Source organism: Paraburkholderia tagetis (assembly GCF_022213065.1).
GTDB lineage: Bacteria > Pseudomonadota > Gammaproteobacteria > Burkholderiales > Burkholderiaceae > Paraburkholderia > Paraburkholderia tagetis.
Window position 1 is genome coordinate 1 of sequence record NZ_JAKLJA010000037.1, and the last position, 57,671, is coordinate 57,671.

Genomic DNA, 57,671 nt, shown 5'->3' on the forward strand with positions numbered 1-57,671 from the left:
TCGACTGCGGGAAGCCGCCGCCAGACTTGCCGTCACTGAGGAATCCGACGCATAATCCGCTCGTCCTGCCTGGGGGAATTTAGCCGCCCACAAGTGGAGGAGTTTGAGCTGCCCATCGGGGTAGTCCGAAAACGAACCCGAGCCTGAGCTTCCCATGACGTCCCTCTTGCGTGGTTGATAAGTATTCTTCTCGCAGTAACTGTGCTTTTTCTCCGAAGAAGTGTACAAGAGCGTGCTACTCGCTCGCTGTGAATTCCACACATGCCGCGCAATCTATGCGCAGTGAATACCGGGGGGCCATGCCGCCGGGTAGGTCGAGTCGTGTTGCTATAGTAGCCGCTTCTGTCTTGCGCTCCAGCCCGATGAAAGCCGGTTTGACTATCCCGTTCGCCCTTGACCCGCTCGGGCACCTCGTTGCTGCACGCGACTTGCCGAAACTGGCGCCGGGCCCCTTTCGGTGTGCTGCCTGCCAAAGCCCAGTGATTCTGAAGCAAGGGGAAACGCGGACCTGGCATTTTTCGCACTCGCCTGGCTCAGACTGCGCAAGCGGTTTCGAAACGTCCCTGCACCTGCTGGCCAAACAAATTCTGCTCGAACATCGGCACCTGCGCTCACCGGCACTAATCTGCGTGGATGACAGTTCGCTTCGGGAAGACATCACAGTATGCGAGGAGCACACCATTCGCTGGGATGTGGAGGGCGAAGCCGAGAAATGGATGGACAGCATCCGGCCGGATTTCGTGGTCGACTGCGGCGAACAGTTGCTTATCGTCGAAGTCATAGTGACGCATGAGGTCGATGCCTACAAACTGGCGCAGCTTGAGCGTCTCGCCACGCCCGCCCTCGCAATCGATTTGTCGGACGTCGAGCGCGATGTCACAGTCGATGCACTGACCGAGCGCATTGTCGAGACCGCCGCCGGCAAGCGGTGGCTCTTCTATCCTGGGTGGGCCGAGGCCCTGGCCATCCTCGATGCACGCCTCAAAGAGGACGAGGCGCGGCTCGCGGAAGAGGAAGCTGAAGCTGCGGCTGCATTCGCGGCGGAGCGCGCCACAGTCTTGGCGCGGCAGGCAGCCGCACGACTAAAAGTTGAAAGGGCAAACGAGCTGTTTCGCCAAGCCCCGGATGCAGACAAGATGGAGTTTCTCGCTCGCAAGCTCACTCTGGCCGAACGGGATTGGCCAACTGTGTTAGGCGGCTCCGTGCGTTGCGCGTCCTCCGTGAAGGCACGCACGCGAATTTGGCAAGCCGACGTGTTCCGGAAGTTCATCCATGGGCAGCGGAGCTTGCGCTCTCGGCCCGCCTTGACCGTCGACGCTGTGGCCGCGTGGCTGACGCAACGCTACGCAGTTTTACCCACAGCTTCGACCTCGCTGCGCGTCGCAGTGCGGGACTTTCTGTGCTTGCTGGAAACGCACGGGTATCTTCGCCGGAAGGTTAGCGAAGAATTTGAGATTCTGAAAGACGCCTTGAGCGTGCCCGGTCAAACGCCCCGATATGTACTGCACCCTGCTGCCGCCGCGACGCGTGGACTATTCTGGACAAGAAACTATCTTGACGAATCGAAAGTCAGTTTTGCTGCGGAGCAGTCGGGTGTAAGCCTCTCGCTCGACGCGGCACGACGCTTGATAGGGAATAGCTCCTTTGCAAGCATCTCGCGCACGGAGGCCGAATTCGCGCACAGCGTGTCGGTCGCATTTCAGTTGCCGCTCGAAAAGGCAGCTGAGTTCCTGGTGGCGGCCGGAATTTTCGTGCGCGTCTGTTGACGGGCGCGCTGCGTAGCCGGTCGGCGCTGACTTCCGTTGCTCAAAAAGCGAATCCTGCAGTGTCCATCGCCCTTGCCTGTTGTCTCATTGATGGTGAATGCAGCGTCAAGCGCCGACCGTGAAGTGGTCAGTAGATGCCGAAAAAAGGCATCGGGGCCTCTCACCTGGAGAATCTGGCGAGAAGGTCAAATGCGCGATTGATTTCCTTCGACTTGCTCTCAGCTAGTTCGCGGAATTCCGGACCGAGGCTACTTACCTTGTCCGGGTGATATTGCGACATTCGCTGACGGTACGCCGCGCGCAGTTGTTCTGTCGTGAAAGGACGGTTCAGCTGAAGCACGCGACACGCTTCCTCAATGGGGTCGGCCCGCGGCGGCTCTTCGGGTCCGCTTCCGGGGTTTGAGCTCGATGACGATGCAGCTTTCGGTGCCTTCTTCTGAAACTGCTCAATGATGGCGCCTACCACCCAGAACCCGACGAGGGCGGCAATTGCGAGAATGGCGATTTTCATTGCAGTTGTCCCGCGAGGCGCGTGTCAATGATAGCCTTGAGTTCAGCTAGCAAACTGAGGTCAGCTAGGTCGTCGCTCACGGTTCTCAGCTCTTCGATGTGAACAGAAAGGTCCTGCAGGTCGGCGGGCGCCAACTCTGCGTCCGAAAGTAAAACATCGACGAGAGGCACCGACAGTTGATATCGTTCACTGAGCTTGCGACACAGGTGCGCTCCGTACGGCAAGCATAGCAGCGGTTCGAGGAGCGTCTTCCAGTGCTCGCGGACGCGTTGGCGGTCCTCCTTCTTGCCCCCTCGCAGGAGTGCGGCCAGACCAATTGCGTACAGGAAATACGCCAGTGCCGCCAAAGCGAGAAAAATGAGGTCAGCGCCTCGCGTTAGTACCCAAACCGGAATAACAAGAACGACGATGCTGGTTACCGCAAGCAGAAATGGACGGGCGAATCGTAGTGTCCGCGAGAGCTGCTGGGCGGCCCCCGCGAGCTCATTCATAGCGCCTGCCCGGCTTACCGCCAGCAGTTCGACCTCGGCCATCGGCCAGAATGAGTGAATCGGGTACACGACCAGCGCGAGACGCCGGCCAAAGGTCGCGCGCCACGATGGGAATCGCACCCGCGTTTGTCTAGGGCCGAGGTAGACCACTCCATGTCCCGGATTCTTGAGCATCAACAGCCCGCTTGCAAAGAAGAGCCAAATGGCACCTGCAAGCAGGCGGTTGTAGTCGCCGAGCAGCGTACTCACGCACTGCGCCGTTTGAAGAGTGACTTCACGCCGGCGAGCAATGCTACGGCGGCAGCCGCGAAAACCTTCCATCCGGCTGCAAGGATGCCGAGAGCCCACTTCCATGCGCCAGTTTTTACCGCAGCAGCTGCAGCGCCGCCAACAATCAGGCCGGTCAGTCCGTACTCGGCAATCTTGTCGCCATTGCGGAACTCCGCATACGTCTGGTCGGAATTGAAAGCAAACCCGTCGAGCTGTGCTTTAAGCTCGGCGATTGACTGTTCAAGACTAGCAGGGTCGGTGACGAGGACAACCGTCGCAACTCCGGTTCGCGAGAGGACTTTCGTCGTGTAGTTGACGACTTTTTCGCCATTGGCCTCACTGAGTGTCGCCCATGACAGCCGCTTGGTGTCAGGCTCGTAGTGTGGTTCGACCTGCCAGCCTATGAGATGCATTTCGGGCCAGCCACGTTTGCGGCGCTCTTCATTCGAAAGCTCATTGCCCTTCTTCAACTGCTCGAGGATAGCCTCGGGGTCAATCTTCTCGTCGTCATTGACGTGGCCCGCGTCTTGGTAGTTGACGACCGCGAACCACCGATTCAAGCCTTCTGGTGCATACAACCAGGTATTCTCGACTCCCGGATTCTGCATCTTCTCCATTAGACGGGTGGTATCCGCAGGGTCGAGCGACAAATATCCCGGATTGACCTTCCACGACCCAACAGAAGCAATTTCTTGGCTGTAAGGTCCATGGTGCGGGTCCTTGACCACGGGCTCGTCGGCTTGGGCAGCCGTGACGACAATGGCTGCCACTAGAACCGCCAGCAGACGCTTTCCGGTCTGTATAGCGGATGACGGTTGAAACTTTCCCTCAGTCGGCCCCTTCATGACTCTCTCCCACTGATATTGATTTTTTAAGTGATAACCGCATTCGACTCCGCGAGCGGGCATCTGCGGTATTCAGCGCCTGTTGTGCTCTCTAACGTTACGAAAGGCGCGCCAATCGCACCAACTCATCGAAAGGCGGTTTCGCGGTTAACTACAACATAGGACAACGGCATAATCACGCGGAAACTTTACGCCAATTTGGCAGCGTTCTCTCGCACTCGATTGATGCGACATGCGTATTGCATTTTTCCGCACGCACAGTGGGCGGTCACGTCATCCACTGGAGGACAGGGTGCCGTGCGGGCTCCGCTCGGCGCAACGAAACTGCGCCCGCCGCTCCTCCGTCTTAACGGTCCGCTTTCGTCGTTGGTGACGAACCAGAGAGATTATTCAATGCATCACTCGGAGACCCCACGGGCGAGGCTGCGCAGTGCGCAAGTCCCTCACGACTCCCGCTTTAGTTGCCGCCGCAGCCGCCTGAACAACCGACCGGTCAGCGGTCGACCTGAGTGATGGGAGGTCAGGACTGGAAATCAGCGCCAACGTGGGTCCAATCGTCGCGAGAGCGGCAACGATAAGAGCTTTCTGCGCACGACGTACCCAGCGAGCCTTTTTCGCGCCCACATCAGTGAGGGACGCGTTTGCCTTCTCCAGTTTCTCTATCAGAAAATCAAGCAGCTCGGCCTCTGTCGTCGCGTTCGCCTCGTTCGTGCTCTGGTTCATCCGATTGGAATGTTTCGGCCCACTTATCCTCGGGTGTCCGCCTCGTTGCCCCATAGACGCGGCAACTTTCTTTGCAAAATGGAAGGCGGGAACGTTTTGAACAAACTGGATTCCGCAGTTTCGCGCGGCGACTTCCACAGTTGATTTGGACGTGCGACTGCTAGCTGTCCAGATTGACGGCTTAATTGCTACATACGCCTCGTACTCCAGCACCGAGTAGTGGGAAACTAGAACTGGCGGATACCGTCACTGGCGCACGGGACGATTGGTGAATGGTACGCCTCGTCGATTCAAACAAAATTCCGGCGCACCCAAGGCCAGAGCTAACGCTTAAGCTCTCTAATTTCCTAGATTCTCAAAGTGCATGAGAATCCTTGAGAAAAACCAATGCAAACATGTACGGGCAGCCAGCAACAACGGGTAGATGCCTGCGGTAGCCAGCCTAGTCCTGTGTCAACGCGTTGTATCATGCCGGCATACGAATTCGTGCAGAAGACTGCATGGCTAGGAGTGCTCGGGGATTGGCATGACGGATAATTACTATGGCATGCTCGGCGTCAGGGAAGACGCTTCGACGGCCGAAATCAACCAAGCCTACCGGTATGCGGCGCCGAAGGTCCATCCCGCCTATGCTGACCGGAACCCACTGGACGCCTCCCGCCGCTTCGCGGACCTCGCACGCGCCTGGTACGTCCTGTCCGACGAAACCCGGCGCGGCGTCTATGACGTCCAGCGCCACCCGGGCAGAACGGCCCCTTCTTCCAGCACATCGCTCGGCCCCGTAGACCCGGAAGAAACGTTTGCCAGCAGCATGGTCGAATGGGCCATGGAACTGCGCGGTCAAGGCTACTCGGGCCAGCGGATTGAAGACCTGTTGCTCTTGCACGAGTGTCCCGCGCACATCGCCGCATCGGTAGCGGCCCTGTTTACAGCTGGGAGTACGGCCCCGGCGGCCGGCGCGCGGGCGGGAGGCGCCGCCCCGTCTGGCTCGCAAACCTCGTTTCCCGGCCTTGGGTCTTACTCTTCAGCACTTGCTGCCACCAAGTCGTGGCGCGACCGCGCCCCTGCCATTGTTGGGATTCTGGTGTTTATTGGAGTGGTGCTGGGGGGACTTCTCATCGCCATTGACCAGTCGGCAAAGCAGTCGCCTACACGCACTGCACAGGCGTCATCCTCCGTGCCAGCGTCCGCACCCGCCGCGTCGGCTCCGCTGCCCGCCAGCATGCCGCCGGCTGCCCCGGGTCCTTATGCCTTTATGGCCTCAGTACCCGAACTGACAGCGCCTGACACGGTCGAGGGAACGGCTACCCGCGCGGCCACGTCCTTCCACCTGTTGGCGAATACGCAACGGCCTTCCTCCGACAGTGGCTCGTTCAACACGAAGGTCGCACTGCGCGTTCCCCTTCCCTACGGCAAACAGGTTCTCTACCTGTTGCAATCTGTTCCAAATAACCAGAACCCTTACGAGTGTCACGCGTGCTCTGTTGTCGTATCGTCCACAGTCACGACGGTCGGCAAAAAGGGGGGGGAGTCCGTGACAACGCCGCTGCAGGACCTAGACCTCATGGGAACTTGGGGGAAGTACGACTTCTCGACCGTCGCGCTGGTTGAGCTTGGCAGGAGTCACCTGGGCCTCGTTTTCCAAGACGGGTTTATGGGGATGGGGGAAACTGACCAGTACATCAGCGTGTTCAGCATTGAACCAAAGGGCTTGCGCAAGGTCTTCGGATTCCGTTCATCTCACGATAACACCGCTACCGCTGGATGTGTGCAAAACAAGGCCACATGCGAGCGCTACGTGATGAGCCCACGTTTTGTTCGGGACGGCAGAAGCACTTGGTATCCGTTGGAAATATCCATTGCGGGACTGACGCCCGACGCCAGCGGCAATCAAGTACCAGTCAGTGGTACCAGGCTGCTTCACTTCGACGGCCAAACCTACGTACTCGACAAACGCGATGATGACGCTGCCTCGTCGACCGCTTCCCCAACGGCTCCTGCTGCAACTTCGACAGTGAACACCGCAGGAGGACCGCAATGAAGATGTTCTCGACTCTTTTACTCCTGCTACCGGTGCTCGGTCTGTGGTCGAACCCCGCGTGGGCACAGTACGACCAGAATTTGGCAACATGCCTGTCCGGAACTGCCCCGTACCTGTGTCATCACGAACTGCTCACACCCGAGCAGGCTCAGGCGGTCAGGCAGGCCGAACTGACAAACAACTACGCCACTTGCAGCACCGGAAGCGCTCCGTATCTGTGCAAACACGAGTGGCTCACGCCTGAACAGGCTCAGACGGTGCGGCAGGCGGAGCTTAGACAGAATTATGCCGTTTGCAGTACCGGAAGTTCACCGTTTCTATGCAAGCATGATTTGCTGACGCCCGCACAACGCGACACGGTCGACGAGGCCGAGCGACGCGCCAACTTCACGACCTGCATACAGGGCACCTCGCCCTTCCTATGCAAGCACAACCTGCTCACACCGCAGCAGGCCGCTGAAGTTCGGCAAGCTGAGCATCGTATAAATCGTCAGACCTGCGCCAACCCGGCGCTTCAGTTCAACTGTCATCGGGACTGGCTGGCAGAAGATGACCGTGACGCTGCCCGACAGGCTGCTCAGCCGTCTGCGCAGAACGCAGCGCCCGCCGCCCCTGCGGGAACCGGAGCGTCCTCGCCTTCCCCAGTGGCAAACCAGGCTCCTTCCATTGGCACGCCTGACATTCCGGCGAGCGCACCCGCGAAGCCGCGCTGTGAAACGTTCTGGCTGGGGGCAGTGGAGACGAACGGCGACTATGCATTCCTGTCCGACTACACGCGGCTCACACCTGCGGCCGATAGCGACAAGGCAATCCTCAGGGTTTGGCAGCGAGGCCAGCGGCTTGTGCGCTGTGGGCCGCGGCTGACCAACAAAGAGACCGGCCAGAGCATTGACGTTTCCGGCTAAGTCAAAGATTGTCTTCGTCCCTACACAGACCGAGAACGCTACTGCACGACCTTGAGGTCGAGCTCAGCCTGAGCCACCTGCTGGTCCGCGTTGAGCACCATCTCTCGCACCATCGTGCGCTGCCGCTCAATCTTCACGCTTATTTGCCTGAGCGCTTCCGGACCCGCCGTCAGCTGTGCCTCTAGCTGGCTTCTGAGTTGTACGTAGCGCTGCTGTAGCGCGACGATGTCCGCGGGGTCAACCCCCTTCGCCGGGTCGAAAACAAACTGCCCTTCGAGTCGCTTGCGCCACCCCACCAGTTCCCGAGTGAGCTGCTCGCCAAAGCCCGAGATGGCCTTGACCCGGTTCCAGGAAATGTCCGCTGCCGACTCGACGCCGAATGACGACAGCGTCGCCTTGCGCACCGGTCCAATGCCTGGGATGTCGTGGTCAGAGATGAAGAACCCCTCTAGGTATTTGCGGAGCTGGAGTTCACGAACATTGGCCTGCAGCTTGTTCCGGTCGGAAGTGAACCGGTTGCCAAGGTCCTCGTACTCCTCGCGCGCCTGCCTGAGTTCCGCGAGCTTCTCCTGAAAGAGCTTGTCGGTGGCGAATTTGTTCCACTGGGACCAGGCTGCGACTGAGATTCGCTTGGCGTTGGCAAGTGCTTCCTTGCGCCGGCCCACCTCAGGCTGTTCCTTGTTCCAGCCGAAGAAGAGGACGGCCGCCACAATCAGCACTCCAATTAGCAGGTGCTGGAGCTTGAAGATGCCCAGTATCACGACTCCGACAGCGGCGCAGCGTCGCGCAAGGCGCCACATTCTTGCAGCTCTGAGGTCAGTGGGCGGGGGCTTAGCCTTCATGTCGGCAGGCCTCACGAATGCTGGCGCCGGTGCGGTGCCAGGTGATGCGGCACCGGTGATGGCTGCCCAGACCTGCCCAATGTGAAAACTCGAGCCCCCTGCTCCGGTCGCTGGCGGAACAGACACGACACCGAGAAAGGCAATGTAGCCGGTCTGTCGTTCCAGCTCGCACCACGGGCAGCTTCCGAGCCCGCCGTAGTACCGGTGTGCCGGGTTCGTTGCGCATTCGCGCAGCTGTACCTTGAGCCCGTTGAGCGCCGTAATCCAGTCTGTCGCCGTGGGCCGGCCGCCTGGCTTCGCGCCGTCCTCCGAAAATGCCCGCTCGAACATCGCCGCCATCGCTGGCGGCAGGATTTCCGGTCCAACCGTATTGGGCGGTGGGCGCATGCCTCGCTTGCCGACAGGCACCGCGTACGCATACCGGAATTCCTGAATGGCCTTTTCTGGCGGCATATCGCGCTGGCCCGAGTAGACCCCGAAAAACGGGTGCCGACCCAACAACAGAAGGTGGAAAACGAGCAGCGCGAGGCCGAAGTTGTCGTGGTTCGGGGTCCGCAGGAGCCCCTTGAAGCTGGACAGGCCCTGCAGCTCCGGCGCCGTGAAGTGCGGCACCCCTACCTCACACAGATACGGCGCTTTCCCGTTGGGAATCTGGAACGAGTCACAGTCGATGAGGCGTGCCAGCGAATTGCGGGCGACAAACACCAGATTCGGATTCACGTCACCAATCACGCAGCCGCTCGCGTGGATGGTGGAAAAGGCGGCTGCGACGTTGCGCGCCGCGTTCACGAGGAATGCCCAGTCGGCGCTTGGGAATTGCTGCTTGCGGTGTGCCGGCCCGTAAAGGTGGTGAAGCGGTTCGGCGTTGGACGCCCGTGGCATGAGAAAGCCACGAACGGGCCCGTTAGCACTGGGATGGAGCGTCTGGATTGGCCAGGCAGCAATGTCCTTCAGACGGTCATCTGCGCGCGCAATCATTGCCCGCAGCTTTGCCTGTTTGTCGTGCGCAAGGGGGTCGTGATAGACCTTCGCCACCACGTTCTGTCCGATGGAGGACACCTCGTGGACCGAGCCCTCACCTCCTCTGCCCAGTACTCGACCCAGCGTGATGCGCCGCCCCTGCCCGTCGTAATACTCCATTTATGCGGTCCCGCGAGTGGCCATCACTAGCGTCTTGTCGTCGTCGGTCCGCTCGTTGATGGGTGCGCTGCTAAGGAACTTCGCAAGATGGTCACAAAGCTCCTCACAGTCTTCCAGTCGCTTGCCTCTCAGCACGGCGAACATCGGGTCGAAGAATGGGTGGTGTGGCATGCGGCTCTCAAAAGACAATGCGAGCCGCTGCAGCCCATCGCTGAAGAGCGCGACTTCTTCGACCTGCATCGGGGCCGCCACGACCTCCAAATTCGTCAACGCGTCCTCATCTGTCACGAAGTGCGTCATGTTCACGTACGGACCCTCCTCGGGCCAGAACACGACACCTCGCGCCGCTGGGTTCGTTACAACTATCGCGCCATCGCCAATCTGGAAAAAGAGCGCGTTGCGTTCGCCCACGACCGCACCAAGAAGTGTGCAGGCGTAGTCGCGTGAGGCCCCCTGTGCTTTGTCGGCTGCAGCCTGGATAGCACTGCGCACGGTTTCCAGCCAGCCGACAGCTTTATCCCGGCAGAGCGTCTCGCCGCTCTGCAATGTGGCCTCGATACTCGCCATTGCCGCCGAGCAGGCCAGCGCGGAGCCCTGCGCAGCGAAGCGCGCGCTACCCGCACCGTCAGACACGAGGCAGACGAGAAAGGAGGCCCCGTCGTGGCCGCTCACCAGGCTACGGAGGCACGAGTCCTGGCAGTATCCGTCGCCGGCTTCGTGAGAAGTGCCGATAACGCTCGCGCCAATGGCACGCCAGCTCACACTTCCGCCCAACCGGCTGGAGAAACAAGTGCAACCTTGTCACCAGGCGTCGACTGCGATACGGACTTCATTGAGTTCGAGAGCCACTGAAACAGCTCGCGGAATTTCAGTCCTTCAAGCTTGACTGGGTCACGCGAAGAAATCTGTTTCAGAACGTCCGTGTTCGCATTCCCCACGGCGACGGCAAAGAAGGCGAAGGACTTGGCGGTTTCGCCTTCGCGAACGAGCGTGGCGGCCGTCTGCCAGTCATCGGTCGGCGCACCGTCCGTAATCAGGAACACCCAGGGGCGATAGAACGCGATGCCATTTGTCCGGTATTCGTCCTTGCGCTGACGCAGCAACTCGAGCCCTTGCTTGATGGCCGAACCCATCGGGGTATCCCCCGTCGCTTCCAGAACGGGCGGAACGAAATTAGGGGCGGTCTGGAAAGTGTTTCGGATTTGCGCCGGCCCAAAGGTCACGACCGCCACCTCAACACGCTTCATCGCCAGCGTGTCGGCGGCCAAGTCATCCTTGAAAGTGGCAAGCCCTGCGTTGAGCTCGTTGATGGGCGCCCCACGCATGGAGGCGGAGGTGTCAAGGAGTAGCAGGCAGGGGCAGCGAGGCTCGGGATTGTCTGCAAAGCTATCGGTGCCGAACGGCACCTGGCTGGAAAACTCGTTATCAGACATCGCACTTCCCCGGGGTTAATGTAATGCCCACAATCATAGCCAGACGAACGAACACAGAAAAGTGGTTTGCCGCGCCGAAAAGCACGAGAACCAATCAGATGCGAATCAAACCTGCCTGTTCATTGAAGGCTACCTCACCCACGCCTGCCATCGCCTACCTACGCTCTCCACCTTAGTGGGAACGGCCAGCTATGGCTTCGCCGCGTAGACATCCAATACAGAGACGCTTCTAGCCAATATCTCTGTGAAGCCAGCGAAGTCGATTTCTTTTTGCTTCCGCTTCACGACGTATTCTGCGAAATGATGCTTCCCATACTGCGTTGCGGGGTCGAGCTGGTCCTTCCCGCTAAACACCTTACCGTGCAACTGCTCTTTCCTCACGGCCGGGTCAAAGAAGTCTTCAATGGTGGTTGATTTCCCACCTAGACGGGGGACAGCCACGACATAAAGATTGTCGATGATGTGATAGAACGATTCGCTGCCATCAATCGCGACCTTGCTAGACGATACGTCCTTTATCATAGAGAAGATTCGCTTCGTCCCATCGTCGTCTATCAGCAAAATCACTGGATTTCGCTTCCCCTCGTGCTTGCGAGGTACCTTTTTTGACACCGTCCCAACTCGCCGCACGTAACGATGCATGCCGCATAAATTCTGTCGCTTCAGGTCTTCATAGAGCCTGCCTCCTCAATTAAAGAGCTAAGACGAAACTGCCGATATTCAGTGGCTTGCCAATGGCTGGCACGAAACGAACGAGAATCTGCGAGACCCAGAGAATGCCAACAATCAACGCGTACATTCCGCAAACCACACCTTTGCTGTTCGAGACCGAAGAAGGCCTGCGTGCCGCCAGCGCCCTTATCGAGTTCGGTGGCTGGAACCATGCGAACAACGTGCTGACACCAATTCAAGTGTCCGCACTCAGCCGGATGCCTGGCGCAGATGTGCTTCGATGGGTGCTTGATAGTCTATCGGCCGCGGCGGAAACTGGTCGCCTCGACGCGGAGCGCTACATTACCCAGTTGTTCGCGGGTCCGACCGATTTGCGCGACTTCCGAGCCATCGTTCGCGATGCAGGCTTCGAGCGTTGGATGAGCGACCGCCACCACTCTGTCTTGCGAAAACTGGGCTGTGCAGAATGCGACTGCTCCACGTACCCGGGTGTCACCATCCTCTTCGACCCTGCAGGCATCGACTGGGCATAGCAGTTCCAGAGTCGTCTAGCGACGCCCGCCGGTTGAGCTTGTGGGTGACGCAACACTCGACGCCAGGCCCACAGTGGTGAGTGCGAGACCAAGTTCCAAATAACGCACCGATACGAATCTCGCACCGCCGTTGCACTTGTGTCCAAGGACGCCGCCTACACTCCGAAACACCAGCGTCTGTCGAGCCATTTTCCATTTGAGCATGGGCACGATTATGCGGCTGGACGGGCGCCTTCCCAAGCACGCTGCAGTAGCGCCCGAAGCGGCTTTTGCTCGATTGGCCGAGGATTCCAGTACGGATTGGCCAAAGCCACCTCGCACGCACGGTCAAGGTCGCTTTCATTCAACCCAATCTCCCGGAGGCCTCGTGGGACGCCCAGTTCTTCGTTTAGCTCATAGAGTCCGTCAGGCGCTGACTTCACGCTGAGAGCCCTGGCAATTCGCTCCATCGCATCGTCAGCAACCGTGCTGTTGTATGCGAGCGCATGGGGCAAAACGATTGCGTGCGTTTCAGCATGCGGCAAGTTAAACGTCCCGCCCAGGGTGTGGCAAAGTTTGTGATGAAGGGCCATGCCGACGTTGCCGAGCACCATTCCACACAACCAGGCTCCATAGAGACACTCGCCGCGTGCCGCCTTGTCCTTACCATTTTCCTTCACGCCACGGAGGCCATTGGCGAGTGAGCGAATGCCCTCTTCAGCCATCAGTGACATAACTGGGTTACCGTCCTTCGCGTATAACCCTTCCGCCGCATGGGCGATGGCATTCAAGCCGCTGACAATCGACAGCCTGACCGGCAACCCAATTGTCAGTTCCGGGTCGTAGAGAACGGTTTTGGGAATAACTTTGGCGTCACGCCCCGTCTTCTTCAGGCCACCTTCAGTTATGCCGTAGATGGGGGTCATCTCCGAGCCGGCATAGGTCGTCGGTATAGCGATGATTGGCAGCGACGACTCCAGCGCAATCGCTTTACCAAGCCCGATTGTGGACCCCCCGCCCACGGCTACCGCGCAGTCCGCACCGACACTCTTTGCATGCTCGCGCGCGCGGCGTGCGTTCTCAATGGGGACATGCATCTGCGCACCATCGAAGACGCCAGCGCTCGAGGGCCCAAGGAGAGACGAGACCACCTCGGCCTGGGCCTTCTGCTCCGGGGTACAAAGAATCAAAGCACGGCGGGCGCCCAACGTCGCGACCTCCTGCTGAATCAGATTCATGCTCCCTGCGCCAAACACAACTCTCGACGCCTGCGTGGTATACGTGAACTCGTACATGAGATGTCTTCCTGTTTCGTCAACGGTGCGGCCGGCTCAGACGTAGTCGACCTGGTGTCGGGCGATGCGAACGTCGCCGACTAGCTGCTTCACCCGCAGATGCTCAGGGTGCGTGGCATACGCGTCGAGCGATTCCTGGCTCTCGAACTCCGAATACAACACGACGTCGCATGCATAGTCCACGGCGCTCACGTCCAAACCAACCTCCAGCCGTGTCAGCCCGGGAATCTTTCCAGTCAGACTTTCAAACGCAGTCTTGACCAGCGTCGCAGCCTCCTTCTTTTGCGCGGGAGTCTCACCGCGAACATTCCACATCACAATATGCTTGACCATAGCTGCTTCCGTTAGTAATGCTGAGTAGCAAGCCAAAATCCTGAAATACAAACCTCGAACTCAGGCCTGCCGGTCAGCAGAGCCCTGCAACGATGGACCCTGCCGATTTCTAATTCTGGTCTTCGGGAGAACGCAGTGACTACGCCTTATTCTTGTTGTATACGTCTACGAACACGGCGGCGAGGAGCACGATGCCTTTGATGACCTGCTGATAGTCCACACCGATGCCCATGATGGACATTCCGTTATTCATCACGCCCATGATGAACGCGCCTACTACCGCGCCTACGACCTTGCCGACGCCACCCGATGCGGATGCACCGCCGATGAAACATGCCGCGATGACGTCGAGTTCAAAGCCGGTACCTGCTTTCGGCGTGCCGCTATTCAGGCGCGCGGCGAAAATAAGACCTGCCAGAGCAGCGAGGACCCCCATATTCACGAACGTGAGGAAGCTCACTGCCGGCACGCTGACCCCAGAGAGGCGTGCGGCCTTTGCATTGCCACCAACCGCGTAGATGCGACGGCCGATGGTTGTCCGGTTCATGAGGAAGGTGTACACACCAATCAGTACACCCATGATGACCAGAACCGTAGGCAAGCCACGATAGGATGCGAGCAAGTAGCAAAAGCCTACAATGAGCGCCGTAAGAACGACGTTCTTAGTCACGAACATCGTGAACGGACCACTTTCGACACCATGTTTTGCCGCACCAGCGCGATGCCGAAGTTCAATCACGAAGAAAAGTACGCCCACCAGAACACCGAGGAGAATCGATGTGATGTGAAGCGATTGCCCGTGGAAAACGTCAGGGATGAAGCCCGAGCTGACCTTGCCGAATGCGTCCGGGAACGGGCCGATGGATTGCCCTTGGAGCACGAGGTTCGTCATGCCACGGAAAACCAGCATCCCGGCGAGAGTCACGATGAACGACGGCATACGCCAGAACGCAATCCAGTAGCCTTGAACGGCACCAATCAGTGCACCGGCCGCGATGCAAATAATGGTCGCCCAAACATAGTTCATGTCATACTGGACCATCAATACTGCCGCCAACGCGCCGACCAGACCTGCGGTCGAGCCAACCGACAGGTCGATGTGACCAGAGACAATCACCATGAGCATGCCGAGCGCCATGATGACGATGTAGCTGTTTTGGAGCACCAGATTGGTCAAGTTAAGCGGTTCCATCAACACGCCACTTGTCGCGACCTGGAAGAACACCATGATGATGACGAGCGACAGAAGCAGTCCATACTCACTGCCGATGCGCTTGACCATTCCGAACATTTCGCCTTTCTTGACCTCGGCGCCTTCGGCGGCAACCGGAGAGAGTGCCTTACGCATTTTGAATGTCTCCATTTCGCATAATTGCTCGCATGATGCTTTCCTGCGACGCTTCTTCTGCAGATAACTCGCCGACGAACCGGCCTTCATTCATGACATAAATGCGGTCACACATGCCGAGCAGCTCGGGCATTTCCGAAGAAATCATGACCACGCATTTTCCTGATGCAACCGCCTGGTTGATGATGTTGTAAATCTCGTACTTCGCTCCCACGTCAATACCACGTGTGGGCTCGTCGAGAATCAACACATCCGGTTCAGAGAACAGCCATTTGCTGATGACGACCTTTTGCTGATTTCCACCCGAAAGGTTGCCGACAACGTGCGTCACGCCTTGTGCCCGGATTCGCAGCTTCTTCAGAAAGTCGGCCGCAACCGTTATCTCCGCGTGCTCGTCGACGACACCAAGCTTCGAAACACCGGGCAGGTTTGCCAAAGTGATGTTCCGCTTGATGTTGTCGTCGAGAAGCAGACCGTTGCCTTTCCGGTCTTCAGTAACGTAGGCGATGCCGGCCTTGATAGCCTTTTGAACCGACGAAGTGTCAACCTGTTTTCCGTGCATCAGCACCTGGCCTGTAATGCCTTGGCCATAAGTTCCCCCAAAGACACTCATGGCAAGCTCAGTGCGCCCCGAGCCCATCAGCCCTGCTATACCGACGATTTCACCCCTGCGCGCCTTCAGATTTACGCCTTTGATGACGGCGCGGTCGCGCTGTGTGGGATGCTGGACACGCCAATCCTTGACCTCGAAAATGATTTCACCGATGTCCGGCGTGCGCGGCGGATAACGGTCGGACATTTCTCGACCAACCATCGCCTTGATGATGCGGTCTTCGCTCACGCTCTCGGCTTTGCAGTCGAGCACGTCGACTGTCGAGCCGTCACGAATGACCGTTATTCCGTCCGCAACGCGTGAAATTTCGTTGAGCTTGTGAGAAATGATGATTGACGTTACGCCTCGCGCCTTCAACTCAAGAAGGAGGTTGAGCAGCGTGTCGCTATCTTTCTCATTCAGGCTTGCGGTGGGTTCGTCGAGAATCAGGAGACGAACCTCTTTGGACAATGCCTTGGCAATTTCGACAAGTTGCTGTTTGCCAATCCCAAGCGTGCCGACAGGCGTGTCCGGGGAATCCGTAAGTCCCACCTTCTTCAGCAGTTCCTTCGCTTTAGCACGCGAGACCTGCCAGTCAATGACTCCGCGCTTGGCCTGCTCGTTGCCAAGGAAGATGTTCTCCGTAATCGAGAGCATAGGCACGAGGGCAAGCTCTTGATGGATGATGATAATTCCGACCTCTTCGCTGTCGGAAATGTCAGCGAACGCACGCTCCTGACCGTCGTAAAGCACACCGCCTACGTAAGTACCGTGCGGGTAGACGCCGCTGAGGATTTTCATCAGCGTCGATTTACCTGCGCCATTTTCTCCACATATGGCGTGAATCTCGCCTTTACGGACCCTTAGATTCACGTTATTCAGGGCTTTGACCGGGCCAAAGCTCTTCTGAATTCCGCGCATCTCCAGAATGGTATCCATGCTCACATTCCTCCGATTGGTCACGCCGGAAGCGTGCCTACGCGTTGCGGGGTTCCACAGGGAATCCCCGCCTCGCTTACGTCCAGATGCCTTACTTGATTTGCGCCGGCGTGTAGTACCCGCTCGTCACGAGTTCCGCCTGGTAATTGCTCTTGTCGACGAGAACAGGCTTCACGAGGTAAGTCGGAACAATCTTCGCGCCGTTGTTGTAGCTCTTCGTGTCGTTGATGGGCACCTGCTTGCCGGTCAATGCATCGTCAACCATGTCGGCGGCGACGCCGGCGAGCTTGCGTGTGTCCTTGAACACCGTTGAGGTCTGGTCACCACGAACAATGTTCTTCACGTTCTGAATGTCTGCGTCCTGCCCCGTAATGATGGGCATTGGCTGCTGGCCCGAACCGTATCCCACGCCCTTGAGAGACGAGATGATGCCAATCGCCAGGGCATCGTTCGGCGCCCAAACCGCATCGAGGTGGTCCTTGCCATAGAATGCGCTCAGCAGGTTGTCCATCCGAGCCTGAGCGGTCGCGCCATCCCAATTACGAGTCGCGACCTTTTCGAACGCAACCTGTTTGCTCCGAATGACAAATTTTCCGCTGTCGATGTACGGCTTGAGAACTGACATTCCGCCCGCGTACACCATGTGGGCGTTGTTATCGTCAGAAGAACCCCCGAACACTTCGATATTGAACGGGGTCTTGCTGCCCGCTTTCTGCCAGGCATTGACGATGCTCTGCGCTTGCAGGACGCCGACGCCGCGGTTGTCGAAGGTCGCGTAGTAGTCGACGTCCTTGGTCTGGCTAATCAGGCGGTCGTAAGAGATGACCTTGATGCCCTTTTTCTGGGCCAGCGCCAGAGCGTCCGAGAACGTCTTGCCGTCGATAGGCGCAATGACCAGTGCCTTGACACCCTTCGCGAGCATGTTCTCGACCTGGTTCACCTGCGTCGGAACGTCGTAGTTTGCGTACTGCAGGTCGGACGAGTAGCCTTTTGCCTTCAGCGCATCGACCATGCTCTTCCCGTCGGTAATCCAGCGGGATTCGGTCTTGTCGGGTAGAGAGATTCCGACTACACCTTTATCCTGGGCGAACGCTGCTCCAGACGTTGCAGCGAAAGCTGCCGAAGCCGCCAGAACAATCGCGACACTCTTCAGAATCTTCATGACATCGTCTCCTATTTAGGAATGTGTATTTACGTTTTCAGCTTATGAAGTGCGAATCCTTCGGCTGACGCATTGCGTCAGCCCTGCGAATCCTTAACCGATAAATACTTCTGCCCCTGCCTCTTTTGAAGAGGCGAACATGGCCTCGATGACACGGCTGATGTTGTACGCCTGGATTGCCGGGACAACCGATGGTGTTCCGTTGCGCAGCGCGTTGAAGAACGCGTTCGATTCGCGGTCAAAGTAAACCGGGTTGCCGATTTCAGCGATGTCAGGCGAATACTCCGTCTTTTTCGTCGCCCAGATTTCCGGGAAGCTGGTCTCTTGCCACTCGGTCCACCCCTCCGGATGGCCACCTTTTCCAGCGTCATAAATCTTGTAGCTCGCGGGCAGCGAACGCGACGACATGATGCCCTCCGTCCCGTATGCGGTGATATCCCAGCTCTCGGTCCATGGCAAAACGTCCCAGGACATGAAGTCGACGGTGACAATCTTGTCTTCGTAGTTGAGCACCGCACCCGCTGCGTCTTCTCGCGACTCGTCGCCGTGGAAGTTCGGGAACTTCGTGATTCGTGCGTTCACCGAGCGCGGCAGTCCGAAATGCAGAAGGATGCGGTCGATGAGATGGCAGCCGATAACGAACACAGCACCACCGATATCGCCAGGCTGCGTCATGTGCGGGGTGCCCGCCTCATCGTGCGAACAACCAGCGTGCGCACGCACCTGAACGACTTTCCCGAGTCGACCACTTTTGAGCGCAGCCTGCATCGCGTCGACTGAGGGAGCGAAGCGCCAGCAATATCCGACCTGAAAGAGACCACCGGTACGCTCCACTGCATCGGCGATGCGCTTTGCGTCTGCTGAGCTGCGGCCAGCTGGCTTTTCGCACAGTACTGCCTTGCCGGCTTCGAGCGCTTCAATGGTCAGGTCGGCCATCTTTTCACTCTTCGAGTGGACGAGCACGACATGAACATTCTCGTCCGCCAGAATGTCCTCCTTGGAGCGTGCTTCGAGACCAAGCGCGTCGACGAACGGCGTGAGAAGTGGGCTCGTATCCCACGCACCGAGCATCTTCGCATCGGTGCGACGCTGGATAGCTTTGACTCGCCCGGATGTGTGCGGGTGAGTGATGCCAAGACACGCCACGCCAAGCGTTTCGTTCGGACCAATCTTTCGCAACATGACTTTATCTCCTCCAGCAGTACCGTTAGACCTTGACCGCTTTTCCGGACGTCGCCGACTCGAGCGCGCACTCGGCGAGGCGCAACGCCTTCAAACCATCCTCGACCGACGTCGGCAGAGCCGTGTTGTTGTTCAGCGCGTCGACGAACGCCTGCAGTTCGCCCTTGTAAGCCTCGACGTAGCGCTCAAGGAAGAAGTTGAGCAACGGCTCGCGCACGTCGGTTGCGTCCTTCGTCCAGCGGCGGATGGTCGAGGGACGAAGGTTTTCCTGCAGGAGCATGCCCTTCGAGCCGGACACTTCCATGCGCTGGTCGTAGCCATACACAGCCTCGCGGCAGCAGTTGATATGACACTGCTTGCCGGATGCCGTACGCAGCTGGACCATGACCGTGTCGAAGTCGCCCAGTTCGGAGAGCGACGTATCGACGAGGCGGCTCGCCATTGCCATCACTTCCACCGGCTCCTCGCCCAACAACCAGCGCGCCATGTCGAGGTCGTGAATGACCATGTCGCGGAAGATGCCGCCCGAATGCTCGACGTAGTCGCGCGGGGGCATGCCCGGGTCCCGGCTTGAGATGACGACTTGACGGACTTCGCCGACGTCACCCGCGTCAATTGCCTTGCGGAACGCCTGCGAAGTCGGGTCGAAGCGTCGGTTGAAGGCGAGCATCACGCGTCCGCCAAGACGCTCGACTTCTCGCGCAGCGGCCAGCGACTTTTCCATGTCCAGGTCGATGGGCTTCTCGCAGAGCACAGCCTTTCCGCGAGCCACCGCCTCCAGCATGAAGGAGATGTGCGTGTCCGTCGGCGTGCCGATAACCACGGCGTCGACATCGCTGCGTTGCAGAACAGCCATGCAGTCGGTCGACGCCTCACAGCCGAGGCGTTCGGCCAGAGCGTTAGCCGCCGCTTCAACCGGGTCGGCAACGACCACAAGCTTGGCGTTCGGAATGGTTGCAGCATTTCCAGCGTGGATGCGGCCGATACGGCCAGCGCCGAGAACAGCGATACGAATCATGTTTGTCTCCAGAGATGATAGGTCTGAGCGATATGTCTTATGCCGCCGCGCCGGCTGTGCTCGAAAACTGGGCGATAGTGGTGTCGTACGCGCGCTTGGCCATCTGCTCAAGCGGAAGCTTCCGGAACGGTTCCGAAATCAGTTCGACGCCGTAATACGGCAGGTCACAACCCGCCTGGTCGAGCGCCTCGACAAACGCGCGACAGTCAGCGGCCCCTTCGCCACACAGCTTGCGGTTAAACGTCGAGTCATCCAGCAACGTTCCCTTAACTTCCGCTGCGACGTCGTCCAGCTCTACGCCCTTGATGAAGCGCGCCGGAATCCGAGCGACCTCGCTGTATGGGCTGCCGAAACGTGCAACGTGCCAGTGGTCAACCATCAATCCGCCATTCGGCTGGTCGGCACCTTCCGCAATCCTAAGCGCGTCGCCGATGTTCCGGATAACGGAAAAGGGCATGAATTCGATTGCCACCGTCGCGCCGACCGTCGCGACGTCTTCGCAAAGCTTCGCGAACTCTTCCGTCATGCGCGGAAAGTTGGCCGGGCTTTCATCAAACGGGTTGGCGCCAATCTTCAGATTGCGCATGCCAAGCTCGGCACCCAGCTCGATGACACGGCGACGGAAATGGTCCGATTTCGCCCGCGCTTCACCGTCGAGGTACCAGTCCATCAGGATTTCAAGCTCGAAGTACTTCATCCCGGTATCTTCCAGAATCTTCTTCACGCCCGAAACGCCGTACTGCTCGACGCTGTACTCGAGGTCGTCAAGGATGAGGCCGATTCCGCTCCAGCCCGCCCGCGACGCAGCCTCCGCTCGGTCACGCAACGAATACGGACTGACTTCCGTGGGGGCGCCGGGGTAGACATCGCCAGCAAGCGTCCAATACGCGGCCAGCAGCTCTTTGCTTTTCGTGCTCATTTCCAGTGTCCAATGCTCAGGTTGCTCAGGGTGTTCAGCGGCACGTCGCAGTGCGTGCCACACGCTTACGCGATAGTTCGCTGGGGCTTCGCAGTGGGTGCAAGTGCGAAATCCCACGTCACCGACCAAAACGGGGCTTCGAACCCAACCGCCCGTGCAGCGTCGATGTCATCGACCTTCTTAAAATCGGCGATGAGTTCGCTCTTGACGCCGAAGACTGCATCACCAGGGAGATATGGGCAATCCGGCGTGAAGATGTGCGTAATGACGGGCTCGTAGCCCGGCGCAGTCACGATGAAATGCAAATGTGCCGCACGGTTCGGGTGCCGCCCCATCGCACCGAGGAGCTTTCCAACGGGACCATCAGAAGGAATGGGATAGTGGCGCGGCTTGACCGACTTGAACGAATACCCGCCCTCGGCATCTGAGGTGAAAACGCCGCGCAGATTCGAGTCAGGCTGGATACCCTTTTGCTGAACATCGTAGAAGCCGTCGTCATTCGTCTGCCAGACTTCGAGTTTCGCATTCGGAATCGGGTTGCCAGAGATGTCGGTCACGCGCCCAGCGACTACAAGGGGTTCGCCCTTTCCATCCAGGCAGATGTTCGCTCCATTCTCGTATTGCGGTGCGTTCTCAACATAGAATGGGCCGAGAATTGTGTTCGGAGTCGCGCCGCTTGGCCGACGATGGTTGATAGCATCAACCAGCATCGAGACACCGAGAATGTCTGACAACAGGATGTACTCCTGCCGCCATTCGTTGCACATCTGCCCAGTTTCGGTGAGAAAGCGAATCGCAGCAAACCACTCATCATGCGTCGGCTCGATTTCCTTCACTGCAGCGTGCAGATGCTTAACCAGCACGGACATCACTTGCTTGAGTCGGGGATTGATGTCCTGCCCCATACGACCGTTCACGACATCCGCAGAATGCTCCTCGTCGAAATACGCTGAGGGAGTTCGTGAAAGGTTGGGTGCTGCCTGGTACATGGAGTGTCTCCTTCAATGTTTCTCAACAGCTTTGAAGGAAGTCTATATTCGCTTTTGGCGGTAAGACAGAGCTGAAAAGGGAATCTCTTTCGCGCTTGATGGGAAACTGCGAAGTCCGGCAGCTTCCAATAGAGCGCAGTCGCTACTCAGTCCAGAGTCGCTCATATTGGTTCTTCTTGAAGCGCTCCACTAGGGCCTCGATGAAAAGGCGGACCTTGACGGGCATGTGTGACCGCGTCTGGAATGCGATATTCATTGTGAGGCGAGGCAAGTCCCAGTCATCCAGGATTGGCACGAGACGGCCGGTCTTGATGTCGTCGTAGACGATGTACTTGGGCTGAACGAGAATGCCCATGCCCTCCAAGGCCGCAACGCGCAATATCTGTCCGTCATTGGATTCAAGCAACGGCTTCACTTTGACACAAACGCATTCACCGTCGCGTTGAAACGAGAGCTCGCGGGGATTGTCGGCCAGCCCGTAGTTCAGCACCTTGTACTTGCCGAGTTCGGCAGGAAACCGTGGAAAACCGTTCGCCGCAATATAGCTTGGCGCAGCGGCTAGAACACGGCGTGTCGCCGCAAGGCGACGCACTGTGATGTTGCTGTCGGCCTCAAGAACCTTCGTTCGAATGGCAACGTCAATTCCGTTCTCGATGATGTCGTAGTAGCGGTTCGCCGCGACCACGTCCACTGTTATGTCTGGATAGCGCGCTGTAAATTCCGGAAGCATGGGCGCGATATGCAACATGCAAAAGGAAAGCGATGCCGTCACCCGCAGCAGGCCGCTCGGGCGCGCCGTCGCATCCTTGACGACCAACTCTGCTTCGCCAAGGTCCGCGAGGATGGATTTGCAACGTCGGTGAAATTCTGCTCCTGCTTCCGTCAGGAAGAGATTGCGGGTCGTCCTTCTCACGAGTTGCACGCCAAGGCGGCTCTCGAGCGAAATGAGATAACGACTCGCGGCAGATATAGACAACTCGACCGCCTCGGCCGCCCGGCTGATACTACCGGTCTCGGCGACCTCAACGAACAGCTGAACTTCCTTAAACTGGTCCATCTGACCTTTACCGCCCCAGTCATCCGCAAAGTGCGTGGTGTCACGCCCGGCCCTTGAGCGCCACAGAAGACTTGGCTGCGACAGGCCCACGGGCTACAGAGACTCCGGTGCACACCTACCCGAAGAACATCATCAGGTTACGAGGTGCCGCATGGCGAAACAACGCGAAGCGTGACGAGAAATCGTCATACCCGTCCGACCAACCAGGGCGAAATTAGCCTGCAGCAGAGAAAAATCGCCAGAATCCTGCCGTTTTTTCTATTATTCTCCCGAACACCGGGAAAAACTTGGCATTCTCATGTGCTAGCCCGACACATGCATCGACGGCAGTGTGTATTTGAATCGAAATCTAGTCGAATGATGTGTGTAATCTATGGGCGTTCGTATCCAGCACTCGCCTTGTCCGAAAGCTGCGAAGAGCCGCCGGACCCGTTCCGGGAAAAGTGCAGTCTGTTATGAGACGACATTATGGGGTCGGAGAAATTTTTTATAGCCCACTCGCGTCTTGCTTGGCTCATACTTCACAGTGAATCAGACGAGATTGACTGGCATGGCTAATTCGACTACTCAGTTCTTTAATACAAGTGCAGCGTCCCATCGGGAACGCGAGACTGACAGCAGCACCAGCCGGCAACGACGAAAAAAAGCGCCGCGGTTCGCCGAGATAGCGGCAGAAGCCGGCGTTAGTGAGTCGACTGTTGACCGCGTGCTCAACGAACGCGGGCGCGTCTCTTACCAAGCTAGAGACAAGGTGATTGTTGCAGCTATGCGCCTTGGCGTTCGACGTGTCTTGCCGGAAATGTGGCACGGCTTGCGGCATATCGACGTGATAATGCCGATTAACAGCACGCCCATGTTTCAAAGGCTGGACTATGCCCTCCGACGCTCGATTCAAATGCTGGACCGTCACATCGTCGTCCATCGGCTGACACTCAAGCGCGATGACGATGTCTCCTACGCGAAGGCCATCAGTTCTCCCCCCTACCGGCGCTCTGGACTGATTGTTGTAGGCGATAGCAACGAAAGAACGTTGGATGCCATCAACGAGGCACTGGGACGTGGTGAACGAGTCGTTTCGATGGTCACTGAACTGCCAAATTCACTGTACGTTGGGGTCGATAACTGTGTGGCGGGCCGCACGGCAGCGCACATGATTGGCAAACTTACGCGAGGGAAAGGACGCGTGCTTCTTTTGCGCGGACCATATGGCGCGCCAGACCACGAGCAGCGTGTTATCGGTTTTGTACGCGAACTCAAGCAAGCTCACCCATTCCTTGAGCTTGAGATAGCCCCGCAAGATACCAAAGATGACGCAGACGTGTGTTTCCGTCTCGTCGAGGCGTCACTGAATCGCGGCCCGCTCGACGCCATCTACAATACTGGTTGCGGAAACCTTGGTATTCGTGAGGCGCTCAGGCGGCGGAACTTGCTGGGAAAATTGGTCTGGGTGGCGCATGAGATGCACCAGACGAATGCGGAGCTGTTGAGGCACGACCATATTAACTTGGTCATCGACCAGAATCCAGACGCACAGGTTCTATACGCGCTGCAGAGCGTGTTGTCGGACGACGCATCCAGCGATTTGCCTAAGGGGAATGCGGGCCATACCGACATTAGCCTTTTTACTATGGCTAACGTTCCCGAAGCCCCCTATACGAACTAGAATGCCGCATGCCCCAATCGCGCAGGCTTCAGTCAAACGCCGCCGTCATTCCAAGCTTGGGCACGTTGAGATGCCATGCCGTCTTCAAAGCCGTGGGATATCGCAGCGCAATTCCAACATAGGTGACTTCGCATCTTTACTGTCATCCTGCCCGCTCTGGATATGCGCCAGGGCCGAACGCACGATGGCTCGGCCCCTTCCCGCCTGCTCTTAGAACTGAGTTGCGAGGCCGGCAATCACGCCGAACTGACTCTTCCCATAATTCGGATTGGTCATAGACGCCGCGCTGCTCACTGGGTCAAAGTTGGTGTTTGCACCATAGAGGCCGCTATTGAGGCCAAGGTTCGACGTCGAGCTGTTTCGCACGTAGCCGAGCTCCGTATAGAGCAAGGTGCGTTTCGACAGCGAGTAGTTCGCTCCCAACGTGAACAGCGTAGCGTTGCCGTTTCCATGGTTGGCGTTCGCGTGGTACACCGCTCCCGAAATTGCCAGCGCTGGCGTGCTGTTCCAGATTGCTCCAATCCATTCGTGATTAACCGCGGTGGGCAACGACGTTCCAGCCGGGAGTGCCGTCGGTCGGGCGCTGCCGAAATAGCCTTCGTTCGATGCGTCCGGCGCGCTGAGATGCTGATACCCGACATACGCGACGACTGGCCCAAACGCGTAGGTCGCGCCAGTGAGAATCGAGCGTGAGGTGAGGTACACGTTGCTGAACTGACCGTTGGGGTCACGGACTTCGTCGTACGTCGCTTGCCAGAACAGCCCGCCACGCTGATAAGACAACTTGACGCCGTCGGAGCGGCCTTGTGCGCTGCCCAGACCGGTTGAAGTCCCCAGTTGCCCCGGCGCACTCCCAGGGTTGCCCGAATTCCATTTGGGCGAGTTAGTCAGGTCATATTGACCCTGAAAGATGAAGCCGGCAATCTTCGGCGACAGGTACTCGACGCCGTTAGCCGCCTGAGAAAAAATCCGTCCGCGTACCAGCGTACCGATTGAATATTTCTTGGTCTGCTGAGGGTCAACGTCGCCCGAATATTGGCTAATCTCGGCCGAGCCCATGTTCCCGAACTTCAGCTGGCCCCAAGTGTCATTCTGCATGCCAACTGTCGCCTGACCTTCGAAGAAACTACCATTTGCGAAGGTGCCGTTTTGCGTGTTCAGCCGGGATTCGAGCTGAAAGATAGCCCTCGTACCGCCGCCAATATCCTCGGCACCCTTCAAGCCGAAGCGCGATTGCGCCCAACCGCCGCTCTGAGCACCGAAAGTATTTCCCTTTGGCAGCCCCGTTTCATACACAATACCATTGTCGACAATTCCATACAACGTCACGCTGCTTTGAGCACTTGCAGATACCGCTGCGGTAGCCGCCACGACCCCAAACAAGGCCTTTTTCATCTCGTCTCCTATAGATTGACTAGTTACATTTTTATTTGTTCGCGAATCGCCCAGACGCCCTGATGTCTACGTGTATCAATCGAACGTAAGTTAATATGGATTCCTTATTACATTACTTGGCCGCTGGGCATCAACGACGTCTCCGACGACCCGCCACATGGTGCAGCGGAGGTGCTTCAACCACCTGTGCGCACTTCGGCGGTGCTTCCACTTAAGACATCAAGCAGATAATTTGGCTAACCCAGTTGGGCAACTTGATGACGAACCAGCCCAATCTTTTCAGATACTCACGACCAAACTCTCAGTTCGTCATGGGTATGACAGACGCCGTCAGGGCGCTTGACGATAGTGTGGGCTCGGTTGGTCACTGCATGTAGAGGATTTAGGGCGAGTGTATATTCTCTGCCCGCCGCAAGACAGAGCCGAAAGAGAAATCTAATTCCCAGAAAGCGGGAAAATAGACGAAGCTGAGGTATCAAGCGCGCGGGCCAACCAGTCGTTCTGCGCGCGTCCCGAACTTAACCAATATTGAGAGGGCGAGATAAGGTCCTCAGTTCGTAGCAACAAGCCTCTGCGACCAAACGAAAAGAACCAGCCTACGACCGAAGGTCAGAAGCTCCGCTCAGATTTCGGCATCCATTTGTTCGCTCAATCTGCTTCTTCGGATTCTGGCGCAGATGCTCGGGACCATGGAAGGCGTCGCAATCGCACTCGACGGCAAGTCGAGCGTCGTTGGCCCCTTCCACGACCATGACCAGACGATAGACGCCGCTCTTCACCCTGCTCGGCTGTTACCGACCAGACCAGATGCATGCGGTCACGCGCACGACTCGCCGCGACGTTGAAACGCTGGTCATAGGCGTTCCCTGAAAGCGCGTGGCAGGGTCGGCCACCATCGACAGGAACATGATGTCGCGCTCACGGTTGGGTGGGCGTTTTTCAACAGGGAGCCTCCGGCCCCTTCTCGCGCCCGATTCCAAGATAAAGAGTCAGATATGACCTCTTAAGTGAAATATTGAACTATATCTGACCGTTTTCAACAGCGCACTGGCGTCCATCTGAGGGATGTCGCATAGTGGTCAAATATGACGCATTAACCGGTTAAGGGTTCAGATATGACCGATAAACCAAAAGCAGCGGCGACACCCAAACCTTCCGGCTGCTTCACCGAAAATCCGATGCCCTTACCGGTCGAGCGTGCGCTGGTTGCTGCCGGAGATGACCTTGCACTGGCCCGCCGACGCCGGGGGCTTTCTACGTCATCCATGGCGGAGCGGGCGGGCATCTCAAAAAAGACGCTCTACCGGCTGGAACACGGCGACCCCGGAGTGTCGTGGGGCGCTGTGGTTCGGGTCCTGAACATCCTGAACCTCCTCCCCGAGCTCAACAAGGCCCTGAACACCACCAATGATGCGCTCGGCCTGGCGCTCATGAACAAGGCGGTGGCCAAACGCATCCGGGTACGCAAAACCAACCCGGACAGTGGAGCCCTGTAATGGCAACAACAAAAAAAGCAAAAACCAGCACAACGCGGACGCTGCTCGTCTATCTGGGCGACTCGGGACTGGAAGTGGGCGAACTGCAATTTTCCAGACAGGGGCAAAAAGAGGTCTCGGCGTTCCGGTACTCCCCCGCCTGGCTCAGTAATCCAGATTGCTTCGCACTGTCTCCGGACCTGCCCCTGAGCACCGACTTTCAATACCGCACGGGAAGCAAGGAGACTTCTACTTTTGCGGGTGCCATTGCCGAAACTGAGCCTGATGGCTGGGGACGCCGTGTCATTAACCGCGCCCATGCCAAACGGCGCAAGGCTGAAAAAGACGTCGGCCGAGACGCCGGTTCCGCACAGCTGTCAGACCTGGACTATTTGCTGGGGGTGCTGGATTCCAGCCGCATTGGCGCACTGCGCTTCAAGGACAATGCCGACAGTCCCTTCCTCGATGTGCCCCATGACGACAACTTGCCTGAAGGAACTCACGAGGTCCCGCTGCAGACCTTGATTCAGGCGTCGCAAGCGGTCGAATCCGGCAAGGAAACGGCGATGGACCTCGCGTATCTGAATGGGCGCGGCACCTCGCTCGGCGGTACCCTTGTCGTTGAGTAACAGCGACCTCGCCCGCCCAGCGCGGGCTTTTTTTTCGTCCGCCAGCGAACGATTGCAGGTGGCTATCGGCAACGAACGGGCGCGGGGCGTCATCGCTTCTCCGTTGCATATTCGTTGCATCCGTTGCGCCGCTACATCACTCAAGCCGCAAAACAAAACCCTCCGAGCGCGGCTGCTGGACGGGTTTGTTAGCGGCGAGCGGCGTTACAGGCCTGCTTCAATGGTAAAGCGCGCCCACGCCTCTTGAGTGTGCTGGAAGGGCTTGGACTAACGCTACCATCAACTGTGTTCGCTGTCGGTGGGTTATCACAGCGCCATGGGCAACAAACCCATGACGCCCCGTGGACTGGCCGAACTGGGAGCTTCCCCGGTCGCAATGGTTCACCAGATGTTGCGCATGGTCGTTCGTGCCAAGACGGTCAATGCGGCCGTTTCTAGTACCGTGCCATCGCGGCGCGACGTGACATGAGAAATCGAAACCAAATCGAAAAAAAATTCTCATTTAAATATGAGAATTTTCATTTGAATAAGTATAAATAGTTAATTCCCACATTAAACTAGAACATCTTCAATTTTAAACCTTGATTTATACGCGTCACACAGATAATCTCACTTCACGCCCTCAAACTGCAAAAGAGATTATCTAAAAGTGACCAATATCATTCAACTGAATCCGTCTTCACACATCCCGCTGGGACTCCTTCTGCCTGCAGCTGAATACGGTCCCGCCAACCCACGATTTCGAGGGTTTGTTCTTGAACAGCCCGTCGAATTCGACCCACTGAGCTGCGCTAACGCGCACCGTTCAAGGTTTTCCGCATTGGTTATAGACGGCCCTCGTACGCCGATGCTGCTACTCGTAATTCAACTTGGTGACGCAGTCTTGTCATGGCTGGCCGACCCAGCGGAACCTGCCGTCTGGAGCGCGATTGGCAGCTGGAACACCAACGGGTCGGTGTCGGTAGCGTTGAGCTGCGAAAAGACGCACCTCTTTGTTATCCCCTTGACGCGAAGAATCGACAAAACCACGCTACTTCGCCCCGTGAAGCCTGTTCAATCGTCGGCTATTTTTACGAACCAGGCAATTGAGGTTTTCAGCACAGGAGCGGTTAACGAGGTTATTGCTGCTCATTTTGCTGCCGGCTCAAAGTCGAGCCATTGCGTGATTCACACCGAAGGTGTCGCTACGGCTTTGGCGCATCAAGGATATCAGGCCGAATACGACTCCAAGGCGAATAAATTCGTGGCCAGAAAGAGCCTACTTGTCTCCCTCTAATTACTGCAACTAGGCCTATCCCCTGACGGCGCCCCATTCACGAGCACAGTATCGCATCGCTCCTCCGAGTCGCGTCGTTGCTGCCGTCAGATTCCGCCCTGCCTGCAAGCAAGCCCACGCTCCAAAACTTATTCAATCCGAGGTTCATGAAACATGAGCAATCGAACACCGCTGACGTATGAAGTAAAACTGCTAAACACCGAAGACCCAAACGAGTTCACACTGGGTGACCTAGCGGACCATACGTCTAGGACAGAAGAGCAAGTCGATATGTTTGTCGTTCCGGCGTGGACGATGCTTGAATCTACTCCACACTGTGACGGTCAGGATTGCATTGTCGTTAGCCTGAGCGACATGAGCACGAGCGATGTAATGAACGGTTCACATGACGTTTGCGCGGGCGTTGTGTCGTGGTTTGGCAGGTACTATCCATGCCTGATGATGAATGATGGCTTGATTGGAATTGACGCAGAGACTGTTCTCGACGCACACATTGAGGTTGATGAGCCTTTGCTCATCGTCTTCGATTGCGAAGACGGATGTGTTCTCACCATGGCAAACTTTACGGCACAACTGGAAAATCAATTGAAAGCAATTGTCGAGGCAAAGGATTTTCTTCCGACCGCTAAGGTAGGAGACGACGGACGAAGCATAGACCAGACGAAATACGCTGCGCTAAACGCCGCGTATTATGGCTTCGCTTAACCCCACTATGGCACTCTATCTACATAAAAGTTCACACCGCCCTTCCAGGGAGCAATGCTGGGCACCCGAAACGAGACAATGCCCCGCGCGAACACTCGCACCCGGAGGCGTGTGAGAAATTCGTTCTCCACCCAGAGTTATGTTGGAACCCGGTTGTGGGACGTAGCGTCCCTTGTTAGCGGCTGATAGCCCGCTTCGTCCGAAGAGCCAAGCTGCTGAGCGAATCTCGGAAATTATCCCGAGGCGCCTACGATTGCGAAGCCGTCCTCAGTCTATTCCGGGTTCGCACCTCTGCCTGTTGACGGCGTTTCGCCTTAACTAGTTTCATTCGAATTTGGTTTGGACTGCGCCGGGATGGCGACAACGGCGTGACACCAGTCGCACACGCCCACCAATAGATTTCGGGCAATTCCACTGCCATCGCTGAATGGCACATCGCGATAGCTAAATATCACAGGAACTATCGCGCGGCAGTTCGCGCAGATAGCATGTCCCCTGTCGCCCTCGACATATCTGCGGCTTGTGGCTACGCGCATCGTCCGTTCTTGGATAGGGTACAGTTCGCTCTCTATTCTCCCTCTCCCCTGTTGTCGTCACTTTTCCGACGAACAGGAAGGTCCTCGGCCTCGGCGTCGTAAAGTCCGGCGCGCTGCGCTGCGTCCATCATTTGCGCCATCCCCTCCCGCTGCCTGGCGCGCATTTGCTCTCGGTACGCCATCGCAGCCTCTAGGGGTATCCGTGGATATCCATCCTGGTTTATGCGAACTGGAAGTCTACCCTCGTCGATGAGTCGCTTTAAATAGGAACGTGAGACGAAAAGTATCCGTGCCGCTGCCTCAAGCGACAGCTCCTCGGGTTCGTCCTCCCGGCTTACGCGACAATCAGGAATCAGCTCTGCAGTGATGTCGCACCACGAGCCGCCCTTACCGATAATCTCTGCAACGCGATGGAACGTGTACTCGCTATCACTGCTCCAGCCACTCGGGCCGACCAGATGGTAGATGCGGCCACTCGCAGTGCGGACCCTCCGCGCGACAGCGTCCAGCTCAACTATCGCAGTACTAACCCGTCCATCCCGAGTTTCCTGACTAAACCCCACGAGGACACGCGTACCGTTTTCGAACTCCCGTATTGACCAGTGTTTCAAGCGCACTGTACTCGCGCTTTCCTCGGGGGGAGGATGCAGATAAATAGGCATAGTGACTCCTGTCAGGCCGAGCGCGTTAGTGTTGCTGTGCACAAGGATTCGAATGAGACCGGCGACCAACAAACGCTGGTCGCCGTAGTGCAGGCTCTCTATCCGTAACTACAGAACTCCCACTCCAGGTGGGACCCGGCTCGCCGGGCGGCACCGCGCTTTTTCACCCGCGCGCGCGGCCTTTCTTACACCAAAAATCCTGCAAGTTCCGAGACAACTAGATTTCCCGCTGATTCCTATAGCGGCGGGAGAACTTGAATTCCGTTACACGTGGTGCGTCAGGAGGTCCTCATTCTCAGCGTCGTATTGGCCCGCACGCGCCGATGTCCATCAGTCGCCGCAGCGCCGCATTGTGTATTGCACGCATTTTCTCTCGATGCGCCTGTACGGCCGCCGTCGGTATCCGTCGTATCTGTCGACGGCCAATCGTGTCGATGCGACTTGGGAGCACGTTGTCCTTGAGGAGCTTCCTGACGACTATGCGCGGGACACCCAGTAGTCGCGCGGCGGCATCAAGCGAGAGCTCTTCGAGCGCGTCCGGCATACTCGCTGGTGTCATGTATTGGGGCCTCTCAGAAGGACTCTCGCAAACGCTGGCGAAACAGTTCGATGACTGCAGGGTCGCCTAGGCCGACCTCGGTTTGACAACTTACGAGTCGGTGACGGCAGGACTCGAACCCGTCGACTCGGTCGTCGATAGCAAGCCAGTTCGCTGGGGAATGGCGAGCAACATAGTCCAGCACCTGTTCGCCGCGCGAAAGCAGCGGCCAAAGCATCTCGTTAAACGTGCAGCCTTCGTACGTCGCGCCCACAACACGGTTTCGCAACGTGGGTGACGGTATTGCGTCAACAGTATATTGAATGCCCAACACGATAGCCCAGTCTGAGGACAATACAATTTCGACATCCGGATAGGGCTTCAGTAATTCGTCTAGCACTAGCGCGTACTCAAATAACTCTATGACCCCGGGAGCGCTACTCACAACACGGTTGCCAGACCTACGAGCGATGCCACGATGCAGAACACCGTCGATATCAAGGAATAGAACCTTCCGCGCCATCATTTAATATCTCTCTCTGCGCGTCGAGGCCACTCGAGCCATATCGATTCCGCAGCAATCAATCGAATCATTCCGTCGTCTGGGTAGTGTCGCAGGACGTGAGCTGCCAACTCTCGCAAACCACACGCATCCAGCTCCGGCGGCACGCGAGATAACTGCAGAAGTAAGCTTCGCGCATAGATGAGAGCTCTCGTTCTTTCATCCGGCATTGTCACGACTCCCCCCCCCCTTTTCCGCAATCGGCTCAGTTCGGCTTTTAAGGAAGCGAAACCTTCGCCTGATAGATACCAGTACAACCGTGTTCCAGCATTCGGCCCAAGCACACTTCTAACTGCAAGGGGCACTGTCATCAGGCCACGGTTGCTCAATCTCGAAACGCCCAAGAATCTGCGTTTCTTCCGCTGAGCAAACGTATCTATGCTCGTCGGAATCGAATTTTCGCTACCCCATTTCCGGACCAGTCGCGATGGAGCATATCGACCGACCTTCTGCGCCCGTCTATGACTTGCAAGCGCACGTTCAATTAGCATCTGCTCGCGCTCGTTCGGCTGGAACGGTGTCACGTATCTCAGATTCGTTGGGCCATCTGATAGCACGACAACACGCTCGACCAACTGCATTGTCACCTTGTGGTCCACGCCATCGGTTGCCCTCGGGCCACCCGGATATCGCACTTCATAGCCGATACCGTGGTGCTCTCCCGTCTCGTAGGTCCACAAATGCGAATCGACGAGGACTTCCTGAATTTCATCTGATTCATCGATATCGGCATACGAGTCGAGAAAGAGAACAACACTGTCTGGGTCGGCAGTCACCAGTTGTTCGATAAGCTCAGAGACTCTCAAGGTCTCGCCCTCCCGGGCGATTCGGATTCCTTATCCGTGAAGACTTTGCCGCTCTCACGGTAGTTTTCCTCATCCATCTGAGCAAGGAAATCACCGATGTCACGATAGTCGCCAGCCTCTATCGCGCGCTGACCCAGCGCAAGAATAGTCACCAAGACGCTCGACTCCTCGTCGGCCTCTCCGGGCGTAATGGAAGGACCGAGTGAATTCATACTTGCGAATGCGTCAACCGTCATGTGGCCCATAGCAATGCTCAACGTAGTACGTTCAATTGTTCAGCAATCCGTCTCCGCACTTCTTCAATTTTGGCCAGCAAGCGAACGAAGTCTCAGTTGGAACTGCATATCATCACGCGCCCGCATCGGCGAGATGAATCGTCTGGCGCGGCGCAACGCATAGGCGCCGACTGTCGCTCGCAATGCTTCGTCGTCTGACAAAGGGCACGTCGCAAGTTCGCCGAATTCGTGAAGCTGTTTCGCTAAGGCTCTCCGCGCCGCCTCGTCGAACCCAACTTCGGGATTGATATTCACGCGCCGTGATGCAGTAAGGTCGGAGAACTCGAACTCGGAAGACGCCAAGATGACGAACGATTCGGTGCGGTTCTCCATGAAATCAAGTACGGCCTCTTCCCGTGCCCCACCAAACGTGTTCACAGCGTTGACGATGCGAGTCCCCAATTCACCGCAGACCTCGCGGATACACTTCAGGTCGTAGTAGAGAGGCCAACCATTGCCGATGACGACAACAGCGCCGGGGTAGTCGGCAAGTGTCTTTGCAAGGTGCGAGATATCGACTGCAAGGTGGCGTGCAATCGGAACCCAGCCTTCTCGCGTAGTTGGCGACGGATAGTCGCGCAACGGTCCGAGCTCACCGTTCATACAGAAAAAAACATAGACCACGATGGCTCCGTCAACCGAATTGAAAAGGAGACTTCATAGCTGCCTCATGCTGCCCAAGGAGCATCCAGTGACATCGTTTTTGCACAATATATTGGTCATTGTAAACGCGCCGACGCACATTCACAATATATTGTGTGGATTGTTGACCCCACTGCTAGGACACTCTCCCCCATTCGTTCAGCACTGGGGGACAGATGAGCCGTATCGCCGCCTTTGGCCGAGTCGTCCGAGAGGAGAGGCTCGCGAAGGGCATTTCGCAGGAGGAGCTCGCCGAGAAGGCGAACCTGCACCGCAACTTCATATCGTTGGTCGAACGAGGACAGAGCAAGATTGCGCTCGACTCCCTATTTGCACTCGCCGACGCTCTCGACATCTCTGCATCGACACTGCTACGGCGCGCTGAAACTGCTGCGAAGAAGAGTCACAGGCAGCCAGCTGAGTGATGCTAATCAGCAGATTGCATAGGCGGCGAACATCGCGACGTGTGAACTGCCTGGCCCTTCACAATGTCAATTTTTCCGCTCCGTAACGACGCTTAGGTTCCGCTCAAGCAACCATGCTTCGAGAACGTCTTGACGCCAGCGCAAGAGCTCCCCATCGCAAAATCGAACACGCGGCGGAAGCAACCACGGCCGATGTCTTACGCGCAGACGAATAGTAGAGACTGACAGGTCCAAGACCTCGGCGAGTTCATGCTCGTCGAGGTAGGTGTGGGTCGCGGGGTGGCATTTTGATGTCATGCGCCGTGTAGCACACGACCTTAAACGGGGTCCTGCGGTTTTCACGAACGTTTGCGAACATTCGTAACGCGCAGTTCATATTACGGCCGACAGCATAGTTACGGCCATTGTCGACGATAGCACGCACGTCCTATCGAATGCACGTAAACGCGTGAGAAACGGGGCGAGCCGGTTCATAATGGCAGCGCTCGAAGCACTCGTAACATCTTTGAGGGCCTCAGTTGCGGACCTTTTTGAGCCATCGATTATCCGTTGGTCCCTCGAAGTGGTCGCAAGTTATCCTCCAAGCGCTGCCGCTTGATGGATTCTATCGTCTCGCTTGCGCAGGAAAGTCTTCAGCCCCCATATACCCCCAAGGACTGAAGACTTTCTTTTAACACTGAAAGCTTTATTGTGATGCTGAAGACCTTTTTGTAACGCCACAGCGGCAAGACTTACATGTTCTTGCGGAACGGCGCACCCGAATGCTCGCGCAGTTCGTTGAACACGATCTTCGGCCACGCCTTTTGTGCGACCTCGATCTCGGAGACGTGCGAGGCCAGATACGTCGGCGCGTTCGACGCATCGTAGGCCATGCGGGCCTCATACGAATCGGTGAAGCGGCGCAGTTCGTTGGCGTCGTCGCAAGTGACCCAGCGCGAGAGGCGATAGCGCGCCGGCATGATGCGCACGTCCACCTTGTATTCCGCCGAAAGGCGATGCGAGACCACTTCGAACTGCAGCTGGCCCACGGCGCCCAGGATTGTCGCGCCGCCGTGCAGCGGGCGGAACACCTGAATCGCACCTTCTTCGCCAAGCTGCTTGAGCGCTTCGCCCAGTTGCTTCGCGCGCATCGGGTCGACCACTTCGATGGTCTGGAAGATTTCCGGCGCGAAGAACGGCAGGCCCGTGAATTGCAGGTCTTCGCCTTCGGTGAGCGTGTCGCCGAGACTCAGCGTGCCGTGGTTAGGAATACCGATGATGTCGCCAGGGTAGGCCTCGGCCACCGTCTCGCGGCGCTGCGAGAGGAAGCTCACCACGTTGTTCGCGCGGAAGGTCTTGTTGTTGCGCGTGACCTTCAGTTGCATGCCGCGCTCGAAGCGGCCCGAACATACGCGGATGAACGCCACGCGGTCGCGGTGCGCGAGGTCCATGTTGGCCTGCACCTTGAACACGACGCCCGTGAACTTCGGCTCCTCGGGCGAGACCGGACGCTGCACGGCCATGCGCGGCGAGGGCGGCGGCGCGAGATCGACGAGTGCGTCGAGAATTTCCTTCACGCCGAAGTTGTTGATGGCCGAGCCGAACAGCACCGGCGACTGCTCGCCGGCGAGGAACGCCTCGCGGTCGAACGTGGGCGTCGCGCCCGTGATCAGCTCGACCTCTTCCTTGGTGCGCTTCCAGTGATAGCCGAAGCGCGCTTCGCCGGCTTCGTCGCCGATGTTCTGCAGCGTTTCCACCGCGCCGCCGAGCGACTGCTCGCCCGCGCGGAACACACGCACCTGGTCGCGCTGGATGTCGTAGACGCCCTGGAACTCCTTGCCCATGCCGATGGGCCAGGTGAACGGCACCGCGGCCACGCCGAGGTGCTGCTCGATTTCGTCGAGCAGGTCGAGCGGCTCGCGCACTTCGCGGTCGAGCTTGTTGATGAACGTGAGAATGGGCGTCTTGCGGCTGCGGCAGACTTCGAGCAGCTTGAGCGTCTGCGCTTCCACGCCGTTCGCGCCGTCGATCACCATCACGGCCGCGTCCACCGCCGTGAGCACGCGGTAGGTGTCTTCGGAGAAGTCCTCGTGGCCCGGCGTGTCGAGCAGGTTGATGACTGCGTCGCCGTACTCGAACTGCATGACCGAGCTCGCGACCGAAATGCCGCGCTGCTTTTCGATCTCCATCCAGTCGGACGTCGCGAAGCGGCCGCTCTTCTTGCCCTTCACGGTACCGGCGATCTGGATCGCGCCCGAGAATAGCAGCAGCTTTTCGGTGAGCGTGGTTTTGCCCGCGTCCGGGTGAGAAATGACCGCGAACGTGCGGCGGCGTCTGAGTTCGGCAACTGACATGGATGGAGGGGTATCGCTGATGAAATCGGGCAACCAGCCGCGCGGCGGGAGTTGCGTGTGTGGCCAACCGGTGCGCGCGGCAGAAGGCGCCGGGGACGAATGATACACGGCATTACCGCGCACGACTAAAAGTTAACGGCGCGCCCGCCGCGCACACGAAGGCGAAACGCCCGCCGGAGCGTGGCCGGCGGCGTGCCTGAGGTGAGATTTTACGGGAGCGGCCGGGAATAGCCCCGCGGCGCCCGCACGGCAGATGGGCCGTGCGGCGTACAAAGGTGAGATTTTACGGGAATCGGCTCGCGGTCACCTGGCGATTACTCGGAATCGGGCTGGCTGGCCGTCGATGATCGATTGACGCGCGGCTGCGAAGCGGTTGCGAAGCGGCTGCCAGGCGGCCGCCCGCTCGAACCCCGTTTATTCCTTGATGAGAAAGCGATCGCGGTTCTTCACGCCCGTCAGCCAGCCGGGCGCGCGCCCACGGCCGCTCCAGGTCTCGCCCGTTTTCGGGTTCATATAGCGCGCCGGCAGCGGCTTCTTGCGCGCACTCGCGGCACGCGGCGTGGAGAAACCGAGTTCCTCGGCCGTGATGTCGTACTCCGCGATCTTTTCCTTGATATCAGCAATCGCTTGCTCGACTTCCTTTTCGCGTGCTGCCGCAACTTCCTTGTGCAGCTTTTCGAGTTGGGCGGTCAGTTGCTTGTAGCTCGCCATAAACAATGATCTCCAGTTCAGTCACACATTGGTATTGTGACCGCTCCGGCGTCAAAGAGTGCCCAATTTCATGTTTTTTTCGACGGACAGGCCCTAGCGCACCGCCTCGTGCGACGAACGTTCTTTTGTGCGCATTTCCAGCTCGCTCAGGGCTTCTGACAGACGCTTGACGCGCTGTACCTGCGAAGGGACCAGATTCGCGCGCGATACCGATTCGACGCGGTTGCGCCAATAGGAAAGCGGAATGCGATCGTTGCCTGACAGCCGCGCAATGACCTGTTCGAGATGCTCAATGTCCTTTTCAAGTTGATGATGATTCATTGCTACTCCGGAATACTCCATCCTCGGAAAGACACCGCTGCGATGGCGTCCGCGCACACATACTCAATAACGAAAAGCGATTAATCCGCTGCATTCCATCAATGCTGCCTGGCTATCCGCCAGCCGCCCCGTTCATTTTTCTGCCTTATTTACTTTTTCACACCCACATTTCAGACGCCGGTTTCTCACGGCACAACGATTTCAACGCGTCTTATCTTCAGAGAATAAGGTTGGCCTGGCCGTTCATCGGTTGCCTACCGCACGGAAAGCAACCAGCGCCTCATCCACATTGACAGCTATTAGCCATTGAACGAGCCGAAGATTAACGGCGGCAAACGCCCCTGTATATTCCTCATTTGTGCAGGAAATATGTATTCCGCATTTTTTGCGGTGGGCGGGCCGTCCCGGATTTTGATAACGGGAACGCTGTGGATTCGAACGATCGTCAGCACGACAGTTTGTTGCGCGCGATTTACGCAATGATCGAGCACTCATCGGGATGGAAGGATTTTTGCGCGCAATTGAGGAAATCGACCGAGGTGGCCTCGGTTCACCTCTGCGTATTCGAGCGTCAGCGCGAAGTCTTCGTCTCGATCTGCACACCGATCGACAGCGTGCGCGTGCGCGGCAAGCGGGTTGGGTTCGCTGCGCCTCTTATCAGGCGCGCTTTCTGGAGAACGTGGCGATCTGCGAGGCGCGGCTCAAAAGCCGCGCGAGCGGCGCATGATCGGCGGCGGCGCGCTTCCGCGCGCTGCGCATCGTTGGCGCCGCCGAAACGGCAGACGGCGAGCGCCGCCGCGCAGCGCCGCTGCCCGCGCGCAGCCGGAGCGGCGGCGCGGACGGCAACACCTGACGCGCGTGCCCGTTACTTCGTGCGGCAAGCGAATACGAGGGTGTAGGTGTCGCCGCTGGTGGATTTATCGACGGTGTCGTAGCCGGTGCCTGCACAGCGCGCGCGGGCCTGCTGGATGCATGAATCGTGGTCGCCCGCAGCGGGGCATTGCACCGGAACGGTGGGGCGGCCATCCGAGAGGAACAGCGGCGGACCGCTGCTGCAGGCGGACAGCGCCGCGAGCAGCGCACAAACACCCGCCGTGGATGACAGCCTGTGAAAGCGGAACAACAACGAACCGGAACGAATCATGGGGTACCCCGAAGGCCTTCTAGTTTTTCGACGTTGCGATTGTGCCATGCCGAACAACGCCTGAGCGGCGTGCGAACGGCAGTGTTGCGGCCGAGCCGGCCGAAGTTTCACCGCACCGGGGGCAATGTCTTGTAGGGCGGCCGCGCGTGCGGATCGGTACGCAGATGCACGAACACTTTGTCGACGTCGGGAATCGCCGCGAGGCGGTGCTCCAGCGTCGCCCGGTCGAAGGCCGCCGGGGCGCAGCCTTCGGCATAGACGAAGCGCCGCTGCACCGTGATCCATACGCTCGTGCCGGCGAGCGACGCGTCGCCCTTGAATTTTTCGTGGACCGCCGTGGCGATATCGGCGTCGTAGAGATAGGAGTTCGGCTTCGTGCATTTGTGCGCGAGCCAGCAAGTGGTGCCGCGCTCGACCCGGTAGTGGGCGTCGTCGTCGGCTTCGGCCTTCGTCATGCGCGGGCCGAGCGGCTGCGGGCACGCATCCGGCGCACTCGAGAGCGCGAAGAACGGATCGTTGTACCAGTTCCGGATTTCGCCGGGATCGACGGTAACAGCGCTCGCGCTATTTGCCGGGGCAGCCGTGGACGCGCCGATCGCCGCAGGCTGCGCGACGGTCCCGGCCGCCGCGACAACCGGCGCGAAGAACACCGCCAGGACTGTCGCAAATGCCGCCGCTGCAAACGCCGCAGTAATCGTCGATAGCCATGCGCTCCGTTGCCTGTGAGCGCGCGGCCGCCCTTCCCGCATTGCTTCGATTTCCCTCATCGCCATCTCCTTCCTGCCCGGGCATGCCGATCGTCGTACCGTACACCAGCTCACGCCAATACAGGACTGCGCAGCCTGCGCCGCAATTTTGAGCGTTTCGATACAATCGCTGCGGCGCAACATAACCCGCCAATGCAATAAAAATCGCCGGACGGAAGTGCATCGACGAAGTGCAGCGCGCATTGCCGCTGCGATCGACCGCCTTGCATGGGACACCGGAGACTCCATGTCGTTTGTTATCGTTCTAGGCGCCCTCGCCTTTCAATTTCCTTCTGGCAGTGCGGGCACTTGAATTCGGACATTTTTCTCTCCAGTGACTGTTACGCCGCCGATGATTCGCGTTGCCGCGAAAGCAGCAACGGTTGCGGGTCGCACTTGCACAGGCACCAGTCGCCGCTCAACGCTGACTGTCTTCCATTGGGGCCGGTATCGTTTCGACGCCTGACACAAACAATCTTGCCGGTCGCATTGCACTTCGGACACCACACAGGGTCATACTCGTAAGCAACCGGGCGCCCCCGGAACGTATCATTTGAACGCGTCGCGATCACGCGACCGCCAGCAGTCGTCGTGTCACCGTCACAAATCTCATAACGTTGATTCAATCAATACTCCTGAAAATTATCAGAGGTCTGCAAACTCCACGAAATGCCACTGCCCGAATTCCGGGTCAAACAGTGCCGCTTTCGTGCAATCCATCTTGTCCGCACTACCGATTTCCATGGTTTCAACCGCGCGCTTCACCGCCCAGTTGAGTCGAGCCTGTTCCCATTGCAGCATGTCGGGGTAGGTTTCGCGCCATGCGAACATTCCGGCGCGCTCATGCATCCGCTCGACTTGGTCAAGTGTCTCTGCATCCAGTTCGAAAAACGGCGGCGGCCCAAATTCTGCCGAGTGAACCATGAGCTTCGCGCACGTGGCAGTGCTTTCGCCTGACTGCATGACGATTTTTCCATCATGTGCGGGCCACCCGATCCGCAGTTCGGCCACCAACGCCGTTCGGTCCGCGTTGATGAATACCTTGGGATCAATCAGGCTCGCGTGGTGAATTTCGTACTGTCTGCCACGACACGCCCAGTACATCAATTCAAGCATTGCGTGCAGAGGCGAGAGAAAGCAGGAGACCGCAGGGCCTGCCTTTGTCCTGCTGGCTGCGACCTGCAACTGACCGCCATCCGGTCCGGCCAGGACGAAGGCCGGGATTTCGGAGAAGAATGGGTGATGGCAGAATGATTCGTGTGCGGAAGTCAAGATCACCTCATGGCTTATTCGTCAAAATGAATTTCTGAGAGCCGCCTTCTCATTGAAGCAGCATCCTTATATGGATATCGCACCGGTGAACCGTTCCGCTTGTAGCCATCGAATCCGAAAGGGAGTCTCTTCATCGTTGCATCGTCTCTCATGAATATTTGCCGCCCGTTCTTGTGCGCCCCCTTATAAACATATACCGCGTATAAATATCCCGAGTAATCAGCGGCTTGAGAATTTACTGGCCACCTCACTAACGATATGATGTCTTTATTTTTCCAATAAAAAACCGTCATAACCTCAGGACTCCCTCCTTCAAACTCATAGACATCAATTACTGATTGCTCACCACCCCGACACTTCCACGTTGCCTCAACCTCGTAAGATGACACACTGGACGGATGATCCGGACTAATTCGATCTTTTTCCGCGAGAACGACTTTACAGCCCGCACGAATTGAATCAGCAGATAAGATTTCTGGCGACCTTTCATCCGAGAAAACAGGTGCTGGCGCCATCGCACATGTCGCAAAAACTACAAGTGACAGGATAGAAAATATTTTTCTCACCACCCTACCCCCACTATCGTCGCGAGAGTCAGTCAAGTTACTCTACGTCTGCTTGCAATGCCTTTGGAATCCCGTATGTAGCCCCATTGAATTTCAAAATGTAGTCTGTCGCCGTCGTCGGCGCGCTAGTTTTCTTGCATTCCGATCCGTTCTTTATATATTTAATATGATTAGTTTTGATGCGCTCGCGCAAATCATAATAACCCTTCGTCGTATTTTTCAGAACAGAAAGGATGGCAGTATTTTCGACGCCGGAAAATTCGCAATCAGGGTTTCCTTCGCCATGAGAGGAATTCATTAGAAGCGAGTCAACCACCCTCCCAAGACTCCCGCGATCAATAATATACACATTCATTGATTCCTGACGAATAGGGGCTGCGTCGGAATAATTTCGCCTTGTCGTTCTTATGCCAAACGCCAACCCGCCTGGCCGGATGGCATAATCAGCAGTATCAATATTAATATCACTGGGTTCAATGGCATCAACCACCATCATCTTTTCATCATTGATGCTACTCAGTATTTTTCCGGTTTGCTCATCAACAACCGCGACCACCATGCCAAAATAGCGCTCACCATTTTCTGCACTTTCATACAAATATGGCTTCGCAAGTATTGCCGATCCCACTTTCTGTGACCAAGATTTGCACTGAGAAGGCAAAAATCCAAAATCAATGACGGATGCATTCGCGTGTTCTTTTAATGCTGCTGTAATCTCCTGCTCAAACGCCGCGAGAGTATTGCTCTCAGCAGGAGAGCAAGCAAATACAGATTTCGCCACGAACAGGCAGCCCATGAAAAAAAGTGCAAGTCTCATTCCCCGACCCCTCTAAATACTCTTTGATTCATTATCTCGTGATAGTGGTTGCGCCGCTCCCCGTAACTGCTCGTGCTTCGATTAACAACAGCAGTAATCTTGTCAACCTGCGCGTCCGCATTGGCAGTGGTGGTCTGGTCAGCGATTGTATTTAGTCGGCCCCGAAGCCAGAAAAAAACTGCTGATCGAACGCCATACAGCATTTGACCGACCAAATCGGGGTTCCGCACAAAATCTACATTTTCACCCGGCCAAATTGACGGATATGTAGAATTAAATTGCGCGTAATTATATTTCCCGGTCAATTGCTTCAAACCACGTCCGCGAAATTTCCAGCCATCGCCACTTTCAACCGAACCATTTCCGAGATCTGTCACCCCATTAACGTCATTGTAAGCTCGGTTAGCTATTTTTTCTTGGTCCGCAAAATGCTGGGAATTACGGCAATATAAATCAGCTTCGGCGGGGTGATGGCGAAAATAAGAAAACGTATTCTTCAAAGGCTCACATGCATAATCCAAACTCTCCACGAGATGAAATTTCGGCCCAACTTCAGTTCTTACTTGCGCAAAAAAATGAGTAAGTCTCTGCTCAGAGTCAAGCTTATATGCGGACATATTTTCATTGATTTGATTTGCCAAATCAATCAACGTCTGATCAGAAACAAATGCACTAGACCAAATCTTCCTAAGCATGGTGACAGTTATCTTTCCTCCTAGGACGTAGAAATTCCCGACCAACGCTACTGGATGAATATGATTCACTACCGGATTCGCAGGAAAGCCCGCAACCTTACCCTTAACTTCATCCCACCACTGAAGCTTCCTGATACGCGTCAGTTCACACAACCAGTTCTCGCGCGCGTTGCGCATGAGGGGCGTAATAGCATCCCATCGGGCCATGCCTCCGCCCCATTCGCTTTCGTAGCGCAGGATCTCATGCGCAAGCTCGCTGGCAAGCCAGGACGTACCCATCGCACGCTGCAATTTTTTCGCCGTGACGACTTCCTCGCCGTTTTTGCCTTTCTGTGGTGGCTTCTCGTTATATTCAAGCGGCTGACGTGCGACCGTCTGCTCCAGACGTTGGAGCAAGGCATTACCATTGACCGCTGCCACGGACGGCTCGAATTTACTCTGCTCTTTCCAGTCGGCATTGCCGCATACAACCAGATTGCGCTTGAATGCATCAGCCAGATTGATTCCGGTAGCGTCCACGAACTCGAAGCCGGGCCATGCCCACGGGCTTTCCCAATTCGTGCCTGGGTGGTCCTTGCCACAAACCCAGCCCCTGGCCGCCTTGTTATCTGCCGTGCCGAAATCAATGCGCCACCACTGCACGCCTCTGTCATCAGCGGCTACGCGGTTCTTGTCCAGGCTGTCGAGTTGCGCGTGCGACATCGCCTGCGCCGTACCGTTCGCCGGGTCGGCCACCGAACCCAGTTGCAGCGGGAAGCGGCTCCAGGCCTTTAAGCTGTTTGGCGAATCCAACTTGCTTTGATCGTCGCGCCTGATCCACACAGGACTGCCGTCGGGGTTGTGAATCGCACCGCCAAACGATGAAGTCCACGGTTGCGCCAGAATCCAGGGACCAACTTTCGGACTGTTCGGTGCCAAGGTGAGTTCGACAAGCTGATGTCCAAGCGTCAGATCGGGATCAACCTCTTTCGGCACCAGCTTTGCACCGGCCTGTATTAGCAGAATTGTCTTGCCATCGGCTGGCAGTTGCGCAGCACGCGCACGGCTCCTTTCGATGAACGGTTTCAGTTCTTCACCCGCAAACACCTCAAGATGCAGGAGTTGTCGCGCGGGCACGGGTGGCATTGGCGTCGAACGCTCGTAATCGTGATACTCGCCAAGCTGTCCCAGCAGCGTTCCCGCAGTCACCTGGATCGGCTGCGGCGGAACTACAACCTGACCGACGTTCTGCGGCTCCTTCAATGCGCGCTGGTCGTGATAGTTAATCCAGCCCCAGTCACCTTCAGTCGTGAGTGGCGCTGTACCGTACTCGTCGCCGTCCGGGCGTAGCCATGGCACGTTACCGCCATCCTCCCGACCGAAATAGCCACCACTGTTCGCGGCGATCATCGTGCCCGATGTAATGGACTTGATATGCCCCCACCGGCCGCGCTTCTCGCCAATGATGACTTCGCTGCCTTCAGGCAGGAGCGCCACACGCTGCCCGCCTGGCGCCTTGCAAACGAACGCGCCCACAGCGCCCCCTTCGCCGGTCTGGCGGTCCTTGTTGCCGATACGGTACGCATCGACTCCCGGCCACCAGCCAGGGCGCACGAGATTGCCATCAGCCAGATACGTCTGCCAGTCGGCCATGTGCATGTAGATGCTGTAGAACGTCAGCGTCTCGTCAGCCGGTTGCGCGGCGGTGCTGCCGGGTACGGGCGGCATGGTCATCTGGTGACGCACGAGGACGAAGCCCGTGGAGTACATGCCCCAACGATGATCCTGCGTGAAGTTGATATGCTCGTAGGCATCATCGAGCTTGAACGCCACGATTTCGCCGTTGGCGATTACGCGCACACCTTGGGACTGGTCGAGCTCGCGCGCCGAGCCCGCGCCGAAATGCACGCCCCCATGCGGAAAGCCGTTGACACCGAGCGGAAAGAACCCGTCCTCCATCCTGCCAAGTGCCCGATAGAGAATTTGTGGATCTGTGATTTCCTTGCCACCCTGCACGGGAAACGGATAGCGCCAGACCTGCGGCGGCGCAGGCTGAGATGTAGTCGCAGGCTGACTGTTTGCTTGTGTCGTCATTGATTATCTCGATGGAATGGGCAATCAGCCCGAGAAGCGCGAGCCGTGCCGCGCGAGGTCGGCAATGTCGGTGACATACGGCACTGCAGCCTTCGTCATCTTGCCGTCCGGGTCCACCTTCTCCCACGAGGCCGCGCGTTCGATGTAGTCTCCCGGCGTGGCGTTAGTGAGGTTATGCGGCTTGATGCTGATGTACGAGCCGCCACACTTGAGGAGCAGTTCGTCCTCCGCCTCGATCACGACCTTGCCGCCGATGCTGCGGATATAAGCGTCCTTCTGCGCAGCCACGTCCAGGCCGTCAGTGATCGCATGGATCTCCACCTTGCCGCGCGCCGCCAGCAGGCTGATTCCGGCCTGCGTAAACAGCGAAATGGCCTCCTTCGCCGCCATCACGATTCGGCGGAAGGCATTGACGTTAAAGCTCGCAGACGTAGCGAAGCTCGTATCCTTGGTCGTCGAGACCATCATGCGCCCCGGCGTTGCCATGCCGATGCCATGCGGAGCCGACAACGCAATCACAGCCTCTTTCAGGCCCGAGAGTTCATCCTTGAGCCACTGGTTTTCCGCCTTCAGGTCCGCGACCTCGGCCTTGGCCGTTGCAGCCGCCTGCGCCAGTTCCTGCGCCTGCGCCTGGGTGAGGCTGAACTGGCTGCTGGCGGGCTGCATGTCGGTCTGGTGTCCCTGCGCCTGCGGCTGGCTGTCTGCCGTCAGCAGCACGCCACCTGCGCCACGGATGGCCGCATGGTTGTCGGTGCGCAGCTCAACCCCGTCACTTCTCTGCTCGTTTTTCCGGTTGACCCCGTATCCGAGGTTGAGCTGCGACTTGCCATTCTCGGTCGCGAGCTTGATATGCTCGCGACCCTTGCCATCGTCCATCTGGAGCGTGTTGTTGGCGCGCGTGTGGATCGCGTGACGCTGCGCCCAGGGATACCCAACATGAATCGGGTCCTCGTGCAAGGCCGTGTGCAGGACCTGGGAAATGTAGGGGCGGTCTACGTTGCCCCACAGAAAGGCCACGGTAACGACCGTGTTCGGCTCCAGTCCGAAGTGCATACCCGTGCGACCCTGGCCGCCGTAAGGCTTGGCGAGCCGCATCGGACAGCTTTGCAACCCCGGCGTGCGGGCGTCCCGGTCTGCGTGGATATGGACGATGTAACGGCCCTGCTCGTCCAGGTAGGGCCCGACGTAATTCTTTGTCGATGCAATCGTGCCTGTCACGACACCTTCCACGCGGGGCCACGTTTCCTCCATCAGGGGCATACGATATTGCCGGTCGCTGGGGATCGCGGTGAATTCGACCTTGTAACCTGCCTTGCGAGAAGCCGTGCAGGTCATGCCCGTGACCAGCAGCCCGTACTTCACCTCGGGCAGTTCACGATTCGATAGTTTGATCACACAGCCAGGCACCATGTCCAGCATGTCGCAGGTGCCGGTATAGGCCACCTGTTCCGCAAGCGCCGCCTCCTGCCGCAGTTCCGCTTCGCGCTTCGCGTCCTCTTCATCATCGAGGTCGAGTCCCCAGGTGTAGGCGTCACCATAGACAGTCTTGTCGTCTTTGATAGGTTTCGTACCGCTGACCGTCAGGTTGTGCGATTGCTCGGGGCTGTAACTGCGCACGGAGAACGTCTTTGGCACCATCGTCGTTCGCATCGTGAGCGACTGCACGGACTCACGGCCCACCGTATGCAGGCCGTTCGGCTCCTGGTACGGTACGGTGAAACGCTCGTTGTCACGCCTGTATTTCGTGAAGTCGTCACCGAAACGCACGTTCTCGCAACGCTTGCCCGTGTCACACACAAACCAGATGCCGACACGTCGGCACAAACGCATAATGAACGCCTCGTCATCCTCATTCCACTGGGTAATGATCGGGCGCTTGCGGTAAGTGCGATACAAACCAAACTGGAAATCCGCAAAAATCTGGTTGAACTCGTTTTCCTTGAGAATCTGCTGAATCACCTCGACTTCGTTTGTATCGAAGAAGAAGCGGATTTTCGGCAGATTGCGCAGCAACGCGAGGCGAGATTCCAGCGTCACCTCATACATGGTCTGATCGTGATTGCTGGCGATCTGCGCGAAGCTGGTAATCACGCCATGAATGCGCCGCGCCTCTTCCGGTTCACTCCAGCGTCTCGCGCGTGGCGGCTGAATAACGAACGCGGCGATCTTGCCGATATAGTCGCTACGCGGCAGGTCACGCTGCGGGTGCGTAAACTGGATGACGTACTTCGTCGGGACACCCATGCCACGAGTCCCCTTGAACTCGTAAACGTCTGCAAGCGCAGCGCTCGATGTCCCAAGTACTTTGAGGGTGTAGTACTGGTGAACGTCAATACCGGGACGCGCTACCGGGTCACGTGAATTCAAATCATCTCCCAATCAATTTTATCCTGCCGATATCAGCACGCTTCAGAATGAATAGACTTCTATCAGGATGACAAACGGCAAGACGCACTGACGCTTTCAAGCTCACGGAGACGCGCTTTCGGCGTAGCAATTACACCCTGGCTCTCGTAAGCCAGACCTTCAAGCGTCATCACGTAACGGATCAGGTCGTCGCGCGTGTAGTCGTTCGGGAATGTGCCAATACCATGCAGTTCCTTCAACCTCGTTTCTGTCCTCATGCTGTCAAAATCCTGTAGTTATCCTGAATTGCCAGCTCAACAAGTCACTTGCTGACGACGGCCTAACGGAAAGGACTGGTCGACGCGCCCGCGCCGCAGAAACAGAAAGGGAGGGTGAGCGGGCACTGAACAGGGTTGACAGACCGGTGTCACAACCAACCGGCAGGCCGAAGCCTCCCCGCCCAGGCCCGCCCGTAGAAACCTGTGGACGAACAAAGGCAGCCGCCCACCCTTGCGGGCGAGCGGGTTGTGACTTGCAGGCTGTCAAACCTGACCACCGCCCCGAAGGCTAGTGGCTTTTGGATTCTGAACCGGCCCGCAATTTTCACCATGACAGGCGTCAAGGCTTGCGGAGAAACCGGCGCAGCAATTTTACACTGTCCTGGAACCGGTCAGCCAACCCAGGAGCCGTCTGGAAATCGCACCCCGTGATTTTTCGGCCATGTCGCGTCGGTGAGCCACGCACACGATGATAGGACCGCGCTTCGGGCGGCATGAGCATTGCGCTCGCCGCCATGTCCGACGTCTTCATCAAGGGCGCGCAGGCCGCGAATATTCCGCTCGATGTACTGCATCGCGTAGTGGCGATGGCGAGCGGCGGCATGGACACGCTTCCGCACAATGGCGCGGTGATCACGCTGCTCGCGGTGACGGGGCTCACGCACCGCGAATCGTATCGCGACATTTTCGCAGTCACGGTCATCAAGACGATGGCCGTGTTCTTCGTGATTGCGGTCTTTTACGCAACCGGCATTGTTTGAGAAAGACCGGTTGAAAAAACTGGCGGAGGGTTGTTGCTCCTCCGCCAGCTTTTACGCTTCGTGACCGCTTCTAACCACCTCTTTATCTCCCCGCGAATCTCCCGCCGCTAGCGAGCCGTTCGCCTGTGCCAGCGCACGCGCCTGCCCCATGTAAGGCTCGATATCCATTTCCGTGTATTCGATAAAACGGCTCTTCTTCACGATCCGGTAGCCGAGCCACATCACAACAAACAAGGGAATGCCGATATACGTGGCCAGCATGCTCACCCAGTCGATTTTATTGGCCGTGAACGCCTGGTAGTCCTGCCCGAGCATGACAATGAGACAGACCGCGAAGGCGAATATCGGCCCGATGGGAAACCACTTCGACCGGTATGGCAGTTGATCGAGCGAATAGCCTTGCGCGACGAACCCCTTGCGGAAACGATAATGACTGGCGGCAATGCCCAGCCATGCGATGAACCCCGTCATTCCTGATGTGTTGAGCAGCCACATATAGACGGTCTTGTCGCCGTACATCGACGAAAGAAAGCACAGCGCGCCCACTGCCGTGGTTGCATAAAGCGCATTCCTCGGCACGCCGCTCGCCGAAAGCTTGCCGAAGAGCCTCGGCGCGCGGCCTTCGATAGCCAGGTTATAGAGCATTCGCGTGGAGGCATACATGCCCGAATTGCCTGCCGACAGCACGGCGGTCAGGATAACGGCATTCATGACGCCCGCTGAAAAAGCCAGGCCTGCGCGGCGAAATACGAGCGTGAACGGGCTGACGCCAATATCGGTCACATCGGATTTCAGGAGATTCGGGTCGGTATGCGGAATCAGCAAACCGATGACGAAAATGGCGAGCACGTAAAACAGGAGAATTCGCCAGAACACCTGCCGTACCGCGCGGGGAATGTTCTTTGCCGGGTTTTCCGATTCGCCGGCGGCCACGCCGATCAGTTCAGTTCCCTGAAACGAAAAGCCCGCGATCATGGTGACACCCAGCAAAGCGGGCAGGCCGCCCGTGAACGGTCCGCCATCGAGTGTGAAGTTGCCCCAGACGTGATCCGCACCGCCCTTCAGAATGCCGATAATCATCAGCAATCCAATGCCGATGAATGCGACCACGGTGACCACCTTGATCAGCGAGAACCAATATTCGGCCTCGCCGAAACCGCGAACGGAAAGTGCGTTGAGCAGGAACATCACGCTGAGAAAAGCGGCGCTCCACCAGACTCCGGGTACGTGGGGAAACCAGTAACCCATCACCAGTTGCGACGCAACCAGTTCGACGGCAATGGTCACTGCCCAGTTGTACCAATAGTTCCAGCCCAGTGCGAAACCAAAACCCTCGTCGACGAATTTCGCGCCGTAGGTCGCGAACGAGCCGGAGACCGGCATGAACGCGGCCATTTCCCCGAGGCTCGTCATCAGGAAGTAGACCATCAAGCCAATCACCAGGTATGCGGCCATGGCGCCGCCGGGTCCGGCTTGTGAAATGGAGGCCCCCGAGGCGACGAACAAACCGGTGCCGATCGAGCCGCCGATGGCAATCATGGTCAGGTGGCGGGCTTTTAGACTGCGGTGCAGCGCAGGTGCCGGGTCCCGAGAGCCGGAAGCGCCCTCTGAACCGCGATGCGGATTCGAATCCATAAAAATTCTGACTTCTTTTTAACGAGTGTGACAGGGTGATCGAGTTTCCAGGCCATCCGGAAGGCCGGTGGCCAACGACATTGCGCAAGAGGACGCACCGGCTGCCTTGCTGACAGCCAGTGCCGACGTCGCGGCAAATGGGGGAACCCTATGACACAACAAACTGGCGCAACGCCCGGACAGGCGTGCCGCTCGACCGGGCGACCAGAGCGCCCGTCCTCAATGACTTGACCGGGATTTTATAGCAGCGGCACCCAGGACCGGCGCTCGGGCCATGAACTTGATATTCATACCCACCCCAAAATCCATCACGCCCCCACATGAGGGCGCAGCGCCGCAAGCCAGCACACCACCGCCACCGCGCCCGCATCGGGTGAGCCGATCGCCCGCTCGCCCAGATAGCTCGCGCGGCCCACGCGCGGATGCATATGCGCCGTGGCCTGCGCGCCGTGCTCGGCGGCGGCCACCGCGGCCGCCCAGGCGCGCTGCGACGTCTGGCCGTGCTTCAGCGCTTCTTCAAACGCATCCAGCGCAGGAATCAGCGCGTCCAGCATGGTGCGGTCGCCGGCCTTCGCGCCACCCAATTCGCTGATCGCCTCGATTGCACCGCGAAACGCCTGCGCCCACTCTTGCGGTGCGGGCTCCGGCGTATCCGCGAGATGACGCGACGCGCGCAAGAGCGCCGCGGCATAGAACGGCCCCGAGCTGCCCGCAATGGCCCGGCGCATGCTCGCGCCGAGCGACGCCAGCGCCTGCGGCGCCGTGCCGAGCACATGAACCGGCGTAGCGGCCACCGCGTCGGCGGCGCGCCGCATGCTGGCGCCGAGATCGCCATCGCCCGCGAGCGCATCGAGCTCGGTCAGGCGCGCTTCGTTCTCGGTCAGCGCTAGCGCGACCGCGTCGAGCGCCGCCTTGAGCCTCGCCGCCCATGCCGCGCGCGCCGCATCCAGTGACGGTGCTACGGACTCCTCATGATTGACGCCCGAGGTGTCGAGACGGATGGTCGGGTTCACGCAGCCCTTGCCGGGCCAGGCATGCGTATCGGTCTGCGCATCGAGCAAGGCGAGCTTGCCGTCGTCCACCCGCATCAACGAGATCGAGCAGCCCGGCATGTTCAGCGCCGAAAGGAACGTGCCCGCCCATGCCCGCTCCACGCGCACTTCGCGGCAGCGCAGGCTCGCAATAGCCGCACGCAGCACGATATCGAGCTCCATCTGCGGCGTGGCGCCGAGGCCGTTGACCATCAGCACGACGCGTTCGCCGCGCGTGATGGCGAGGTCGTCGAGGATATTGACGAGCAGCGCTTCGGTGAGGTCGTTGGCCGGTAGCAGCGCGCTGCGCTCTACGCCTTTTTCGCCATGAATGCCGAGCCCGATTTCGATTTCGTCGTCGGCGAGGCTGAAGCTGGACGTCCCCACGCCCGGCAGCGTGCAGCCGTCGAGCGCGACGCCCATCGTGCCGAGATTGGCCGCCGCATCGCGCGCGATCGCCGCCACCACTTCGAGCGTCGCCCCACGCGCGGCAGCCGCGCCCGCGATCTTGTGGATCAGCACTGTGCCGGCTATGCCGCGCCGCTGATGGCGCTCAGCATGGCCGCGCAGCGCGACGTCGTCGGCGACGGTCACGACTTCCACGGGAATGCCTTCGGCACGCGCCAGTTCGGCAGCGAGACCGAAGTTGAGCCGGTCGCCGGTGTAGTTCTTGACGATGAGCAGCGCGCCCCGTGAGCCCGCCGTCGCACGAATGGCCGCGAGCACCGCGTCGGTGGGCGGCGACGTGAAGACCTCGCCGCACACGGCCGCGCTCAGCATGCCCGCGCCCACATAGCCGCCGTGCGCGGGCTCGTGGCCGCTGCCGCCGCCCGAGATCAGCGCGACCGGGCGTGCATGGGACTCGGGAATGTCCCGGCGAATGAGCACGTTTTCCTCGCCGAGGATGACGACGTTCGGTGCCTGCAGCGCGATGCCTTCGAGCATTTCGCGCACGACGTCGGACGGATGATTGACGAGTTTCTTCATGACGGCCCTGATGAATGCGGTTGAACATCCCGGCCAGGCAGCCGCGCCTTGACGCCACGCCAGGTGGCATGGCGCGCCGTAGGGTCCAGTCAGTGTACGCCGCTCGTCAGGGCGGCGCCCGTTTTCAACAATTTGCGAAAAGCGCTTGCAAGCCTGCGGGAGTGTCTCTATAATTCGCGCTCTCAACAGGCTCGTAGCTCAGTTGGTTAGAGCACCACCTTGACATGGTGGGGGTCGTTGGTTCGAATCCAATCGAGCCTACCAACGAATATGCTGTACCGTGTGTGCCCGCAGTTCCGCGCCACGCAATGAAAATGACGCACTCCCTCACGGGACTGCGTCATTTTCTTTTTGGCATTCGTTTTCAACTGCGGTTTTCAACCGCGGTTTTCAGGCGCGCATCACTCTATCAATCGAGCGCCTTGTCGTTCGGATGCGCGAACAGGTCCTTCATCTGCTGCGAAAGCGGATAGTCGAGGTTCATGCCATTGGGCGGAATCGGCTGCGTGAACCACTTCGTGTAGAGCCTGGCCATTTCGCCCGAGGTCTCCATCTTCGCCACCGTGTCGTCCACGAGCGCCTTGAATTGCGGATCGTCGCGACGGAACATGCACGCGTAGTTCTCCGAAATGGGCGGCGTGCCCGTCACGACATAATCGTTCGGCTTCTTCGTCTTCGCGCGCTCGCCATAGAGCAGCGGCTCGTCCATGACGAACGCCACCGCGCGCCCCGTCGTCACGTTGAGGAACGATTCGGCGTGGTCCTTCGCGCTGATGATCGTCATGTTCATGCGCTTTTCTTCATTCATCTTGCGCAGCAGGCGCTCGTCCGACGTGCCCGCCGTGGTCACGACGGTCTTGCCCGCGAGATCGGGAAAGTCCTTCACACCCGAATCCTTGCGCGTGATGAAGCGAATGCCATAAAGAAAGATGCTGTTGGAAAACGCCGCCTGATTCTGGCGTTCGAACGTGTTCGTGGTCGAGCCGCATTCGATGTCGATGGTGCCGTTCTGCACGAGTGGAATACGGTTCTGCGAGGTGATCGGAACCGTCTTCACCTTCAGGTTCGGCATATTGGTCTTCTGCTTGAGCGCATCGACGATCTTCAGCGCGATTTCCTGCGAATAGCCGACCACGTTCTGGTTCTGGTCGTAGTACGAGAACGGAATCGACGACTCGCGCGTGCCGAGCACGATCACGCCGCTGTCGTGAACCTTCTTGAGTGTGCCTGTGAGTTCATCCGCATAGGCGACGCCCGCGAGCGTCGTGAATGCCAGCGCCATCGCCGCGAACAGTCTGGTTTGGTTCATCGTGCTCTTCTCCCAACTCGTCAAAGTAAAGATGTTGCCTCGCAATGAATGCGTGGTTCGTGATGCCTGGATGCCTGCTGAGCGCCGTGCGTCAGCGGCCGGGCGCGAATGCATCGCCATCGAGCGACAGTTCGCGCTCCGCGAGCAAGTCGGCCATCAGTTGCGCGCTCCCGCACGCCAGCGTGAAGCCCAGCGCGCCGTGCCCCGTGTTCATCCACAGATTCCGAAAACGCGTGGCGCCAATCAGCGGCTTGCTGTCCGGCGTGGCCGGACGCATGCCGGTCCACGTCTGGATTGCGCCGTAGTCGCCGGCCTCGGGAAACGTTTCGCGTGCCTGGCGCGCGAGCAACGCAATGCGCTCGTTATCCGCGTGCGCGCTCATGCCCGTGAGATCGACCATGCCCGCAATGCGCAGGCGCTTGCCAAGCGGTGCGTACACGACCTTGTGATGCGCATCCGTGACCGAGACGCGCGGCGCGCCCAGCGCGCTCGCATTGGGCAGCGTGAGACTGTAACCCTTGAGTGGATACACAGGCACGCTCACGCCAAGCGAGGCCAGCATCGGCTGGCTCTGAAAACCCAGGCACACCACGAACGCATCGGCTTCGATGTCGCCCGCCGAGGTCACCGCCGCCTGCACGCACAGGCCTTTCGTACGGAGTCCGGAGAATTCCGTGGCGAGACGCAAATCCACGCCATCGCGTTGCGCCGCGCGCGCAAGACCGCGCGTGAAGCTGTCGCAATCGCCCGCCTCTTCGCCCGGGGTATGAATACCGCCCGCAATCTCGCCGCCGATGTGCGCGAGCGCCGGCTCTAGCGCGACGCACGCCGCGCCGTCGAGCGCGTGCTGCTCGCAGCCGAGTTGCGCCTGATAGCCTGCCTGATTGCGCGCGCCCTCGAAGGCATCGCGACGGCGATATACCACGAGCTTGCCGTTGCGCACGTAGTCGAACGCGAGCGCCTCGCGCGCGACAATCTCGTGCATGAGCCGCTGGCTCAGAAAGCCTAGACCGAGCAGCTCCGCCGTGGTCGCACGGCTGCGGGCGCGCGTGCAGGCACGCAGGAACGCGACGCACCAGCGCCATTGGCGCGGGTCCAGACGCGGCACGAAACGCAGCGCGGCCTCGCGCGAGAAAAGCCATTGCGGCAGCTTCGGCAGCACCGAAGGATCCGCGAGCGGCGCCACATAGCTGTAGCTCAGTTGGCCGCCATTGGCGTGGCTGGTCTCCTGCGCCACGTCCGCATGACGCTCGACCAGCGTCACCTGATGTCCGTCGCGGGCGAGAAAATATGCGGTCGTCACACCGATCACACCGCCGCCCAGCACACAAATTCGCATATCCCGATGTTCTCGTTCGTCTTGTTCTCGTTTTGGCCTGGCCGCCCCTGCGACCCATGACGGCAGTCTCTCCAGGCAAAAACAGGAACTCAATTGCGAATTGCGCGAGGGGTATAACCTCAGGTTAAGGAGAGCGCTCCGGGGAAGTCCATCTGAATTTCGGCGCGCGACAGGAGACAGGCAAGGCCTTGCGCCTTGCCTTTTTCACAGGATCCGGCGCGAGCGCGCCGGCCCTGGCCTGGCGCCTTAGATTTGCAGGCGCGTGACCTTGGTGCCCGCGAGCGAGACGTCGGCCATCAGGCCCGCGTTGGTCATGACGAACACTTCGACCGGATGCGTGGCCGTGTTGGTGTCGACGGCGCCGTTCGCGCCCACCGTGACAAGCGCGACCGAAGCATCGGCGCCCGCGGCCCAGCCGTCCGTGCTACGGAATTTGTTGAGCGCGTCCTCGGTCATGAAGCAGAAGATGATGGCCTTCGACTGGGCGCCCGCCTGCAGGCCGAGCGAGCCCGAGACCGTGCTGTAGTAGCCGGTCGTGCCGCCGCCCACGCGCAGTGCGCCCTCGCCGTACTGGGCACCGACGATGAAGCCTGCCTGCAACACGGACGGGAACACGAGCACGCCGCGCGACTTCGCGACGAGTTCATGCGAACCTTTCACGGTGGAATACAGTTTTGCCATGGCGCCATCGACGCTCGCGTCGATCGAGCGGCGCTTCGTCAGGTTGGTCGCTGCGTTCGAGGAATTTCCCGGCGTAGTGGTGCAGCCCGCGAGCGCGAAACCGCCGGAGGCAAGCGCGACGGCCGCCGAAAGCATGAAGTTGCGTCGTTGCATGTCGTTATCTCCACACAATTGAGGGTGCGTGGAGGAGTGCAGCAAATCGCGTACCCGGTCGATGCGAGCCAACTCTGCCCGCACCGACCGGCGACACACTCACGTGCCCAAGCCACTCAAGGCGTGGTGGACTGCCAGGACGAATCGGGATTGAAGCTCTTGAGCGCGGCGGCCGTGCGTGCACCGTTGGGCCCGAGGTCCTTCTGATAGAGCTTGCCGTCCTGGCTGATGATGAAACTCATCACGCCCGTCTTGCCATATTGCGCAGGCCACGCCACGAGTGCGAAGCCGTTGGCCAGTTGGCCGTTCTCCATGTAGCCGCGCGCACCGCCATTCGCATGTGCGCCCTGCGCCGTGAGAATGCGGAAGTGGTAGCCGTGATATCCCTCCTGCGGCGTGACTTTCGCGTTATGCGGCATGGCTTCGGCAAGCGGGCCGAGCGGGCTCTCGGCCTCGCCGGGCTCGACGGGCCAGTAGAGGCCGTCATGCGTGCCGGGCGTGCTCACGAGCCGCTGCGCATAGTGCTGCGTGAGCTTGCGGTAGTCGTTCTGCGCGTCGACATAGGCGAGCGAGCTGAGCATGGCCGCGCGCTCGTTGCGGCCGATACGCCGCGTGAGCAGTTCGCTTGCGCCCTCGCGCGGATCGAAACGCCAGCCGCTGGCGCTCTGCACGAGCGGGATGGGCAGCGTCCAGCCGCTGTCGCCCACGGCCAGGTGTGCGCTTGCCTTGCCCGCCACGGGCTTGGCGTCGGGCACGATCTGATGGCCCTTCGACCACGCGCCGAGGAAGTCGTAGATGTCTTCCTCGCCGATGTCCCTGGTGGGGATGAAGTGCTGGAAATCGTTGCCGAGCACGTGCTTCATCGCATCGTGGTCGTTGGTGGCAAGCGCGTCGGTAAACGCGTCGGCCGCGGCGTCGGGCGTGGCATAAACGGCCTGCGCCGAAGCCACGCCTGCGCCGGGTACGGCCAGCAGTGCGGGCGCGGCGAACAGCGCGAACGCCACTGCCGCGGTGAGCCGGGCGAGCCCGGCAGGCCTCGTGTCGCGCGATGCGTGTTGCGACAGACGGCGTGCGTGTTTGCGGATCATCGCAAGACTCCTATAGAGATTCAACGACGACCAAAGTGGCCGCCACCGCCCAGTCGGCCACCGCCACCGCCGCCAAAGGAGGGATGCGCATCGCCGCCCGCCCCGCCGAAGCCACCGCCGCCAAAGCCGCCGCCGCCCCGGTTCTGGAACGCCGCGCGGCTTTGCTGGCCGCGCTGCATGTCGGCGCGCGCCGCGTTGCCGTCGCCGGCTCCGCGCAGCGCGTTGTCGCGATTGGCGCTCTGCGCGCGATTGCCGAGATCGTTCGGTCGATTGAGGTTCTGGCCGCGGTTGTTCAATTCGTTGCCATGGTTGAGGTTTTGCGCGCGATCGTTCGGCCCGTTGCCGCGATTGCCGTTCTGCAGGCCATTCGCGTTGGGCCGGTTGCCGCCCTGCTGAATATCGTGAAGACGCTCGCTCGCGTTGCCGCCCAGGTTCTGGCCGGTGCGGTTCTGCAAGGTCTGCATGGCCTGCGAGCGCGACTGGTCGTAGCCGCGGAACGAGTTGTGCTGGCCGTTGAGGTTCGCGTTGTTGAGGTGCTGCCCGTTGAAGTTCTGGTTACGGCGCTCGACGTTGGCGTTGCGATTCCAGTTTGTCGTGCTGTGGTTCGTGTTGATGCGATTATTGACGTTGATGTTGTTGTAGCGGTTCACGTTGATGTTGACGTCGTGCGAGCCCCAGCCGAAGCCGCCCCACAGCGAGTTCGCCACCGCGATGCCCGCGCCGAACGCAAGCCCGCTCACGAAGCCCGTGGCGATCGCATAGCCCGGAGGCGGCGGCATGTACACGGGCGGATAGGCGGGATACGGCCATG

At 58.6% G+C, this 57,671-nt stretch carries 52 protein-coding genes, 1 tRNA gene and 1 pseudogene (1 of these 54 running past the window's edge); 13 read left to right on the plus strand and 41 right to left on the minus strand.

From position 1 onward, the window contains the following. Positions 1 to 374 precede the first annotated feature (374 nt). A complete protein-coding gene (locus L5014_RS29825) occupies positions 375 to 1,766 on the plus strand; it encodes a competence protein CoiA family protein (protein WP_238467391.1) in 1,392 nt (463 codons plus the stop codon). Positions 1,767 to 1,926: 160 nt separating this feature from the next. On the opposite strand, the gene L5014_RS29830 is transcribed toward L5014_RS29825, so the two are convergent. Genes L5014_RS29830 through L5014_RS29840 form a run of 3 tightly spaced genes read right to left on the minus strand, consistent with a single transcriptional unit; the run spans position 1,927 to position 3,883 of the window. Then, positions 1,927 to 2,277 (minus strand): J domain-containing protein, encoded by a 351-nt coding sequence (locus tag L5014_RS29830; RefSeq protein ID WP_238467392.1) that lies wholly within the window; start codon positions 2,275 to 2,277, stop codon positions 1,927 to 1,929. Beyond that, positions 2,274 to 3,017 carry a hypothetical protein gene (locus L5014_RS29835; protein WP_238467393.1) on the minus strand — a complete coding sequence of 248 codons (744 nt, stop codon included), beginning with the start codon at positions 3,015 to 3,017 and terminating at the stop codon, positions 2,274 to 2,276. Before L5014_RS29835 ends, L5014_RS29830 begins: the two co-directional genes overlap by 4 nt. Further along, positions 3,014 to 3,883, minus strand: coding sequence for a DUF2167 domain-containing protein (locus L5014_RS29840; protein WP_238467394.1), 870 nt, complete (start codon positions 3,881 to 3,883; stop codon positions 3,014 to 3,016). The genes L5014_RS29835 and L5014_RS29840 overlap by 4 nt, the downstream gene beginning before the upstream one ends. Before the next feature lie 1,249 nt (positions 3,884 to 5,132). Here L5014_RS29840 and L5014_RS29845 point away from each other — a divergent pair. Then, positions 5,133 to 6,647 carry a J domain-containing protein gene (locus L5014_RS29845; RefSeq protein ID WP_238467395.1) on the plus strand — a complete coding sequence of 505 codons (1,515 nt, stop codon included), beginning with the start codon at positions 5,133 to 5,135 and terminating at the stop codon, positions 6,645 to 6,647. Then, a complete protein-coding gene (locus L5014_RS29850; protein ID WP_238467396.1) occupies positions 6,644 to 7,552 on the plus strand; it encodes a hypothetical protein in 909 nt (302 codons plus the stop codon). The genes L5014_RS29845 and L5014_RS29850 overlap by 4 nt, the downstream gene beginning before the upstream one ends. 38 nt (positions 7,553 to 7,590) lie before the next feature. On the opposite strand, the gene L5014_RS29855 is transcribed toward L5014_RS29850, so the two are convergent. From L5014_RS29855 to L5014_RS29870, 4 genes are all read right to left on the minus strand, one after another. Continuing rightward, positions 7,591 to 9,534 carry a helix-hairpin-helix domain-containing protein gene (locus tag L5014_RS29855; RefSeq protein WP_238467397.1) on the minus strand — a complete coding sequence of 648 codons (1,944 nt, stop codon included), beginning with the start codon at positions 9,532 to 9,534 and terminating at the stop codon, positions 7,591 to 7,593. Further along, positions 9,535 to 10,296, minus strand: a complete 762-nt coding sequence (locus tag L5014_RS29860; protein ID WP_338019352.1) for a PP2C family serine/threonine-protein phosphatase — start codon at positions 10,294 to 10,296, stop codon at positions 9,535 to 9,537. It abuts the gene before it with no gap. Then, positions 10,293 to 10,967 carry a vWA domain-containing protein gene (locus tag L5014_RS29865; protein ID WP_238467399.1) on the minus strand — a complete coding sequence of 225 codons (675 nt, stop codon included), beginning with the start codon at positions 10,965 to 10,967 and terminating at the stop codon, positions 10,293 to 10,295. The genes L5014_RS29860 and L5014_RS29865 overlap by 4 nt, the downstream gene beginning before the upstream one ends. Positions 10,968 to 11,156: 189 nt before the next feature. After that, positions 11,157 to 11,534 (minus strand): hypothetical protein, encoded by a 378-nt coding sequence (locus tag L5014_RS29870; protein WP_238467400.1) that lies wholly within the window; start codon positions 11,532 to 11,534, stop codon positions 11,157 to 11,159. A 209-nt stretch (positions 11,535 to 11,743) separates the two neighbouring features. Between L5014_RS29870 and L5014_RS29875 the strand changes: the two genes are divergently transcribed. Next, entirely contained in the window at positions 11,744 to 12,172 is a 429-nt protein-coding gene (locus L5014_RS29875) for a hypothetical protein (protein WP_238467401.1), read from the plus strand. A gap of 212 nt (positions 12,173 to 12,384) precedes the next feature. On the opposite strand, the gene L5014_RS29880 is transcribed toward L5014_RS29875, so the two are convergent. The 10 genes from L5014_RS29880 to L5014_RS29925 form a co-directional block, all read right to left on the minus strand. Continuing rightward, positions 12,385 to 13,446 (minus strand): maleylacetate reductase, encoded by a 1,062-nt coding sequence (locus L5014_RS29880; RefSeq protein WP_238467402.1) that lies wholly within the window; start codon positions 13,444 to 13,446, stop codon positions 12,385 to 12,387. A 36-nt stretch (positions 13,447 to 13,482) separates the two neighbouring features. Then, positions 13,483 to 13,779, minus strand: coding sequence for a Dabb family protein (locus L5014_RS29885; RefSeq protein ID WP_238467403.1), 297 nt, complete (start codon positions 13,777 to 13,779; stop codon positions 13,483 to 13,485). 139 nt (positions 13,780 to 13,918) lie between these two features. Beyond that, positions 13,919 to 15,142, minus strand: a complete 1,224-nt coding sequence (mmsB, locus tag L5014_RS29890; RefSeq protein WP_420800163.1) for a multiple monosaccharide ABC transporter permease — start codon at positions 15,140 to 15,142, stop codon at positions 13,919 to 13,921. Next, positions 15,120 to 16,658: a multiple monosaccharide ABC transporter ATP-binding protein gene (gene mmsA, locus L5014_RS29895; protein WP_238467404.1), complete on the minus strand. Its 1,539-nt coding sequence runs from the start codon at positions 16,656 to 16,658 to the stop codon at positions 15,120 to 15,122. Before mmsA ends, mmsB begins: the two co-directional genes overlap by 23 nt. A 91-nt stretch (positions 16,659 to 16,749) precedes the next feature. After that, entirely contained in the window at positions 16,750 to 17,820 is a 1,071-nt protein-coding gene (chvE, locus tag L5014_RS29900; protein ID WP_274389571.1) for a multiple monosaccharide ABC transporter substrate-binding protein, read from the minus strand. 93 nt (positions 17,821 to 17,913) lie between these two features. Continuing rightward, positions 17,914 to 19,002 (minus strand): Gfo/Idh/MocA family protein, encoded by a 1,089-nt coding sequence (locus L5014_RS29905; protein ID WP_238467405.1) that lies wholly within the window; start codon positions 19,000 to 19,002, stop codon positions 17,914 to 17,916. A 25-nt stretch (positions 19,003 to 19,027) separates the two neighbouring features. Further along, on the minus strand, positions 19,028 to 20,020 hold the full coding sequence (gene iolG / locus L5014_RS29910; protein ID WP_238467406.1) for an inositol 2-dehydrogenase: 993 nt from the start codon (positions 20,018 to 20,020) through the stop codon (positions 19,028 to 19,030). 37 nt (positions 20,021 to 20,057) lie between these two features. Beyond that, the gene (locus L5014_RS29915; RefSeq protein ID WP_238467407.1) at positions 20,058 to 20,939 is read right to left on the minus strand and encodes a sugar phosphate isomerase/epimerase family protein; all 882 of its coding nucleotides are present in this window, start codon (positions 20,937 to 20,939) and stop codon (positions 20,058 to 20,060) included. 65 nt (positions 20,940 to 21,004) lie between these two features. Next, complete coding sequence (locus L5014_RS29920) at positions 21,005 to 21,928, minus strand: intradiol ring-cleavage dioxygenase (protein WP_238467408.1); 924 nt, start codon at positions 21,926 to 21,928, stop codon at positions 21,005 to 21,007. 142 nt (positions 21,929 to 22,070) lie between these two features. Continuing rightward, a complete protein-coding gene (locus L5014_RS29925) occupies positions 22,071 to 22,985 on the minus strand; it encodes a LysR family transcriptional regulator (protein WP_238467409.1) in 915 nt (304 codons plus the stop codon). Positions 22,986 to 23,535: 550 nt separating this feature from the next. Here L5014_RS29925 and L5014_RS29930 point away from each other — a divergent pair. Continuing rightward, a complete protein-coding gene (locus L5014_RS29930) occupies positions 23,536 to 24,648 on the plus strand; it encodes a LacI family DNA-binding transcriptional regulator (RefSeq protein ID WP_238467410.1) in 1,113 nt (370 codons plus the stop codon). Between the two features lie 210 nt (positions 24,649 to 24,858). On the opposite strand, the gene L5014_RS29935 is transcribed toward L5014_RS29930, so the two are convergent. Next, positions 24,859 to 26,043 (minus strand): porin, encoded by a 1,185-nt coding sequence (locus L5014_RS29935; protein WP_238467411.1) that lies wholly within the window; start codon positions 26,041 to 26,043, stop codon positions 24,859 to 24,861. 1,115 nt (positions 26,044 to 27,158) lie between these two features. Here L5014_RS29935 and L5014_RS29940 point away from each other — a divergent pair. From L5014_RS29940 to L5014_RS29955, 4 genes are all read left to right on the plus strand, one after another. Further along, positions 27,159 to 27,539 carry a helix-turn-helix domain-containing protein gene (locus tag L5014_RS29940; RefSeq protein WP_238467412.1) on the plus strand — a complete coding sequence of 127 codons (381 nt, stop codon included), beginning with the start codon at positions 27,159 to 27,161 and terminating at the stop codon, positions 27,537 to 27,539. Then, a complete protein-coding gene (locus tag L5014_RS29945; RefSeq protein ID WP_238467413.1) occupies positions 27,539 to 28,147 on the plus strand; it encodes a HipA N-terminal domain-containing protein in 609 nt (202 codons plus the stop codon). Before L5014_RS29940 ends, L5014_RS29945 begins: the two co-directional genes overlap by 1 nt. Before the next feature lie 649 nt (positions 28,148 to 28,796). After that, the gene (locus tag L5014_RS29950; protein ID WP_238467414.1) at positions 28,797 to 29,423 is read left to right on the plus strand and encodes a hypothetical protein; all 627 of its coding nucleotides are present in this window, start codon (positions 28,797 to 28,799) and stop codon (positions 29,421 to 29,423) included. Positions 29,424 to 29,576: 153 nt separating this feature from the next. Further along, complete coding sequence (locus L5014_RS29955; RefSeq protein ID WP_238467415.1) at positions 29,577 to 30,128, plus strand: hypothetical protein; 552 nt, start codon at positions 29,577 to 29,579, stop codon at positions 30,126 to 30,128. A 1,493-nt stretch (positions 30,129 to 31,621) separates the two neighbouring features. Here the strand turns inward: L5014_RS29955 and L5014_RS39210 are convergent. Genes L5014_RS39210 through L5014_RS29975 form a run of 5 tightly spaced genes read right to left on the minus strand, consistent with a single transcriptional unit; the run spans position 31,622 to position 34,131 of the window. Then, a complete protein-coding gene (locus tag L5014_RS39210) occupies positions 31,622 to 31,885 on the minus strand; it encodes a helix-turn-helix domain-containing protein (RefSeq protein ID WP_476638960.1) in 264 nt (87 codons plus the stop codon). A gap of 13 nt (positions 31,886 to 31,898) precedes the next feature. Further along, positions 31,899 to 32,390, minus strand: a complete 492-nt coding sequence (locus tag L5014_RS29960) for an HAD domain-containing protein (RefSeq protein ID WP_338019353.1) — start codon at positions 32,388 to 32,390, stop codon at positions 31,899 to 31,901. After that, positions 32,387 to 33,232, minus strand: a complete 846-nt coding sequence (locus tag L5014_RS29965) for a BPSL0761 family protein (RefSeq protein ID WP_238467416.1) — start codon at positions 33,230 to 33,232, stop codon at positions 32,387 to 32,389. The genes L5014_RS29960 and L5014_RS29965 overlap by 4 nt, the downstream gene beginning before the upstream one ends. Continuing rightward, entirely contained in the window at positions 33,229 to 33,477 is a 249-nt protein-coding gene (locus tag L5014_RS29970) for a hypothetical protein (protein ID WP_238467417.1), read from the minus strand. The genes L5014_RS29965 and L5014_RS29970 overlap by 4 nt, the downstream gene beginning before the upstream one ends. A 54-nt stretch (positions 33,478 to 33,531) precedes the next feature. Beyond that, a complete protein-coding gene (locus L5014_RS29975; protein WP_238467418.1) occupies positions 33,532 to 34,131 on the minus strand; it encodes an HAD domain-containing protein in 600 nt (199 codons plus the stop codon). Positions 34,132 to 34,325: 194 nt separating this feature from the next. Between L5014_RS29975 and L5014_RS29980 the strand changes: the two genes are divergently transcribed. Continuing rightward, a complete protein-coding gene (locus L5014_RS29980) occupies positions 34,326 to 34,574 on the plus strand; it encodes a helix-turn-helix domain-containing protein (protein ID WP_238467419.1) in 249 nt (82 codons plus the stop codon). A 731-nt stretch (positions 34,575 to 35,305) separates the two neighbouring features. Here L5014_RS29980 and L5014_RS29985 read toward each other — a convergent pair. The 3 genes from L5014_RS29985 to L5014_RS29995 form a co-directional block, all read right to left on the minus strand. Continuing rightward, positions 35,306 to 36,907, minus strand: a complete 1,602-nt coding sequence (locus L5014_RS29985) for a peptide chain release factor 3 (RefSeq protein ID WP_238467420.1) — start codon at positions 36,905 to 36,907, stop codon at positions 35,306 to 35,308. 414 nt (positions 36,908 to 37,321) lie between these two features. Further along, entirely contained in the window at positions 37,322 to 37,618 is a 297-nt protein-coding gene (locus L5014_RS29990) for an H-NS histone family protein (protein ID WP_238467421.1), read from the minus strand. Positions 37,619 to 37,711: 93 nt separating this feature from the next. Beyond that, positions 37,712 to 37,939: a hypothetical protein gene (locus tag L5014_RS29995; RefSeq protein ID WP_238467422.1), complete on the minus strand. Its 228-nt coding sequence runs from the start codon at positions 37,937 to 37,939 to the stop codon at positions 37,712 to 37,714. 428 nt (positions 37,940 to 38,367) lie between these two features. Here L5014_RS29995 and L5014_RS30000 point away from each other — a divergent pair, with 428 nt between their 5' ends. Continuing rightward, on the plus strand, positions 38,368 to 38,838 hold the full coding sequence (locus L5014_RS30000; protein ID WP_238467423.1) for a hypothetical protein: 471 nt from the start codon (positions 38,368 to 38,370) through the stop codon (positions 38,836 to 38,838). Here L5014_RS30000 and L5014_RS30005 read toward each other — a convergent pair. The 8 genes from L5014_RS30005 to L5014_RS30040 all read right to left on the minus strand — a co-directional run bounded on the left by L5014_RS30005 (position 38,805) and on the right by L5014_RS30040 (position 47,876). After that, a complete protein-coding gene (locus tag L5014_RS30005; protein ID WP_238467424.1) occupies positions 38,805 to 39,083 on the minus strand; it encodes a hypothetical protein in 279 nt (92 codons plus the stop codon). The two genes, L5014_RS30000 and L5014_RS30005, sit on opposite strands and share 34 nt — an antisense overlap. A gap of 107 nt (positions 39,084 to 39,190) precedes the next feature. Beyond that, positions 39,191 to 39,850, minus strand: a complete 660-nt coding sequence (locus L5014_RS30010) for a BON domain-containing protein (RefSeq protein WP_238467425.1) — start codon at positions 39,848 to 39,850, stop codon at positions 39,191 to 39,193. 320 nt (positions 39,851 to 40,170) lie between these two features. Continuing rightward, complete coding sequence (locus L5014_RS30015) at positions 40,171 to 40,455, minus strand: PAAR domain-containing protein (RefSeq protein WP_274389572.1); 285 nt, start codon at positions 40,453 to 40,455, stop codon at positions 40,171 to 40,173. A 19-nt stretch (positions 40,456 to 40,474) separates the two neighbouring features. After that, a complete protein-coding gene (locus L5014_RS30020) occupies positions 40,475 to 41,101 on the minus strand; it encodes a hypothetical protein (protein WP_238467426.1) in 627 nt (208 codons plus the stop codon). A gap of 603 nt (positions 41,102 to 41,704) precedes the next feature. Continuing rightward, complete coding sequence (locus tag L5014_RS30025) at positions 41,705 to 42,484, minus strand: PA3715 family protein (RefSeq protein ID WP_238467427.1); 780 nt, start codon at positions 42,482 to 42,484, stop codon at positions 41,705 to 41,707. Then, positions 42,481 to 45,252 (minus strand): glycoside hydrolase family 19 protein, encoded by a 2,772-nt coding sequence (locus L5014_RS30030; RefSeq protein WP_238467428.1) that lies wholly within the window; start codon positions 45,250 to 45,252, stop codon positions 42,481 to 42,483. The genes L5014_RS30025 and L5014_RS30030 overlap by 4 nt, the downstream gene beginning before the upstream one ends. Positions 45,253 to 45,276: 24 nt before the next feature. Then, positions 45,277 to 47,496 carry a type VI secretion system Vgr family protein gene (locus L5014_RS30035; protein WP_238467429.1) on the minus strand — a complete coding sequence of 740 codons (2,220 nt, stop codon included), beginning with the start codon at positions 47,494 to 47,496 and terminating at the stop codon, positions 45,277 to 45,279. Positions 47,497 to 47,681: 185 nt separating this feature from the next. After that, entirely contained in the window at positions 47,682 to 47,876 is a 195-nt protein-coding gene (locus tag L5014_RS30040; protein WP_238467430.1) for a hypothetical protein, read from the minus strand. Between the two features lie 482 nt (positions 47,877 to 48,358). Here L5014_RS30040 and L5014_RS30045 point away from each other — a divergent pair. Continuing rightward, a pseudogene (locus tag L5014_RS30045) lies at positions 48,359 to 48,637 on the plus strand (GntP family permease); the annotation flags it as partial. Between the two features lie 51 nt (positions 48,638 to 48,688). On the opposite strand, the gene L5014_RS30050 reads toward L5014_RS30045, so the two are convergent. Next, positions 48,689 to 50,272 (minus strand): amino acid permease, encoded by a 1,584-nt coding sequence (locus tag L5014_RS30050; protein ID WP_238467431.1) that lies wholly within the window; start codon positions 50,270 to 50,272, stop codon positions 48,689 to 48,691. Between the two features lie 308 nt (positions 50,273 to 50,580). Beyond that, positions 50,581 to 52,290, minus strand: coding sequence for a dihydroxyacetone kinase family protein (locus L5014_RS30055; protein ID WP_238467432.1), 1,710 nt, complete (start codon positions 52,288 to 52,290; stop codon positions 50,581 to 50,583). A 187-nt stretch (positions 52,291 to 52,477) separates the two neighbouring features. Here L5014_RS30055 and L5014_RS30060 point away from each other — a divergent pair. Beyond that, positions 52,478 to 52,554 (plus strand) — tRNA-Val (locus L5014_RS30060). A gap of 145 nt (positions 52,555 to 52,699) precedes the next feature. Here L5014_RS30060 and L5014_RS30065 read toward each other — a convergent pair. The 5 genes from L5014_RS30065 to L5014_RS30085 form a co-directional block, all read right to left on the minus strand. Continuing rightward, positions 52,700 to 53,599 carry a glutamate/aspartate ABC transporter substrate-binding protein gene (locus L5014_RS30065; protein ID WP_238467433.1) on the minus strand — a complete coding sequence of 300 codons (900 nt, stop codon included), beginning with the start codon at positions 53,597 to 53,599 and terminating at the stop codon, positions 52,700 to 52,702. Positions 53,600 to 53,690: 91 nt separating this feature from the next. Further along, positions 53,691 to 55,004, minus strand: a complete 1,314-nt coding sequence (locus L5014_RS30070) for a D-amino acid dehydrogenase (protein WP_338019355.1) — start codon at positions 55,002 to 55,004, stop codon at positions 53,691 to 53,693. Positions 55,005 to 55,184: 180 nt separating this feature from the next. Continuing rightward, positions 55,185 to 55,772, minus strand: coding sequence for a BPSL1445 family SYLF domain-containing lipoprotein (locus L5014_RS30075; protein ID WP_238467435.1), 588 nt, complete (start codon positions 55,770 to 55,772; stop codon positions 55,185 to 55,187). A 116-nt stretch (positions 55,773 to 55,888) separates the two neighbouring features. After that, positions 55,889 to 56,860, minus strand: coding sequence for a DUF2950 domain-containing protein (locus L5014_RS30080; RefSeq protein WP_238467436.1), 972 nt, complete (start codon positions 56,858 to 56,860; stop codon positions 55,889 to 55,891). Positions 56,861 to 56,880: 20 nt separating this feature from the next. Next, positions 56,881 to 57,671 carry the 3' portion of a DUF3300 domain-containing protein gene (locus tag L5014_RS30085; RefSeq protein ID WP_420800164.1) on the minus strand. The gene runs 601 nt beyond the window's last position, so 791 of the gene's 1,392 nt are visible here — the last part of the coding sequence; the start codon falls outside the window, past its right edge — the gene reads right to left on this strand; its stop codon occupies positions 56,881 to 56,883.

Excerpts from the sequence above, each read along its gene's own strand:
- L5014_RS29830 (WP_238467392.1), bottom strand. The coding sequence starts at position 2,277 with ATGAAAATCGCCATTCTCGCAATTGCCGCCCTCGTCGGGTTCTGGGTG.
- L5014_RS29840 (WP_238467394.1), bottom strand. The coding sequence starts at position 3,883 with ATGAAGGGGCCGACTGAGGGAAAGTTTCAACCGTCATCCGCTATACAG.
- L5014_RS29845 (WP_238467395.1), top strand. The coding sequence starts at position 5,133 with ATGACGGATAATTACTATGGCATGCTCGGCGTCAGGGAAGACGCTTCG.
- L5014_RS29850 (WP_238467396.1), top strand. The coding sequence starts at position 6,644 with ATGAAGATGTTCTCGACTCTTTTACTCCTGCTACCGGTGCTCGGTCTG.
- L5014_RS29855 (WP_238467397.1), bottom strand. The coding sequence starts at position 9,534 with ATGGAGTATTACGACGGGCAGGGGCGGCGCATCACGCTGGGTCGAGTA.
- L5014_RS29865 (WP_238467399.1), bottom strand. The coding sequence starts at position 10,967 with ATGTCTGATAACGAGTTTTCCAGCCAGGTGCCGTTCGGCACCGATAGC.
- L5014_RS29875 (WP_238467401.1), top strand. The coding sequence starts at position 11,744 with ATGCCAACAATCAACGCGTACATTCCGCAAACCACACCTTTGCTGTTC.
- L5014_RS29880 (WP_238467402.1), bottom strand. The coding sequence starts at position 13,446 with ATGTACGAGTTCACGTATACCACGCAGGCGTCGAGAGTTGTGTTTGGC.
- L5014_RS29885 (WP_238467403.1), bottom strand. The coding sequence starts at position 13,779 with ATGGTCAAGCATATTGTGATGTGGAATGTTCGCGGTGAGACTCCCGCG.
- mmsB (WP_420800163.1), bottom strand. The coding sequence starts at position 15,142 with ATGGAGACATTCAAAATGCGTAAGGCACTCTCTCCGGTTGCCGCCGAA.
- mmsA (WP_238467404.1), bottom strand. The coding sequence starts at position 16,658 with ATGGATACCATTCTGGAGATGCGCGGAATTCAGAAGAGCTTTGGCCCG.
- chvE (WP_274389571.1), bottom strand. The coding sequence starts at position 17,820 with ATGAAGATTCTGAAGAGTGTCGCGATTGTTCTGGCGGCTTCGGCAGCT.
- L5014_RS29905 (WP_238467405.1), bottom strand. The coding sequence starts at position 19,002 with ATGTTGCGAAAGATTGGTCCGAACGAAACGCTTGGCGTGGCGTGTCTT.
- iolG (WP_238467406.1), bottom strand. The coding sequence starts at position 20,020 with ATGATTCGTATCGCTGTTCTCGGCGCTGGCCGTATCGGCCGCATCCAC.
- L5014_RS29915 (WP_238467407.1), bottom strand. The coding sequence starts at position 20,939 with ATGAGCACGAAAAGCAAAGAGCTGCTGGCCGCGTATTGGACGCTTGCT.
- L5014_RS29920 (WP_238467408.1), bottom strand. The coding sequence starts at position 21,928 with ATGTACCAGGCAGCACCCAACCTTTCACGAACTCCCTCAGCGTATTTC.
- L5014_RS29925 (WP_238467409.1), bottom strand. The coding sequence starts at position 22,985 with ATGGACCAGTTTAAGGAAGTTCAGCTGTTCGTTGAGGTCGCCGAGACC.
- L5014_RS29930 (WP_238467410.1), top strand. The coding sequence starts at position 23,536 with ATGGCTAATTCGACTACTCAGTTCTTTAATACAAGTGCAGCGTCCCAT.
- L5014_RS29935 (WP_238467411.1), bottom strand. The coding sequence starts at position 26,043 with ATGAAAAAGGCCTTGTTTGGGGTCGTGGCGGCTACCGCAGCGGTATCT.
- L5014_RS29940 (WP_238467412.1), top strand. The coding sequence starts at position 27,159 with ATGACCGATAAACCAAAAGCAGCGGCGACACCCAAACCTTCCGGCTGC.
- L5014_RS29945 (WP_238467413.1), top strand. The coding sequence starts at position 27,539 with ATGGCAACAACAAAAAAAGCAAAAACCAGCACAACGCGGACGCTGCTC.
- L5014_RS29955 (WP_238467415.1), top strand. The coding sequence starts at position 29,577 with ATGAGCAATCGAACACCGCTGACGTATGAAGTAAAACTGCTAAACACC.
- L5014_RS39210 (WP_476638960.1), bottom strand. The coding sequence starts at position 31,885 with ATGACACCAGCGAGTATGCCGGACGCGCTCGAAGAGCTCTCGCTTGAT.
- L5014_RS29960 (WP_338019353.1), bottom strand. The coding sequence starts at position 32,390 with ATGATGGCGCGGAAGGTTCTATTCCTTGATATCGACGGTGTTCTGCAT.
- L5014_RS29970 (WP_238467417.1), bottom strand. The coding sequence starts at position 33,477 with ATGGGCCACATGACGGTTGACGCATTCGCAAGTATGAATTCACTCGGT.
- L5014_RS29980 (WP_238467419.1), top strand. The coding sequence starts at position 34,326 with ATGAGCCGTATCGCCGCCTTTGGCCGAGTCGTCCGAGAGGAGAGGCTC.
- L5014_RS29985 (WP_238467420.1), bottom strand. The coding sequence starts at position 36,907 with ATGTCAGTTGCCGAACTCAGACGCCGCCGCACGTTCGCGGTCATTTCT.
- L5014_RS29990 (WP_238467421.1), bottom strand. The coding sequence starts at position 37,618 with ATGGCGAGCTACAAGCAACTGACCGCCCAACTCGAAAAGCTGCACAAG.
- L5014_RS29995 (WP_238467422.1), bottom strand. The coding sequence starts at position 37,939 with ATGAATCATCATCAACTTGAAAAGGACATTGAGCATCTCGAACAGGTC.
- L5014_RS30005 (WP_238467424.1), bottom strand. The coding sequence starts at position 39,083 with ATGATTCGTTCCGGTTCGTTGTTGTTCCGCTTTCACAGGCTGTCATCC.
- L5014_RS30010 (WP_238467425.1), bottom strand. The coding sequence starts at position 39,850 with ATGAGGGAAATCGAAGCAATGCGGGAAGGGCGGCCGCGCGCTCACAGG.
- L5014_RS30025 (WP_238467427.1), bottom strand. The coding sequence starts at position 42,484 with ATGAGACTTGCACTTTTTTTCATGGGCTGCCTGTTCGTGGCGAAATCT.
- L5014_RS30030 (WP_238467428.1), bottom strand. The coding sequence starts at position 45,252 with ATGACGACACAAGCAAACAGTCAGCCTGCGACTACATCTCAGCCTGCG.
- L5014_RS30035 (WP_238467429.1), bottom strand. The coding sequence starts at position 47,496 with ATGGGTGTCCCGACGAAGTACGTCATCCAGTTTACGCACCCGCAGCGT.
- L5014_RS30040 (WP_238467430.1), bottom strand. The coding sequence starts at position 47,876 with ATGAGGACAGAAACGAGGTTGAAGGAACTGCATGGTATTGGCACATTC.
- L5014_RS30050 (WP_238467431.1), bottom strand. The coding sequence starts at position 50,272 with ATGGATTCGAATCCGCATCGCGGTTCAGAGGGCGCTTCCGGCTCTCGG.
- L5014_RS30055 (WP_238467432.1), bottom strand. The coding sequence starts at position 52,290 with ATGAAGAAACTCGTCAATCATCCGTCCGACGTCGTGCGCGAAATGCTC.
- L5014_RS30065 (WP_238467433.1), bottom strand. The coding sequence starts at position 53,599 with ATGAACCAAACCAGACTGTTCGCGGCGATGGCGCTGGCATTCACGACG.
- L5014_RS30075 (WP_238467435.1), bottom strand. The coding sequence starts at position 55,772 with ATGCAACGACGCAACTTCATGCTTTCGGCGGCCGTCGCGCTTGCCTCC.
- L5014_RS30080 (WP_238467436.1), bottom strand. The coding sequence starts at position 56,860 with ATGATCCGCAAACACGCACGCCGTCTGTCGCAACACGCATCGCGCGAC.